Annotated in this window: 52 protein-coding genes, 1 tRNA gene and 8 pseudogenes (2 of these 61 cut by a window edge); 24 read left to right on the top strand and 37 right to left on the bottom strand. The window is 55.7% G+C overall.

Going from position 1 to position 56,661, the window contains the following annotated elements:
* Both rep and AC4ANK_RS28115 read left to right on the top strand, forming a co-directional pair.
* A protein-coding gene (gene rep / locus AC4ANK_RS28120; RefSeq protein WP_004660029.1) for a DNA helicase Rep crosses the window boundary here: on the top strand, positions 1-1,088 show its 3' portion. The gene continues 922 nt to the left of window position 1, outside the view; the window shows 1,088 of its 2,010 coding nt (coding positions 923-2,010); its start codon lies off the left edge, out of view; the stop codon is at positions 1,086-1,088.
* Between the two features lie 53 nt (positions 1,089-1,141).
* A complete protein-coding gene (locus tag AC4ANK_RS28115; protein ID WP_002551388.1) occupies positions 1,142-1,711 on the top strand; it encodes a xanthine phosphoribosyltransferase in 570 nt (189 codons plus the stop codon).
* Between the two features lie 326 nt (positions 1,712-2,037).
* On the opposite strand, the gene AC4ANK_RS28110 is transcribed toward AC4ANK_RS28115, so the two are convergent.
* Entirely contained in the window at positions 2,038-3,360 is a 1,323-nt protein-coding gene (locus tag AC4ANK_RS28110; protein WP_002551389.1) for a sigma-54 interaction domain-containing protein, read from the bottom strand.
* A 266-nt stretch (positions 3,361-3,626) separates the two neighbouring features.
* Here AC4ANK_RS28110 and AC4ANK_RS28105 point away from each other — a divergent pair, with 266 nt between their 5' ends.
* The 3 genes from AC4ANK_RS28105 to AC4ANK_RS28095 are packed head-to-tail and all read left to right on the top strand — an operon-like array spanning position 3,627 to position 6,597.
* Positions 3,627-4,511: an MBL fold metallo-hydrolase gene (locus AC4ANK_RS28105; RefSeq protein WP_002551390.1), complete on the top strand. Its 885-nt coding sequence runs from the start codon at positions 3,627-3,629 to the stop codon at positions 4,509-4,511.
* A gap of 27 nt (positions 4,512-4,538) precedes the next feature.
* Positions 4,539-5,792 (top strand): NAD(P)/FAD-dependent oxidoreductase, encoded by a 1,254-nt coding sequence (locus tag AC4ANK_RS28100; protein WP_002551391.1) that lies wholly within the window; start codon positions 4,539-4,541, stop codon positions 5,790-5,792.
* Positions 5,785-6,597: a sulfite exporter TauE/SafE family protein gene (locus tag AC4ANK_RS28095; RefSeq protein WP_031596154.1), complete on the top strand. Its 813-nt coding sequence runs from the start codon at positions 5,785-5,787 to the stop codon at positions 6,595-6,597. The genes AC4ANK_RS28100 and AC4ANK_RS28095 overlap by 8 nt, the downstream gene beginning before the upstream one ends.
* Positions 6,598-6,710: 113 nt before the next feature.
* On the opposite strand, the gene AC4ANK_RS28090 is transcribed toward AC4ANK_RS28095, so the two are convergent.
* The 6 genes and pseudogenes from AC4ANK_RS28090 to dibA form a co-directional block, all read right to left on the bottom strand.
* Positions 6,711-7,691, bottom strand: coding sequence for a sulfate/molybdate ABC transporter ATP-binding protein (locus tag AC4ANK_RS28090; RefSeq protein WP_002551393.1), 981 nt, complete (start codon positions 7,689-7,691; stop codon positions 6,711-6,713).
* 2 nt (positions 7,692-7,693) lie between these two features.
* Positions 7,694-8,566, bottom strand: coding sequence for a sulfate ABC transporter permease subunit CysW (gene cysW, locus AC4ANK_RS28085; RefSeq protein ID WP_002551394.1), 873 nt, complete (start codon positions 8,564-8,566; stop codon positions 7,694-7,696).
* 13 nt (positions 8,567-8,579) lie between these two features.
* A pseudogene (gene cysT, locus AC4ANK_RS28080) lies at positions 8,580-9,390 on the bottom strand (sulfate ABC transporter permease subunit CysT).
* A 94-nt stretch (positions 9,391-9,484) separates the two neighbouring features.
* Entirely contained in the window at positions 9,485-10,495 is a 1,011-nt protein-coding gene (locus tag AC4ANK_RS28075; protein ID WP_002551396.1) for a sulfate ABC transporter substrate-binding protein, read from the bottom strand.
* Positions 10,496-10,645: 150 nt separating this feature from the next.
* Entirely contained in the window at positions 10,646-10,828 is a 183-nt protein-coding gene (gene oscA, locus AC4ANK_RS28070) for a sulfur starvation response protein OscA (protein ID WP_002551397.1), read from the bottom strand.
* Between the two features lie 196 nt (positions 10,829-11,024).
* Positions 11,025-12,953, bottom strand: a complete 1,929-nt coding sequence (gene dibA / locus AC4ANK_RS28065; RefSeq protein ID WP_002551398.1) for a phosphodiesterase DibA — start codon at positions 12,951-12,953, stop codon at positions 11,025-11,027.
* A gap of 155 nt (positions 12,954-13,108) precedes the next feature.
* On the opposite strand from dibA, the gene desA reads away from it, so the two are divergent.
* Positions 13,109-14,293, top strand: coding sequence for a delta-9 fatty acid desaturase DesA (gene desA, locus AC4ANK_RS28060; RefSeq protein ID WP_002551399.1), 1,185 nt, complete (start codon positions 13,109-13,111; stop codon positions 14,291-14,293).
* A 129-nt stretch (positions 14,294-14,422) separates the two neighbouring features.
* The gene (locus AC4ANK_RS28055; protein WP_002551400.1) at positions 14,423-15,421 is read left to right on the top strand and encodes a GGDEF domain-containing protein; all 999 of its coding nucleotides are present in this window, start codon (positions 14,423-14,425) and stop codon (positions 15,419-15,421) included.
* Between the two features lie 262 nt (positions 15,422-15,683).
* On the opposite strand, the gene AC4ANK_RS28050 is transcribed toward AC4ANK_RS28055, so the two are convergent.
* The 5 genes and pseudogenes from AC4ANK_RS28050 to AC4ANK_RS28030 all read right to left on the bottom strand — a co-directional run bounded on the left by AC4ANK_RS28050 (position 15,684) and on the right by AC4ANK_RS28030 (position 21,846).
* The gene (locus tag AC4ANK_RS28050) at positions 15,684-17,078 is read right to left on the bottom strand and encodes a response regulator (RefSeq protein ID WP_081023235.1); all 1,395 of its coding nucleotides are present in this window, start codon (positions 17,076-17,078) and stop codon (positions 15,684-15,686) included.
* 155 nt (positions 17,079-17,233) lie between these two features.
* A complete protein-coding gene (gabT, locus tag AC4ANK_RS28045) occupies positions 17,234-18,514 on the bottom strand; it encodes a 4-aminobutyrate--2-oxoglutarate transaminase (RefSeq protein WP_002551402.1) in 1,281 nt (426 codons plus the stop codon).
* Positions 18,515-18,693: 179 nt separating this feature from the next.
* A complete protein-coding gene (gabD, locus tag AC4ANK_RS28040; protein ID WP_460383830.1) occupies positions 18,694-20,136 on the bottom strand; it encodes an NADP-dependent succinate-semialdehyde dehydrogenase in 1,443 nt (480 codons plus the stop codon).
* 328 nt (positions 20,137-20,464) lie between these two features.
* A pseudogene (locus AC4ANK_RS28035) lies at positions 20,465-20,545 on the bottom strand (LysE family translocator); the annotation flags it as partial.
* Between the two features lie 45 nt (positions 20,546-20,590).
* Positions 20,591-21,846: pseudogene (locus AC4ANK_RS28030) on the bottom strand (FAD-dependent monooxygenase).
* A gap of 156 nt (positions 21,847-22,002) precedes the next feature.
* Between AC4ANK_RS28030 and AC4ANK_RS28025 the strand changes: the two are divergent.
* Together AC4ANK_RS28025 and AC4ANK_RS28020 are read left to right on the top strand one after the other, a co-directional pair.
* Positions 22,003-22,079 (top strand) — tRNA-Arg (locus AC4ANK_RS28025).
* A gap of 114 nt (positions 22,080-22,193) precedes the next feature.
* Positions 22,194-23,267 carry a site-specific integrase gene (locus AC4ANK_RS28020; RefSeq protein WP_002555965.1) on the top strand — a complete coding sequence of 358 codons (1,074 nt, stop codon included), beginning with the start codon at positions 22,194-22,196 and terminating at the stop codon, positions 23,265-23,267.
* 155 nt (positions 23,268-23,422) lie between these two features.
* Here the strand turns inward: AC4ANK_RS28020 and AC4ANK_RS28015 are convergent, their stop codons facing one another.
* Both AC4ANK_RS28015 and AC4ANK_RS28010 read right to left on the bottom strand, forming a co-directional pair.
* A complete protein-coding gene (locus AC4ANK_RS28015) occupies positions 23,423-24,082 on the bottom strand; it encodes a hypothetical protein (protein WP_019332052.1) in 660 nt (219 codons plus the stop codon).
* A gap of 113 nt (positions 24,083-24,195) precedes the next feature.
* The gene (locus tag AC4ANK_RS28010) at positions 24,196-24,780 is read right to left on the bottom strand and encodes a hypothetical protein (RefSeq protein ID WP_031596143.1); all 585 of its coding nucleotides are present in this window, start codon (positions 24,778-24,780) and stop codon (positions 24,196-24,198) included.
* Between the two features lie 406 nt (positions 24,781-25,186).
* Here AC4ANK_RS28010 and AC4ANK_RS28005 point away from each other — a divergent pair, with 406 nt between their 5' ends.
* Positions 25,187-25,807, top strand: coding sequence for a helix-turn-helix domain-containing protein (locus AC4ANK_RS28005; protein WP_031596141.1), 621 nt, complete (start codon positions 25,187-25,189; stop codon positions 25,805-25,807).
* A gap of 214 nt (positions 25,808-26,021) precedes the next feature.
* The gene (locus tag AC4ANK_RS28000) at positions 26,022-26,294 is read left to right on the top strand and encodes a hypothetical protein (protein WP_031596138.1); all 273 of its coding nucleotides are present in this window, start codon (positions 26,022-26,024) and stop codon (positions 26,292-26,294) included.
* Positions 26,295-26,380: 86 nt separating this feature from the next.
* Here AC4ANK_RS28000 and AC4ANK_RS27995 read toward each other — a convergent pair whose 3' ends face one another.
* The 8 genes and pseudogenes from AC4ANK_RS27995 to AC4ANK_RS27960 form a co-directional block, all read right to left on the bottom strand.
* Positions 26,381-26,572 carry a hypothetical protein gene (locus AC4ANK_RS27995; protein ID WP_031596136.1) on the bottom strand — a complete coding sequence of 64 codons (192 nt, stop codon included), beginning with the start codon at positions 26,570-26,572 and terminating at the stop codon, positions 26,381-26,383.
* Between the two features lie 609 nt (positions 26,573-27,181).
* The gene (locus tag AC4ANK_RS27990) at positions 27,182-27,490 is read right to left on the bottom strand and encodes a hypothetical protein (RefSeq protein WP_031596133.1); all 309 of its coding nucleotides are present in this window, start codon (positions 27,488-27,490) and stop codon (positions 27,182-27,184) included.
* Positions 27,480-27,728: a hypothetical protein gene (locus AC4ANK_RS27985; RefSeq protein ID WP_122234417.1), complete on the bottom strand. Its 249-nt coding sequence runs from the start codon at positions 27,726-27,728 to the stop codon at positions 27,480-27,482. The genes AC4ANK_RS27990 and AC4ANK_RS27985 overlap by 11 nt, the downstream gene beginning before the upstream one ends.
* A 62-nt stretch (positions 27,729-27,790) precedes the next feature.
* The gene (locus tag AC4ANK_RS27980) at positions 27,791-28,297 is read right to left on the bottom strand and encodes a P-loop nucleotide/nucleoside kinase family protein (RefSeq protein ID WP_031596130.1); all 507 of its coding nucleotides are present in this window, start codon (positions 28,295-28,297) and stop codon (positions 27,791-27,793) included.
* A 22-nt stretch (positions 28,298-28,319) separates the two neighbouring features.
* Positions 28,320-29,867, bottom strand: a complete 1,548-nt coding sequence (gene tnpC / locus AC4ANK_RS27975; RefSeq protein WP_149902147.1) for an IS66 family transposase — start codon at positions 29,865-29,867, stop codon at positions 28,320-28,322.
* Between the two features lie 117 nt (positions 29,868-29,984).
* Positions 29,985-30,784, bottom strand: a pseudogene (gene istB / locus AC4ANK_RS27970) (IS21-like element ISPsy20 family helper ATPase IstB).
* Positions 30,777-32,276, bottom strand: a complete 1,500-nt coding sequence (gene istA / locus AC4ANK_RS27965; protein ID WP_460383826.1) for an IS21-like element ISPsy20 family transposase — start codon at positions 32,274-32,276, stop codon at positions 30,777-30,779. Before istA ends, istB begins: the two are co-directional and overlap by 8 nt.
* A gap of 148 nt (positions 32,277-32,424) precedes the next feature.
* Positions 32,425-32,736, bottom strand: coding sequence for a hypothetical protein (locus tag AC4ANK_RS27960; RefSeq protein ID WP_082301396.1), 312 nt, complete (start codon positions 32,734-32,736; stop codon positions 32,425-32,427).
* A 3-nt stretch (positions 32,737-32,739) separates the two neighbouring features.
* Between AC4ANK_RS27960 and AC4ANK_RS27955 the strand changes: the two genes are divergently transcribed.
* Positions 32,740-33,039, top strand: coding sequence for a hypothetical protein (locus tag AC4ANK_RS27955; RefSeq protein ID WP_460414680.1), 300 nt, complete (start codon positions 32,740-32,742; stop codon positions 33,037-33,039).
* A 427-nt stretch (positions 33,040-33,466) separates the two neighbouring features.
* Positions 33,467-35,188: pseudogene (locus tag AC4ANK_RS27950) on the top strand (STM2767 family DEAD/DEAH box helicase); the annotation flags it as partial.
* 121 nt (positions 35,189-35,309) lie between these two features.
* Here the strand turns inward: AC4ANK_RS27950 and AC4ANK_RS27945 are convergent.
* Positions 35,310-36,290, bottom strand: a complete 981-nt coding sequence (locus tag AC4ANK_RS27945) for an IS5 family transposase (protein ID WP_044424202.1) — start codon at positions 36,288-36,290, stop codon at positions 35,310-35,312.
* 60 nt (positions 36,291-36,350) lie between these two features.
* Here AC4ANK_RS27945 and AC4ANK_RS27940 point away from each other — a divergent pair.
* Both AC4ANK_RS27940 and AC4ANK_RS27935 read left to right on the top strand, forming a co-directional pair.
* A pseudogene (locus tag AC4ANK_RS27940) lies at positions 36,351-36,653 on the top strand (DEAD/DEAH box helicase); the annotation flags it as partial.
* Entirely contained in the window at positions 36,653-37,282 is a 630-nt protein-coding gene (locus AC4ANK_RS27935) for an STM2766 family helicase-associated protein (RefSeq protein ID WP_050512916.1), read from the top strand. The pseudogene AC4ANK_RS27940 and the gene AC4ANK_RS27935, both read left to right, overlap by 1 nt.
* A 617-nt stretch (positions 37,283-37,899) precedes the next feature.
* Here the strand turns inward: AC4ANK_RS27935 and AC4ANK_RS27930 are convergent.
* The 3 genes from AC4ANK_RS27930 to AC4ANK_RS27920 are packed head-to-tail and all read right to left on the bottom strand — an operon-like array spanning position 37,900 to position 40,110.
* Complete coding sequence (locus AC4ANK_RS27930; protein WP_057442795.1) at positions 37,900-38,682, bottom strand: hypothetical protein; 783 nt, start codon at positions 38,680-38,682, stop codon at positions 37,900-37,902.
* A gap of 3 nt (positions 38,683-38,685) precedes the next feature.
* Positions 38,686-39,156: an AAA family ATPase gene (locus AC4ANK_RS27925; RefSeq protein WP_169790069.1), complete on the bottom strand. Its 471-nt coding sequence runs from the start codon at positions 39,154-39,156 to the stop codon at positions 38,686-38,688.
* Between the two features lie 12 nt (positions 39,157-39,168).
* Positions 39,169-40,110 (bottom strand): AAA family ATPase, encoded by a 942-nt coding sequence (locus tag AC4ANK_RS27920; protein WP_002555846.1) that lies wholly within the window; start codon positions 40,108-40,110, stop codon positions 39,169-39,171.
* Positions 40,111-41,092: 982 nt separating this feature from the next.
* Between AC4ANK_RS27920 and AC4ANK_RS27915 the strand changes: the two genes are divergently transcribed.
* The 6 genes from AC4ANK_RS27915 (at position 41,093) to AC4ANK_RS27890 (ending at position 46,161) form a co-directional block, all read left to right on the top strand.
* Complete coding sequence (locus tag AC4ANK_RS27915) at positions 41,093-41,428, top strand: hypothetical protein (protein WP_002555844.1); 336 nt, start codon at positions 41,093-41,095, stop codon at positions 41,426-41,428.
* A 158-nt stretch (positions 41,429-41,586) separates the two neighbouring features.
* Positions 41,587-42,351 (top strand): hypothetical protein, encoded by a 765-nt coding sequence (locus AC4ANK_RS27910; RefSeq protein WP_002555843.1) that lies wholly within the window; start codon positions 41,587-41,589, stop codon positions 42,349-42,351.
* Between the two features lie 59 nt (positions 42,352-42,410).
* A complete protein-coding gene (locus tag AC4ANK_RS27905) occupies positions 42,411-43,181 on the top strand; it encodes an SDR family NAD(P)-dependent oxidoreductase (protein WP_031596804.1) in 771 nt (256 codons plus the stop codon).
* A gap of 177 nt (positions 43,182-43,358) precedes the next feature.
* Positions 43,359-44,906, top strand: a complete 1,548-nt coding sequence (locus AC4ANK_RS27900; protein WP_002555841.1) for a M10 family metallopeptidase C-terminal domain-containing protein — start codon at positions 43,359-43,361, stop codon at positions 44,904-44,906.
* Positions 44,907-45,348: 442 nt separating this feature from the next.
* The gene (locus AC4ANK_RS27895; protein WP_002555840.1) at positions 45,349-45,714 is read left to right on the top strand and encodes a histone-like nucleoid-structuring protein, MvaT/MvaU family; all 366 of its coding nucleotides are present in this window, start codon (positions 45,349-45,351) and stop codon (positions 45,712-45,714) included.
* Positions 45,715-45,861: 147 nt separating this feature from the next.
* The gene (locus AC4ANK_RS27890; protein ID WP_002555839.1) at positions 45,862-46,161 is read left to right on the top strand and encodes a hypothetical protein; all 300 of its coding nucleotides are present in this window, start codon (positions 45,862-45,864) and stop codon (positions 46,159-46,161) included.
* Between the two features lie 112 nt (positions 46,162-46,273).
* Here the strand turns inward: AC4ANK_RS27890 and AC4ANK_RS27885 are convergent, their stop codons facing one another.
* The gene (locus AC4ANK_RS27885) at positions 46,274-46,480 is read right to left on the bottom strand and encodes a hypothetical protein (RefSeq protein WP_054096814.1); all 207 of its coding nucleotides are present in this window, start codon (positions 46,478-46,480) and stop codon (positions 46,274-46,276) included.
* 299 nt (positions 46,481-46,779) lie between these two features.
* Between AC4ANK_RS27885 and AC4ANK_RS27880 the strand changes: the two genes are divergently transcribed.
* From AC4ANK_RS27880 to AC4ANK_RS27870, 3 genes and pseudogenes are all read left to right on the top strand, one after another.
* Positions 46,780-47,454 (top strand): HAD family hydrolase, encoded by a 675-nt coding sequence (locus AC4ANK_RS27880; RefSeq protein WP_002555838.1) that lies wholly within the window; start codon positions 46,780-46,782, stop codon positions 47,452-47,454.
* Positions 47,455-47,685: 231 nt separating this feature from the next.
* Positions 47,686-48,818: pseudogene (locus AC4ANK_RS27875) on the top strand (ImmA/IrrE family metallo-endopeptidase).
* Positions 48,818-49,306 (top strand): DUF4411 family protein, encoded by a 489-nt coding sequence (locus tag AC4ANK_RS27870; RefSeq protein WP_005745753.1) that lies wholly within the window; start codon positions 48,818-48,820, stop codon positions 49,304-49,306. Before AC4ANK_RS27875 ends, AC4ANK_RS27870 begins: the two are co-directional and overlap by 1 nt.
* On the opposite strand, the pseudogene AC4ANK_RS27865 reads toward AC4ANK_RS27870, so the two are convergent.
* From AC4ANK_RS27865 to tkt, 10 genes and pseudogenes are all read right to left on the bottom strand, one after another.
* Positions 49,303-49,556 (bottom strand): annotated as a pseudogene (locus tag AC4ANK_RS27865) (hypothetical protein). The gene AC4ANK_RS27870 and the pseudogene AC4ANK_RS27865 overlap by 4 nt on opposite strands.
* Before the next feature lie 83 nt (positions 49,557-49,639).
* On the bottom strand, positions 49,640-50,110 hold the full coding sequence (locus AC4ANK_RS27860; protein WP_002555835.1) for an Lrp/AsnC family transcriptional regulator: 471 nt from the start codon (positions 50,108-50,110) through the stop codon (positions 49,640-49,642).
* Positions 50,111-50,349: 239 nt separating this feature from the next.
* Positions 50,350-51,725 (bottom strand): IS3 family transposase gene (locus AC4ANK_RS27855; protein ID WP_095178871.1). Its coding sequence is split into 2 segments (ribosomal slippage): positions 50,350-51,254 and positions 51,254-51,725, totalling 1,377 coding nucleotides; the frame shifts between segments, so codons are not numbered across the junction.
* 160 nt (positions 51,726-51,885) lie between these two features.
* Entirely contained in the window at positions 51,886-52,950 is a 1,065-nt protein-coding gene (gene fba, locus AC4ANK_RS27850) for a class II fructose-bisphosphate aldolase (RefSeq protein WP_004654897.1), read from the bottom strand.
* A gap of 114 nt (positions 52,951-53,064) precedes the next feature.
* Positions 53,065-53,391 (bottom strand): MliC family protein, encoded by a 327-nt coding sequence (locus AC4ANK_RS27845; RefSeq protein WP_002555692.1) that lies wholly within the window; start codon positions 53,389-53,391, stop codon positions 53,065-53,067.
* Between the two features lie 52 nt (positions 53,392-53,443).
* Positions 53,444-53,641, bottom strand: coding sequence for a hypothetical protein (locus AC4ANK_RS27840; protein WP_004654900.1), 198 nt, complete (start codon positions 53,639-53,641; stop codon positions 53,444-53,446).
* 85 nt (positions 53,642-53,726) lie between these two features.
* Positions 53,727-53,957 carry a putative periplasmic lipoprotein gene (locus AC4ANK_RS27835; protein WP_002555693.1) on the bottom strand — a complete coding sequence of 77 codons (231 nt, stop codon included), beginning with the start codon at positions 53,955-53,957 and terminating at the stop codon, positions 53,727-53,729.
* A gap of 27 nt (positions 53,958-53,984) precedes the next feature.
* The gene (locus AC4ANK_RS27830) at positions 53,985-55,148 is read right to left on the bottom strand and encodes a phosphoglycerate kinase (protein ID WP_002555694.1); all 1,164 of its coding nucleotides are present in this window, start codon (positions 55,146-55,148) and stop codon (positions 53,985-53,987) included.
* 22 nt (positions 55,149-55,170) lie between these two features.
* Positions 55,171-56,214: an erythrose-4-phosphate dehydrogenase gene (gene epd / locus AC4ANK_RS27825; protein WP_002555695.1), complete on the bottom strand. Its 1,044-nt coding sequence runs from the start codon at positions 56,212-56,214 to the stop codon at positions 55,171-55,173.
* Between the two features lie 141 nt (positions 56,215-56,355).
* Positions 56,356-56,661: the 3' end of a transketolase gene (gene tkt / locus AC4ANK_RS27820; RefSeq protein WP_002555696.1), read on the bottom strand. Its footprint extends 1,692 nt past the window's final position; only the last 306 of its 1,998 coding nucleotides appear in the window; its start codon lies beyond the right edge, outside the window — the gene reads right to left on this strand; it ends in the stop codon at positions 56,356-56,358.

Below are 56,661 nucleotides of genomic sequence, written 5' to 3'. Positions count from 1 at the left end.
ACGGCGACGAAATCCGTGTCATCCGTTGCCGTAACGAAGATGCCGAAGCCGAGCGCGTGGCGATGGAAATCCTCACCCTGCACCTGCGCACCGACCGGCCCTACAGCGACTTCGCCATCCTGTATCGCGGCAACTACCAGGCCAAGCTGATCGAACTCAAATTGCAGCACCACCAGGTGCCGTATCGACTCTCCGGCGGCAACAGCTTCTTCGGTCGCCAGGAAGTGAAAGACCTGATGGCGTATTTCCGTTTGCTGGTGAACCCGGACGACGACAACGCCTTCCTGCGGGTCATCAACGTGCCGCGTCGAGAAATCGGCTCGACCACGCTGGAAAAACTCGGTAACTACGCCACCGAACGCAAGGTGTCGATGTACGCCGCCACCGAAGAAATCGGCCTGGGCGAGCACCTGGACAGCCGTTACACCGACCGTTTGCAGCGCTTCAAGCGCTGGATGGACGGCGTGCGCCAGCAATGCGCGCAGAACGACCCCATTGCCGCGCTACGCAGCATGGTCATGGACATCGACTACGAGAACTGGCTGCGGCAGAACAGCTCCAGCGAAAAGGCCGCTGATTACCGGATGAGTAACGTCTGGTTCCTGATCGAGGCGTTGAAAAACACGCTGGAAAAGGACGAAGAAGGCGGTATGACCATCGAGGAAGCCATCGGCAAGCTGGTCCTGCGCGACATGCTTGAACGTCAGCAGGAAGAGGAAGATGGTGCTGAAGGCGTGCAGATGATGACCTTGCACGCCTCCAAGGGGCTGGAGTTTCCTTACGTGTTCATCATGGGCATGGAAGAAGAGATCCTGCCGCACCGCTCCAGCATCGAAGCCGACACCATCGAAGAAGAGCGCCGTCTTGCCTATGTCGGCATTACGCGCGCGCGGCAGACTCTGGCCTTCACGTTCGCCGCCAAGCGCAAGCAGTACGGTGAAATCATCGACTGCGCGCCAAGCCGCTTTCTGGATGAGCTGCCCCCGGATGACCTGGCCTGGGAAGGCAATGACGACACTCCGACGGAAGTCAAAGCCGTTCGCGGCAATACCGCGCTTGCCGATATTCGCGCCATGCTGAAACGCTAGTCGACAAACGAAATTGATCATTTATTGCGCAATGGCGCAGTCTAGGAATTGAAGTGGAAGCACTGCACAAGAAGATTCGCGAAGAAGGCATCGTATTGTCCGATCAGGTGCTGAAAGTCGATGCGTTTCTCAACCATCAGATCGATCCGGCCTTGATGAAGGAAATTGGTGACGAATTCGCCCGTCTGTTCGCCGACGCTGGCGTGACCAAAATCGTGACCATCGAAGCTTCCGGCATTGCGCCGGCCGTCATGGCGGGTCTGAACATGGGCGTGCCGGTGATTTTCGCCCGCAAGCACCAGTCCCTGACCCTGACCGAAAACCTGCTGTCGGCGACCGTGTACTCATTCACCAAGCAGGTGGAGAGCACCGTGGCGATCTCGCCGCGTCATCTGAGCAGCGACGATCACGTGTTGATCATCGATGACTTCCTCGCCAACGGCAAAGCCTCGCAGGCGCTGATCTCGATCATCAAGCAGGCCGGTGCGACCGTGGCCGGGCTGGGGATCGTGATCGAGAAGTCCTTCCAGGGCGGCCGTGCCGAACTGGATGCACAGGGCTATAGAGTGGAATCGCTGGCGCGGGTTGAATCCCTGGCCGGTGGGGTTGTGACGTTCAAGTAACGTGTTCAAGGGAGGACGCAGAGCGTCCGGAAAGGCATGCGACGCGGAGCGCCGCACGATAGTTGCGATGATCGTTCCGCACGCTCCAGTGGGGGAGCGCCGTACGATAGTTGCGATGATCGTTCCGCACGCTCCAGTGGGGGAGCGCCGTACGATAGTTGCGATGATCGTTCCGCACGCTCCAGTGGGGGAGCGCCGCACGATAGTTGCGGTTATCGTTCCGCACGCTCCAGTGGGGGGGCGCCGTACGATAGTTACGATTATCGTTCCGCACGCTCCAGCGTGGGAATGCAGTTCTCGACGCTCTGCGTCGCCGTGTGCGTGCTTCAGCGCGGAATACCGAGGGCACGCAAACGTCGATACAGGGTGCGTTCGCTCAGCCCCAGTTCTCTGGCCAGTTCGCTGCGCGAGCCATTGAACACTCGCAGTGCATGGGCGAGTTTCTCCAGGCCGTCGTCCTGCTGGCGGTAAGTCACGCCACCCGCTTCTTCGCCCTGACCGCGCACTTCAGCGGGTAAATCCTGTACGCGAATAACGCCGTCATCGGTAAACAGGCGGGCACGCTCGAGTATGTTGCGCAGCTCGCGGATGTTGCCGGGGTAGCTGTACAGACTCAGCAGCTTCATGGCCTCGGCGTCGACACGCGGAGCAGCACCTGGCGCGATGCGTTGCAGCAGGCTGTCGATCAGCAACGGCAAGTCCTCGCTGCGTTCGCGCAGGGCGGGCAGACGGATCGGGAAGGCGCTGATGCGGTAAAACAAATCCTGGCGAAAACTGCCGTTGGTGACCATCTCCTTGAGCGGTTTGTGTGTGGCCACCACCAGCCGAAAATCCGAATGCACCGTTCGCAGACTGCCCACCGGGCGGAAGCTGCCTGATTCGATCAGCCGCAACAGCTTGACCTGCATGGCCAGCGGCACCTCGCCGATTTCATCAAGGAACAACGTGCCGCCATGAGCGGCTTCGGCCAGACCGGTCTTGCGCTGTAACGCGCCGGTGAACGCGCCCTTTTCATAGCCGAACAGCTCGCTCTCCAGCAGGGTTTCCGTAAGCCCGGTGCAATCGACCACCACCAGCGGCCCGGCGGACCTGGCGCTGCTGGCGTGCAGTGCGCGAGCGAACAATTCCTTGCCGGTACCCGACTCACCCTGCAGCAGCACCGGAATCTGCGCGGGTGCAGCGCGTTGCAAGGCACTCAGGACCTCTTTGAATGCTGCTGAACGACCGACCAGCCCATGCTGCTGCGGCTGAACCGACGCCACGGCCACCGAGCTCAGTCGCTCGACGTAGGCGATGACTTCACCCCCGTCATCGAGAATCGGCCGCAGCTCCACATCCACGTGCTCAGGGCCGCGAGGTGTATGGTGAATATGCAGCAAACGCTCCGGAAGCCGCGTTTCGTGGGCCTTGCGCATCGGGCAATGTTCACCGGCCTGATCGCACGGCACCGCGAACTGATGCGACACCCGATAACACTTCTCGCCCACATGTGGCGTGCCTTCAACGCCGAACTGACGCTGATAGGCGGTGTTGGCCGCGATAATGTTGTAGTCGGTGTCCAGAACGATGGTCGGTCGCAGGTCATGTTCGAGGTATGACACCAGCGACTGCATGCGACTGCCGGGTAAATCAGTGGCGATGAGGGTCATGCTTGCTCCTGTGGATTGGCCGCAGCTTAACCCATCTCGCTGCCAGCTTATGCCACCGTCTGCCAAGCGACTGCCAGAATGTGGCAGTCAGCGCCTTGGCAACCATCACGCGGGTTTTCCGCAGAATCCCTCAACGCCTTGTATTTACTATGCTCAATGGGTTTTCCGGCCTTTGGCATGGTTATTGAGATGTCATAGCAACGACTGCCAACCGTCCGGCCTGACCAAACGGGCCTCAAGGCGATTTACAGCCATGGGAATTGCACATGATCATCGGTGAAAAACTTTATGTCGAAGCACTCTTCGACAGTCATACCTGGACCATCAGCTACCTGGTGATGGACCTGGACAGCAAGCAGTGCGCGCTGATCGACAGCGTGCTCGATTACGACCCCAAGTCGGGCCGCACCCGGACCGAGTCTGCCGACCGGATGATCGGCCGGGTACAGGCGCTGGGGGCTTCGGTACAGTGGATTTTCGAAACCCATGTGCATGCTGATCACCTCACGGCTGCGCCGTATCTGAAACAGCAGCTTGGCGGACAAATCGTCATCGGCAGCCATATCACCGCCGTGCAGGAAACCTTTGGCGCGCTGTTCAACGCGCCGTCTGACTTTGCCCGCAATGGCAGCCAGTTCGATGTGCTGTTGGAAGATAACGCCTCGTTCGCCCTTGGAACACTTCAGGTCAAGGCCATGCATACGCCCGGGCATACACCGGCGTGCATGAGTTACCTGGTGCAGGTCGACGACAAAACCATCGCGTTTGTGGGCGACACGTTGTTCATGCCCGATTACGGCACCGCGCGTTGCGACTTTCCCGGAGCCGATGCGCGCACACTGTACCGCTCCATTCACAAACTGCTGGCGTTGCCGCCTGACACCCTGCTGTTCATGTGCCACGACTACCTGCCCAACGGTCGTGAGCTGAAATACATGACCACCGTCGCCGAACAGCGCGCCAGCAACATCCATGTTCATGACGGCGTAGATGAAGATGCGTTCGTCAGCATGCGTGAAGCCCGTGACGTGACGCTGGATATGCCTGTGCTGATGCTGCCTTCGGTGCAGGTCAACATGCGCTGCGGGCACTTTCCTGAGCCGGAAGACAACGGCGTCGTCTACCTGAAGATCCCGCTCAATGCCTTTTGACTGCTGCCCGCCTTGGGAAACCCTGTGATGAATGCTTCGATAACTACCTGTCAGATTCTGATCGTTGGTGGTGGTGCTGCTGGTATCGCCACCGCCGCAAGCCTGCTCGCCCGTGATGCTGCCCTGCAGATCACCCTGGTCGACCCTGCCGATACCCACTATTACCAGCCGGGCTGGACCATGGTCGGCGCGGGCATTTTCACGCCGCAGTCGACGGCACGCAGCATGGCGTCGCTGATCCCCACGGGCGTGCAGTGGATCAAGGCTGCGGTGGCGACGTTCGAACCGCAGCACAATACCCTGACGCTCGCCGACGGGCGCACGCTTGGCTATCAGCAACTGGTGGTCTGCCCCGGCCTGAAGCTGGACTGGGCGGCCATCGATGGGTTGGTCGAGACGCTGGGTGCCAATGGCGTGACCTCCAACTATCGCTATGACCTGGCACCCTACACCTGGAAGCTGGTGCAGGGCTTGAAGCAAGGGCGCGCGCTGTTTACTCAGCCGCCCATGCCGATCAAATGCGCCGGAGCGCCACAGAAGGCCATGTACCTGTCTTGTGACCACTGGCTGAAAACCGGCCGTCTGGCGCAGATCAATACGCAGTTCTTCAACGCCGGTGGCGTGCTGTTTGGTGTGGCGGACTATGTACCGGCGCTGATGAAGTACATCGAGCGTTACGCCATCGACCTCAAGTTCAGCCATCGGCTGGTGGCCGTCGACGGGCCGGGCAAGCGTGCTACGTTTGTTTGCAAGCAGGCCGATGGCAGCAGCGAGACCGTCGAGCACAGCTTTGAAATGCTGCACGTGGTGCCACCGCAGATTGCCCCCGACTTCATTCGCAGCAGCCCGCTGGCCGATCCCGCAGGCTGGGTGGACGTGGACCCTGCCACGCTCCGGCACCGACAGTTCGCCAATGTTCATGCTCTCGGCGATGCCACCAATACCAGCAACGCCAAAACCGCCGCAGCCGCCCGCAAGCAGGCACCGGTGGTGGCCAATAATGTGCTGGTCGCGCTGGGTCGTCTGAGTGAGTCTGCCGTCTACGACGGTTATGGCTCATGCCCGCTGACCGTCGAGAAAGGCCGGATCGTACTGGCTGAATTCACCTATGGCGGCAAGGTTGCGCCGAGCTTCCCGCGTTGGCTGCTGGATGGCCGCCAACCGACCCGGCTGGCCTGGTGGCTGAAAGAACGCGTGCTGCCCGTACTTTACTGGCATGGCATGCTCAAGGGACGTGAATGGCTGGCCAAACCGGAAAAGGCTGACGCCAGGCATGGATGAGCATCAACTGCTGGGCGTTGGCCTGGGGGCGATCATTGGCGTGGTACTGGCGCTGACAGGCGCCGGCGGTGGCATTCTCGCGGTCCCGCTGCTGGTTTTTGGTCTTGGCCTGTCGATTGTCGAAGCGGCACCTGTCGGCCTGCTGGCCGTCGGGCTGGCGGCGGGAATCGGCGCGGTGCTGGGGCTGCGTCAGGGTATCGTTCGCTATCGCGCTGCCGGGTACATCGCGTCCATCGGTGTGCTGATGGCACCTCTTGGCCTGTGGCTCGCCCATCGGCTGCCCAATACACCGCTGGCATTGGTCTTTTCGGTCGTGCTGCTGTACGCCTGCACGCGCATGTTCATCAGGGCCAGCCGCGAATTGCGCCACGGCCAACCGCCGCCGCGCGCAGAAATGCTGCCCTGCGTGCTCAACCCGCTGCAAGGCCGTTTGCGCTGGACCATGCCGTGCCTGCGCGCTTTGACGCTGACGGGCGTGGGTTCAGGGTTATTGTCAGGGCTATTGGGTGTGGGCGGCGGTTTCGTGATCATTCCGGCGCTGACCCGCTACAGCGATCTGGGCATGAAAAGCGTTGTGGCGACATCACTGGCGGTGATCGCGCTGGTCTCGACGGGCAGCGTCATCACCGCCTCCTTGAGCGGCGTGATGCACTGGACGGTGGGTGCGCCTTTTGCTCTGGGCGCAGTCATCGGCTTGATAGTCGGCAGGCAAGTCGCCCGCTACCTCGCCGGCCCACGCTTGCAACAGCTGTTCGCCGTATGCGGCATTGTTGCCGCATTCATGCTCGCGTTGTCAGTGCGCTAACCGCCCGAGGACGCAGAGCGTCCAGAAAGGCATTCCCACGCGGAGCATGGGAACGATGAAAATCCCGAGATCACTATCGTGCCAATGCGGGAACGATAGTCGGGGGGTTGGGCTTAAAGCTTCTGCCAGACCTTCGGTTTGAAGAACAGTGTCTCGCCCTTGGCCAGGCCTACCAGGCTGTCGTGGTCTTTTACCACTTCGGCCTCGATCAGTTCGCTCTGCCCTTCCACTTTCAGCGTGACCCGTGTTGTCGCGCCCAGCGGGCGGATGTCGCGGACTTCGGCGGCGTGGTGGTCTTCGATTTCCTGGCGGGACAGCGACACTTCATGCGGACGGAACAACAGATGACCTTCCTCGCCCAGGCTCAGGCGGTTGGAGTCACCCAGGAAGTGGTAGACGAAGTCGTTGGACGGGTTCTCGTAGACCTCGCCCGGCGAGCCGATCTGCTCGATCACACCCTTGTTCATCACCACGATGCGATCGGCCACTTCCATGGCCTCTTCCTGATCGTGGGTCACAAACACCGAGGTCAGGTTGATGTCTTCGTGCAGGCGCGCCAGCCAGCGACGCAGTTCCTTGCGCACCTTGGCGTCCAGTGCGCCGAATGGCTCGTCCAGCAGCAGCACTTTTGGCTCGACCGCCAGGGCGCGGGCCAGGGCGATGCGCTGGCGCTGTCCACCCGACAGTTGCTCCGGATAACGGTCGGCCAGCCAGTCCAGTTGCACCATGTTCAGCAGTTCGTGGACCTTTTCCGCGATGCGCGTTTCGTTCGGACGCTCACGCTTGGGCTTCATGCGCAGGCCGAACGCGACGTTGTCGAACACCGTCATGTGGCGGAACAGCGCGTAATGCTGGAACACAAAGCCGACGTTGCGATCACGCACGTCATGGCCGGACACATCTTCGCCATGGAACACGATACTGCCGTCATCCGGGGTTTCCAGGCCGGCAATAATGCGCAACAGGGTGGTCTTGCCGCAGCCTGACGGGCCGAGCAAAGCCACCAGCTCGCCACTCTGGATGTCCAGACTGATGTTGTTCAGGGCCTTGAAGGCGTTGAAATTCTTGCTGACGTTACGGACTTCGATCGACATGATTATTCCTCCGCCGCGTTATGGCGCAGACGGTTAATGCGGGATTCGCTCCACTGCTTGAGCAGCAGGATGAACAGCGCCAGGATCAGCAACAGGCTCGCCACGGCAAAGGCTGCAACGTGGTTGTACTCGTTGTAGAGAATTTCGACGTGCAGCGGCAGGGTATTGGTGACGCCGCGAATGTGCCCGGAAACCACCGACACCGCGCCAAACTCACCCATCGCCCGCGCAGTACACAGCACTACGCCGTAGATCAGGCCCCATTTGATGTTCGGCACCGTGACGTGCCAGAACATCTGCCAGCCGTTGGCACCCAGCAGCCGCGCCGCCTCTTCTTCCTGAGTACCCTGCTCCTGCATCAGCGGGATCAGTTCGCGCGCAACGAACGGCACAGTGACGAAAATGGTCGCCAGCACGATGCCCGGCAGGGCAAAGACGATCTGGATATCGTGGTCCTGTAACCACGGCCCGAACAGGCCCTGCGCACCGAACATCAATACGTAGACAAGACCGGCAATGACCGGCGATACCGAGAACGGCAAATCGATCAGCGTGACCAGAATGCTCTTGCCGCGGAACGAGTATTTACTCACGCACCATGCGGCGCTGACGCCGAATACCAGATTGAGCGGCACCGAGATCAGGACCGCAATGACCGTCAGCTTCAGCGCTGACAAGGCATCCGGTTCAAGGATTGCGGTAAAGAACGCGCCCAGACCGTTTTTCAGCCCCTGAGACACCACGATGAACAGCGGCAGGCCCAGAAACAGCACGAACACCAGCCAGCACAGGCCGATCAGAATACGTCGCGACACCGCGCTGCCACGACGGGCGGCGTTGGCAGAGGCGGCGGCTGAAACAGATGAATAAGACATGTTCTGCGCCTCCTCAGGATGGGGTTTCAATGCGCCGCTGCAGCAGGTTGATCAGCAGCAGCAGAATGAAGGAAACCACCAGCATCATCACGCCGATAGCGGTCGCGCCGGTGTAGTCGTACTGGTCGAGCTTGACCATGATCAGCAGCGGCAGGATCTCGGTTTTCATCGGCATGTTGCCGGCAATGAAAATCACCGAACCGTACTCGCCCACGCCTCTGGCAAACGCCAGAGCGAAGCCGGTCAGCCAGGCAGGCAACAAGGCCGGAACGAGGATGTGGCGAAACACCTGCAGCGGACGCGCGCCCAGGCAGGCAGCGGCTTCTTCGACTTCCTTGGGGATGTCGGCCAGCACAGGCTGCACGGTGCGCACCACGAATGGCAGGGTGACGAACGTCAGCGCCAGGGTAATACCCAGCGGCGTATAGGCGATCTTGAAGCCCAGGTCGGCCGACCCAGCCATTGGGCGCGTACAGCGCCGTCAGGGCGATACCGGCCACGGCAGTCGGCAGGGCGAACGGCAGATCGATCATGGCATCGATAATCTTGCGACCGGGGAAGGTGTAACGCACCAGCACCCAGGCCAGCAGCGTACCGATCACGCCATTGATCAGGGCCGCATAGAAAGCGGTGCCGAAACTCAGCTTGAGCGCCGCGATCACGCGTGGTGCCGTGATGATGGTCCAGAACTGATCCCAGGTCAGCTGCGCGGCATGCACGAACATGGCGGCCAGCGGTATTAGCACAATCAGACTGAGGTACACCAAGGTGTAGCCCAGCGTCAGCCCGAAGCCGGGTATGACGGGGGAGATACGACGCGACATAAAAGTCCCTGGTTTCACTTGCACGAAGCCCGTACGTTAATCCGGGCTGCTTGACCCAACCTGCGATGCCACTCGCGCGGCATCCTGATTCGGTTTATTGCGCTTGGTAAATCTGGTCGAAAACGCCGCCGTCATTGAAAAACTTCGGCTGCGCAGTTTTCCAGCCACCAAAGTCTTTGTCGATAGTCACCAGATCAAGTTTCGGGAATTGCTTCTCGTACTTGGCGGCCACTTCGGCATCACGTGGACGATAGAAGTTTTTCGCCGCAATTTCCTGACCTTCCTTGCTGTACAGGTGCTTCAGGTATTCAGTCGCGATTTCAGTGTTGCCTTTCTTCTCGGCGTTTTTGTCGACTACGGCTACCGGAGGTTCGGCGAGAATCGACAGCGACGGCACGACGATGTCGAACTTGTCCTTGCCGCCGTCTTCTTTCAGCGCCAGGAACGCTTCGTTTTCCCACGCCAGCAGCACGTCACCCTGACCGTTGTTGACGAAGGTGATGGTCGAACCGCGCGCACCGGTATCCAGAATCGGCACGTGCTTGAACAGCGTCTGCACGTATTCCTTGGCCTTGGCTTCGTCACCGCCGCCCGCCTTCAGGCCATAGGCCCAGGCCGCCAGGAAGTTCCAGCGCGCACCGCCTGAGGTTTTCGGGTTCGGCGTGATCACCGAGACGTCTTTCTTGATCAGGTCGCCCCAGTCCTTGATGCCTTTGGGGTTGCCCTTGCGCACCAGAAACACGATGGTCGAGGTGTAAGGCGTGCTCGCGTCCGGCAGACGGGTCTGCCAGTTTTCCGGCAGGGTCTTGCCCAGCTTGGCGATTTCGTCGATGTCACCGGCCAGTGCCAGGGTCACCACGTCAGCACGCAGACCGTCGATCACGCCACGGGCCTGCTTGCCCGAGCCACCGTGCGACTGTTTGATCTCGACCTTGTCGTCCGGATGGGATTTTTTCCAGAAGTTGACGAATTCTGCGTTGTAATCCTGATAAAGCTCGCGTGTCGGATCGTAAGACACGTTGAGCAGTTCGTAATCCTTGGCAACAGCCGAACCTGCAAAAACAGCACTGGCGAGAGCGGCCAGAGCGAAACGGCGAATGGACATAGATGAAGCTCCTGGAAATGCGGTGTGTTGGCTTTTTTAATTTCTTCTTGGCGCGTCAGAACGGCATCCGCACGGGCGCGCTGCTTTTTTCAGAGGAGGTATCAGGAGTCAGAATGAAACCCTCCGGTTGACCAGTCGGGTGATGCCGCTTCAGCTCTGCTTGGCAGCGGGGTTCTGCAAACGAAACTTTTCCTTGCGCTCGATCTGCACCACTTGTGCGTTGTGCACAGTGATTTCGACGGCACCAAAACGCAGGTCGCGCAACGCACTCTGAATTTCACGCAGAATTGCTGCTTCGTCCTGACCGTCAACACTACGTAGAGATGCGCTCATTGTCTTATTCCTTGAAAGATGAGAAGCCGGCCGTCGCGACTGGGGGCGATGGCGTATGGCGGTGAGGCAATAATAGTGAGGTGCGGATATTCTTAAAAAGACTATTTAAGAATGCAGATATAACCAAAAGAAATTTAGCGGTTAGAGATTTCGCCAAGATGCGTTGCACACCCTGGCAAGCCTTGCTCTGGCGGCTTCAGCCGGGCTGCTCGAAGACCGGTGCATGCGTCCAGTCGATAGCCTGCGCGACCATTGGCCGGGCAAACCAGTAGCCCTGGCCCAACTGGCAACCGTTGCCCAGCAGGAACGCAGCCTGATTCGCATGCTCGATGCCTTCAGCCAGAACCCGCATGCCCAGGCTGCCGGCCAGCGCGATGACCGCTCTGACAATCGCGATGTCGTCATCGTCGCCCGGCAGTCCAGCCACAAAACCCTGGTCGATTTTCAGCTTCTGAACCGGCATGCGCTTGAGCCGCAACAGCGAAGAATAACCCGTACCGAAGTCATCGATGGCCAGGCTCAGGCCCAGTTCGCGTAGGCGATGCAATTGTTCGATGGCCTGTTCGGGGTCTTCCATGACCGCGCTTTCAGTCACTTCCAACTCCAGAAAGGCAGGCTCAAGCCCGGTCTCATGCAGTGCCTGTGCTACCCGACGGTCGAGATCGCCATGATTGAACAGGCGGCTGGAGACGTTTACCGCGACAAACTCGACCGGTACACCTTCCGCCAGCCAGGCCTTCATTTGCAGACAGGCGGTTTTCAAGACCCAGGCATCAATATCGGCGATCAGCCCGCTTTGCTCGGCAATCGGAATGAATTCCCCCGGCGAAACCATCCCGCGCTCGGGGTGCTGCCAGCGCACCAGCGCCTCGACACCGCGAATACGGCGGGTGACAAGGTCATGAACCGGCTGATAGAAGACCCGCAGTTGTTCCAGTTCGACGGCCTGACGCAGCTCGTAGGCCAGTTGCACGCGCTGTTGGGCGTGAGCAGTCAATTCCTCGGTGTACAGCGCATAACACTCACGACCGTCGCCCTTGGCCTTGAACAGCGCCGAGTCTGCATTGCGCAACAGTTGCTCGGCGGTCAGCGCATCGCCGGGGAACAGGCTGATGCCAATGCTGGCAGTGACAAACAGCTGATGCGCGGCAATCGCGAACGGTGCCTTGAGCGCATCGATCACCTGCTGTGCCAGCGCGGCAGCCTGAACCAGCTGCGAGCAATTCTTGATCAACAGGGCGAACTCGTCGCCGCCCGGACGTGCCAGAGTCATTTCATTGCCGGACACGCTTTTGAGCCGCTCGGCGACGGCCCTGAGCACATCGTCGCCCACGTTGTGGCCAAGGCTGTCATTGATGTTCTTGAAGTGGTCCAGGTCGATCAGCAACAGTGCGCAGCCGCGTTTGCTGGCGCGCGCCGAAGTCAGCGCCTGGCTGATGCGATCAGTCAGCAGCAGGCGATTGGGCAAATCGGTCAGCCCATCGAAGTGGATCAACTGGGCCAGCTCCTGCTCGGAGCGTTTGATAGCTGTAATGTCGGAAAACACTGCTACAAAGTGCCTGGGTTGGCCGTCATCACCCATAACGCTGCGAATGGTCTGCCATTGCGGATAGATCTCGCCGCTTTTACGCCGATTCCAGATCTCGCCGCTCCACTGGCCCTCGCTAATGATCGAGTGATACATCTGTTTGTAGAACTCCGGGCCGTGTCGGCCGGACTTGAACTTGCTGGGGTTGAGGCCCAGTACTTCTTCGGCCTGATAACCAGTGATATCGACGAAAGCGCGGTTGACGTGAACGATGTGGCCCTGCGCATCGCTGACCAGCACCCCTTCGCGAGTGCTGTCGAACACCGCTTCGGCCAGCCGCAGCCGGTCGTAATCGGCTTGCTGGCGCTGAAAAAGCGCATCGCCGCCGATCAGGCTTCTCAATCTGTCACGTGCGATGAAGATCATGACCGCGCTGAGCAACACCCAGCTGTAACCGGCCATCAGTTGCCAGAACGCCAATCGAGCAGGTTCTTTTATGAAAAAGGGCAGCAACAGGTCGCACGTCACAAACCACAAAATGGACAGCAGCCCATACAGGACGGCCGTTCGCAGCGCGCCAAGGGAGTAATCTGACATCGGAAACGAAGAACCTCAGATAAAGCCGGAATTATAAAGCAAGAAACATCCTGCGACTCTTATCTGAAAGGGTGACTGGTTTTCTGTGGGATGTCAGTGATAATGCACGCGTAACTTTTTTCTTCATGAGTATCTTTACGAGGGCCAAACAGCCTATGTGGTACAACGGTTTGCTCGACCTTTCCGTCTGGCAGGTAATAGCAGTCACGCTGGCGATGACCCATGTGACTATTGTCGGCGTCACGGTCTATCTGCACCGCTACTCAGCCCACCGCTCGCTTGAGCTCAATGCGGGGCTGAAACACTTCTTCCGTTTCTGGCTGTGGCTGACCACTGCCCAGAACACCCGCGAGTGGACAGCCATCCACCGCAAACACCACGCAAAATGCGAAACCGTCGACGACCCGCACAGCCCGGTCGTCAAAGGCCTGTCCACCGTGCTGCGCAAAGGCGCCGAGCTGTACCGCGAAGAAGCTCAGAACCAGGACACCCTGCGTATCTACGGCAAGAACTGCCCGGAAGACTGGATCGAGCGCAACCTGTATTCGCGCTACAAGCTGCTGGGTATCGCTCTGATGGCAGTCATCGACGTGGCACTGCTCGGTGCCCTCGGTATCACCGTGTGGGCCGTCCAGATGATGTGGATTCCCTTCTGGGCTGCTGGCGTGGTCAACGGTCTGGGCCATGCCGTCGGCTATCGCAACTTCGAATGCCGTGACGCAGCCACCAATCTGGTGCCGTGGGGCATCGTGATCGGCGGTGAAGAGCTGCACAACAACCACCACACCTATCCCAACTCGGCCAAGCTGTCGGTCAAGCCCTGGGAATTCGACATGGGCTGGGCGTGGATCAAACTGTTCAGTTTCCTGGGGCTGGCCAAAGTCCAGCGGGTCGCACCCATCGCCCATCGGGTCGAAGGCAAGGGCCACATGGACATGGACACCGCCATGGCGATCCTCAACAACCGTTTCCAGATCATGGCGCAGTATCGCAAGCTGGTCATTGCGCCGCTGGTTGCCCAGGAACTGGCCAAGGCCGACGAATCGGTGCGTCATCAGTTCAGTCGCGCCAAACGGCTGCTGTCACGTGAGACCAGTCTGCTCGATGACAAGCATCATTTGCGCATCCAGACCATGCTGGAACACAGCCATGCGCTGAAAGTGATCTACGAAAAGCGTCTGGCGTTGCAGCAGATCTGGGTCAAGACCAGCACCAATGGCCATGACATGCTTTCAGCCATCAAAGAGTGGATTCACGAGGCCGAAGCCAGTGGTATTCACTCGCTGCGTGAGTTCGCCGACCAGCTGAAAACCTACTCGCTACGCCCTGCCCACGCCTGATACCGTTGATCGGCGCGCCTCCCGCAGGTGCGCCGGTCCCGGAACTTATCCCCTGCCAATCTATCTCATCAACTTTCCCGCCAAACGGGATAGGGCACGGCACTGGCCGTAACGCTTGAGATGGATCTTATGGAAAAGCAGCCTCCGACCTCCCTACCCGGCACGCCGATCACTGATATGCCCGCAGCCGCAGAAACCCTGTTAGCCCTGATGCACGCCCAGGCAGAAGTTGCCCGCTTGAGCGAGCGTGAACAACTGTTCAGCTCATTGTTGGTGAGCGTGAATGCTGTTCTGTGGGCGTTTGACTGGGAAACCCAGCACATGATTTACGTCAGCCCGGCGTACGAGCGTATCTTCGGCCGCTCGGCGGGCTTGCTGCTGGCCGATTACAGCGAGTGGCGCGACAGTATCTACCCGGATGACTTGAACTACGCCGAGCGCAGCCTCAACGAGGTGATCGAGAAAGGCTCGATCGAGGACCGCGAGTACCGAATCATCCGTGCGGACGGTGAAGTACGCTGGCTCAGCGACAAATGCTTCGTCAGCCATCGCGCCGACGCCAGCCAGCGCCTGATCGTGGTCGGCATCGCCGAAGACATCACCGACAAGAAGCACCTCGAGGATGAGCTGCAGCGCCTGGCAACCACCGACGTACTGACCCAGAGCAGCAACCGTCGGCACTTTTTCGAATGCGCCCAGCGCGAGTTCGAACTGGCTCGCCTCAACGGCACGCCGCTGGCCTTTCTGCTGCTGGATATCGATGACTTCAAGCTGGTCAACGACACCTACGGCCATCAGGAAGGCGATACCGTGCTGCAACGCATCGCTGAAAGTGGCCGCTCGGCACTGAGACGTGGTGATTTGTTCGGGCGCATCGGTGGCGAAGAGTTCGCCGCGGTATTCCCAGGCTGCGCGCCGGATATGGCCATGCAGATCGCCGAGCGCCTGCAACGCGAGATCCAGCGCCAGAACTTCCAGTCAGGCGGCACCACCTTCAGCATCACCGCCAGCCAGGGCCTGACTAATCTGGGCCCGGAAGACTCAAGCCTGGAAACCCTCTACGGCCGCGCCGACGCTGCCATGTATCAGGCCAAGCGCCAGGGCAAGAATCAGATCGTGCTGGTCTGACATGCCTTCTCGACTGTAGAAAGCACGACTGGCCCCTTCGCGAGCAAGGCGGATCGCCGCCCGGTCGCTTTTTACAGGAGTTTGCGGTGCTTTGTGGGAGCGAGCTTGCTCGCGAAGAGGGCGGGGGCTGTCGCTGGATTTTCTGCGTCAGGAATATAGCCTTCGCGAGCAAGCTCGCTCCCACGAGTGTGCACTCGGCATGACGCCCTGAGGGAGCGACTGGGCGGCGATCCGTCTTGCTCGCGAAGGCCTCAGTCAGGTTCTACTTATCGAGCGGGCCCTGAATGGCGCTGGCCGGGTCCTCGATTACAGCAGCCTCTTCGGCAGGTGGTTCAGGTGTCAGGTCCAGCAAATCAGGCTCTTCCTCCCCCTCAACCGTCTCGGCAGCCACCTCAGGTTCGGTCGGCAAGGGTTTCAACAGGCTAGGGTCAGTCACGCCGGTCAGTTTCTTGCGCAAACGCTGCAAGTCACCGACGCTCAGCTTCAACAGCTTGGCGGACTTGGTCTTGATCAGCGTGTTGACACTCTCTTCCTCGCCCAGACGTGCCATCTGCCCCGCCAGGTTCATTGCCAACACTTCGCGAGTAAAGATGCCGGTGTTGTACTGATACACCGCAGCGATCAGCTCACGCAGTTCCAGCGGCAAACGCCAGCGGGTGCGCAGAGCGGAACCGAAGGCAGCGGAATACTGCTCCAGCGATTGCTTGATCACGTCTTCATTCAACTCGCCGCCAGCCAGCAGCCATTCCTGCAAACAACCCAGCACAGCAAGATCGCCCAGCGACTGCAGCAGACCGGCGCAGAAGCAACGCTCTACATCCAGCTCCAGCATGCCGCCCAGAATGCGCGCGTAATCAGCCGTGCGCTGCGACATGGTCCAAAGCTCACTGGCCTGGGCCAGCAACGCGTCGCTGGTCAGCACGGCCATACGTTTCTTGGCCAGGCCTGATGCGATATTTGCGCCCTGCACCGGCCCGAGAATGGCCAGCGCCCCGCCCATGGTCTGCACCGGCTTGCCCAAATGTTGCGCGGCACTGTTGGCGGCGGCGATCAACACAGCAGTGATGTGCGGATCGTTGCGCAGTTCCTGCTCCAGCAAGGCAGCGTCGATGCCGTTGGCGGTCTGGCTGAGTTTTATCGCCGTCGCGACATCGACGAACAGCGGCGCGCCGTCAGCCACGTCACGACGCTTGTCGAGAAACTTGGTCAGCGTCAAACCCGGCGTCAACGCGTGCACTGCGCCTGCAACCGGGGCCTGACGTTCCAGCAGCAGGCTTTCCAGGCGCTGGCGTAGCCCTTCGGTATTCAGGGGTTTGGTCAGATAGGCAGTCGGCGCCAGTGGCAAGACCTCACGCACGCTGGCGCTGTCGTTGCGATTGCTGATCAGAATGAAAGGGATGGCGGGCTGACGACGCAGGTTGCGTACGCCACGCAACAGGCTCAACCCGTCGATCCCCGGCAGCTCGCGTGCGGCGATGATCAGGTCAGGCAGTTGTTTCTTCATCCACTCGACGGCCTGCTTGCCATCGGTACACATTTCCAGGTCGACGTCCGCTCGCACACCCAACACCAGATCGCTGAGTGTTTCGCGAACCCACGGATCAGACTCAGCAATCAATACGCGAGGTACCGCGGGCAAATCTACAGCAGTCATCATGACTCTCCGACATCGATGCGTTCACCTTAGCCAAAGCCTTCGTCCGGATATAGCAAAAAGAGCGAAATACCCTGCTCCAGACCAAAAAAACCCGTCGAAACGGGCTTTTTTTGTCTGTTTGGTCATAAATTAATCAATTTACGACTTCACACTTTTTACGCGATTTCAGCGAAGCATTCTTCCAGAATGGCCAGCCCGCGGGTCAGCAATTCGTCTTCAGCGGTCAACGGTACCAGTACGCGCAACACGTTGCCGTAAGTACCGCAGGACAGCAGGATCAGACCCTTGTCACGCGCCTTGGCAACCACCTGCGCCACTGCTGCGGCGTTAGGCTTGTGCGAATCGCCGTCTTCGAACAGCTCGACGGCAATCATCGCGCCCAGCGCACGTACTTCGCCGATGACCGGGTACTTGGCCTGAATGCCCTTGAGCGCAGTCACCAGACGCTCGCCGACTGCCTTGCAACGGTCCAGCAGGTGCTCTTCTTCGAAGATATTTAGCACCGCCAGCGCCGCAGCGCAAGCAACCGGGCTACCGGCATAAGTGCCGCCCAGACCGCCAGGTGCGATGGCATCCATGTATTCAGCCTTGCCGCACACGCCCGCCAGCGGGAAGCCACCGGCGATGGACTTGGCGAAGGTGGTCAGGTCGGCCGCAACGCCCATCTGTTCCATCGCGAAGAACGTGCCGGTACGGCCAGCGCCGGTCTGCACTTCGTCTGCGATCAGCAGAATGCCGTGCTTGTCGCACAGCTCGCGTAGACGCAACATGAACGCCTTCGGTGCCACGTAGAAACCACCTTCGCCCTGAACGGGTTCGATGATGATCGCAGCGATGTCCTTGGGTTCGGCGTCGTTCTTGAAGATGCGCTCGATGCTGGCGATGGAATCGTCAACGCTCACGCCATGCAGCTCGCAAGGGTACAGCGCGCGGAAGATACCGCCCGGCATCAGGCCCATGCCCGCCGAGTAAGGCACAACCTTACCGGTCAGGCCCAGGGTCATCATGGTGCGACCGTGGTAAGCGCCGGTGAAGGCGATTACGCCCGCACGGCCAGTGGCAGCACGCGCGATCTTCACCGCGTTTTCAACCGCTTCGGAACCGGTGGTCACCAGCAAGGTTTTCTTGTCGAAATCACCCGGCACTTTGGCGTTGATTTTCTCGCACAGCTCGACGTAAGGCTCGTAGGCCAGCACCTGGAAGCAGGTATGGCTCAGCTTGGTCAGTTGCTCTTGCACAGCGGCGATGATCTTCGGGTGCAGGTGACCGGTATTCAGAACGGCAATGCCGCCCGCGAAGTCGATGAATTCACGACCTTCCACGTCGGTAACGGTCGCGTTCTTCGCCGAAGCTGCGAAGATCGGGTGGATCTGACCAACGCCACGCGGGACGGCAGCATGGCGGCGTTGCATCAGGGATTCGTTAGTCTTGCTCATGTATTCCTCATTCGCCGCTCATCGGTCGGCGTGGGTCAAGGATCAAGCGGACCGGATCAACTGCGGCAGCATACGATGATCGACTGCTGCAGCCTTCAGGCCACCAGGAAACTGCGGTGCAACAAAAGCCGATGACACGTCGCTCTCGCGCGCCATCGGCTGCAATACCCGAGCGTCGGTCAGACCGACAGGCAGAGGTATTTGATTTCCAGATAATCTTCGATGCCGTACTTGGAGCCTTCACGGCCCAGGCCGGACGACTTGATACCACCAAACGGCGCCAGTTCGTTGGAGATCAGGCCGGTGTTGATACCTACCATGCCATATTCCAGCGCTTCGGCAACACGGAACACACGGCTCATGTTCTGCGCATAGAAGTACGAAGCCAGACCAAACTCGGTGTCGTTGGCCATCGCAATCACTTCAGCCTCATCCTTGAAGCGGAACAGCGGGGCCAGCGGACCAAAAGTTTCTTCCCTGGCCACGGCGGCATCTTTCGACACATTGACCAGAATAGTCGGTTCGAAGAACGAGCCTTCCAGGCTGTTGCCGCCAGTCAGCACGGTTGCGCCCTTGCTCACCGCGTCAGCGATGTGTTCCTTGACCTTGGCCACGGCCTTGTCGTCGATCAACGGGCCGGTGGTGACGCCGTCTTCCAGGCCGTTACCGATTTTCAGCTTGCCGACCGCTACCTTGAGCTTCTCGGCGAACGCGTCATACACCGCGTCCTGCACATAGATACGGTTGGCGCACACGCAGGTCTGACCATTGTTGCGGTACTTGGAGATCATCGCGCCTTCGACCGCCTTGTCGAGATCGGCGTCGTCGAACACGATGAAAGGCGCGTTACCGCCCAGCTCCAGGGAAACCTTCTTGATGTCCTTGGCGCACTCGGCCATCAACTGGCGACCAATGTCGGTCGAGCCGGTGAAGGACAGTTTGCGCACAATCGGGTTACCGGTCAGCTCGGCACCGATATCGCCCGCGCTACCGGTCACCACGCTGAACACACCAGCCGGGATACCCGCACGCTCGGCCAGTTCAGCCAGGGCCAGTGCCGAGAACGGCGTTTGCGACGCAGGCTTGAGCACCATGGTGCAGCCCGCCGCCAGCGCAGGACCGGCCTTACGGGTGATCATCGCTGCCGGGAAGTTCCACGGGGTGATCGCCGCCGTCACACCAATCGGTTGCTTGAGCACGATCAGACGCTTGTCTGGCTGGTGACCGGGGATCACATCGCCATAGACGCGCTTGGCTTCTTCAGCGAACCACTCGATAAACGACGCGGCGTAGGTGATCTCGCCCTTGGCCTCGGCCAGCGGTTTACCCTGCTCCAGGGTCATCAACAGGCCCAGGTCGTCCTGGTTCTCGATCATCAGCTCGAACCAGCGGCGCAGCTTGTTGCCGCGCTCTTTGGCGGTCAGTGCACGCCAGGCCGGCAGCGCCTTGTCAGCCGCCTCAATTGCCCGACGCGTCTCGGCTGCGCCCATTTTTGGCACAGCGCCGAGGATTTCGTTATTGGCAGGGTTGTTGACCTTGATCGACTGACCACCGTCCGCATCCAGCCACTGGCCGTTGATGTAGGCTTGCTGGCGGAACAGTGTGGAATCTTTGAGCTGCATGTCGGCCTCCTAAACAGCATCGCCCGACAGGCGACGCAAACAATTGATATCGATGCACCCCATTTGGAAGCCATCGCCAGGAAAACATTCCATCGGGTTCGAGCGCTGCGCAACGCATGAAAGCAGGAAGACCGAACAAGAGCGTTTGAAATCTCAAACGAATCCTAGGCATTGCGGGGGCAAAGGACAATAGCCCGTTCGAAAAAAAGAACGGGCGTAGGGAGGTGTGTGGTTTTCTGATCAGCGCCGAACCTGAATGCAAGGCTGCCGCAGTGTGATCATGCGGCGCATAAAAGCCGTGAGCGACCACGGAGCAACCGGCGAAGGTCACGATCAACCTCAAGGCATTGCCGAACGACCCGATCATCGTCCTGGCCGGGCCGTGGCTGATCGAGTTCGACAGCGCCATGACCACCGCAGGGCCCGGCGCAGCTTTTAACGCACGCCTGTAGCGCTATCGATAATCCGGAAGCGTGAAGGACTGAATCGCCGGGGTCAGCGCCTTGGCAGCACGCTTGCTGATGAAGGGTGTTGCGACCAAACGCTGCACGGTGCGAAGGATCTTCACCCCCGTGCGACTGCGAGGATGAACCAGACGCGGCACAAGCTTCGGCACATTCTGCGACTTTTTCACCACAGGCCGCAGCACATATTCGTACGCAGCAAGGGCCCCTGCAATGGTGTCGGTTCTGGTGAGTTCGCCCGCCAGCACATACGCACCGATCAGCGCCAGCGAAGCACCGACCCCGCCCAGCGGCGTGACACACCAGGCCGCATCGCCCAGCAACACCACATGGCCATTCGACCAGCGATCCATCTTCACCTGGCGCAGATCATCAAACCAGAAATCCTCCGCAGCCTCCATCCCCTCCAGCAAACGAGGCACCTCCCAGCCCGCGCCTGCAAACGATTTCCGCAGAAACGCTTTCTGCTCGGCAACACTGTTACCGACCGTCAGATGGCTTCGGCCATGCACATTAAAGAAAGCACGCGTTGTACCGCGATTGTCCGGACGAACGCCCGCACTGCGACCTCCCACCGCGTTATACCAACGCGCCGTCTGGCTATCGGTCGGCGCGCGGGGCACAGTGAAGAACGCGCTGGCCAGGTCCATCCGGCGCGGCTGATTCTCGCCGGGGAACACCAGCTCCCGCGTACGCGAGCCGACACCTTCAGCAATAATCAACAGATCAAAACGCTCCTCGCCACCGCTCTCGAACGTGACCGACACGCCCTCATCATCATGCTCGACCGAGACGATACGATCACCAAAGCGATAGAACGCATCAGCAGACGACGCCTCATAAAGCAGGCGCGCAAGATCCCCGCGCAACACCTCAAGCTCAGCCGTCGGACCATCGACCTCCAGACCGGACAGATCAATTTGCGCCGCCGTGCGGTTGTCCTCATCGACCCACGCAAGCCCGGTCTCGCCGGTGTTGAGATCCTTCACCGCCTGCTCAAGCCCCATCAGGCGCAAGACCTCCGCACATCCACATTCTGCCCGCCATCGCGAAAGGCAGGCGCCTGCTCGACAACCGTGACATCACAGTCACGCTGCGCCAGCCACCAGGCCGCGGCACACCCCGCGATACTGGCCCCGGTAATAAGAACGCGGCACGGGCTGCGCTCGATGCTTTTGAACTGATTGATAAGATGCCCTCGGTGAGAACGATCTGGCTGAGTGGTATGGGGAGCATCATGCACCACCACGTAGCCGTGCCGAAAGCGCAGGTCTGTTCCTTTGTGGGCGGTAATGGGTGTGGGCTGATGAAAGGCTGTCGCGGGGCGCGCTGGGTGATTTGTATCGCACACCGCCCGCAACTGGACGCCCCGTACCCATGTGAGTATCATGGCGCCCGCGTCGCACCAGTAGCTCAGCTGGATAGAGTACTGCCCTCCGAAGGCAGGGGTCGTGGGTTCGAATCCCGCCTGGTGCACCACCTTCTATCCCTTGTATTACAAGGGGTTAGCTCCACTGCCAGAAACCTGTCCTAGTCCTGAAAGTCGTTTTTGCCACAAATTTGCCACACTCAAGTGTGGCGGGAATGGTCGAAATGGCAACAATCAGGAATCGCGGCGAGTATCAGTGGGAAGCGCAAATTCGTCGTAAGGGCTATCCAGCCCAGCGCAAAACCTTCGAAACCAAATCCGATGCCCAAGCCTGGGCACGCATGATCGAAAGCGAAATCGACCGAGGCATCTTTGTCTCTCGCGTCGAGGCTGAACGCACTGCCTTTCATCAACTCATTGATCGCTACATCTCCGAGATCGCTCCGAGGCACAAAGGCGCTTATTCGGAAATCAAACGCTTGGAAGCACTCAAGCGTCATCCGCTCTCTACGCGCATCGTTGCCACCCTGACCTCTTCAGATTTTGCACGCTACCGTGACGAGCGCCTGAAAATCCGCAAGGGTAATACCGTGAAGCGTGAGCTGGCTTTGTTCCAATGCGTGATCGAGGTCGCTCGCCGCGAGTGGGGAATTCATCTGGCCGAGAATCCGGTCAGGATGGTCAGCCGCCCCAGCTACAACGACGAGCGCTCGCGACGGCTCGATCCAATAGAAGAGCAATACATGCTCGGCGCGTTAGAGCTTTGTGAGCGACGTGCTGATGGGACCTACGCCGATGCATCACACAATCCTTGGATACGGCCCATCGTCCAACTGGCGATTGAGACAGCCATGCGCCGTGGCGAGATCTTCGAGCTGCGTTGGAAGCATGTGAACCTGGACCGCAGAACCGCACACCTTCCTGCGACCAAGAACGGACTGCCCAGAACCGTCCCGCTTTCACCGAAGGCTATTCAGTTGCTAAAGGATTTACCGCGCTCGCTGTGCGGGCGTGTCTTCCCCACCACGGCTGATGCGCTCAAGAAGGCCTTTGTGCGAGGCCTGGAGCGTGCGAGGCTGAAATACTTGGGAGATTGCGACGTAGCGCATGTCAGGCCTCAGGAAGACTTCCTGATCAATCTGCGCTTTCACGACCTGCGGCATGAAGCGACCTGTCGGCTGGCGACAAAACTGCCGAATTTGATCGAGCTGGCGAGCGTGACCGGGCATCGGGAGGTGAACATGCTTAAGCGGTACTACAACATTACTGCGGAGGAGTTGGCGGCAAAATTGGCGTGAGCGGAGTAACGACTTTGAGTCCTAGGTCATCAGTCCTTTTAACATGCCGAGTCATTTGAAGTCCGAGTTCACGGGAGGCCAACTAAAGTCATCAGCCGTGACACAACAGACCACTACACCGGACCCACGAGAAAGGTCCGGTGCGCCCCCAAGGCTTACTCCATATCACTAGCCGCCATGTCCAGATAGCGTTTCACCCAAGCTCTCTCATACGCCACGCTATGGATACCGTCTAGAACCAGCCAATAAAGAAATCCTCCGGCAATACCCACCATCAGAAATATCCAACTTTTATCGGGAGTAAAAAGCGGCGTAGATTTGATGACCTCGGTGCTGAGTGCAACCATAAAAGCAATAAACGAAGCAAACCCTAGATTTTGCGCTAGCCCTGGCCTCGCGGGCTTACCAGTCAGGTCAGCGTATCTCGACAGCTCTCGGAGCTTCGCAGCGGTGTAGCCGTCACCGCGAACGGCATCTAGAAAAAACGCATAGCAGAGGATGTTTTCCTTACCCAAGGAGGACTGACGATCGATGGCATGCTCCGCGAACTCCCTTGGGTAAACCATGCGAAGCGCTTTCATTCGCGTTATGTACAAAGCAATAGCCCAAGGGCCCATCGCTAGGTAAGCGTAAGGCACTAGGGCTGGATTCTTGATACCCCACCCTGCAATTACAACGAGCAGAAGCGTTGATGCTGCTGCGGCCCACATCGGCCATAGTTTCCGAGCATTTTCCCGCTTGAAAAGCAGCTTGTTGGGTTGCCTGCGGCTTCGTTTGTAGACGTCCTTCAGGTTTGCCCAATCCTCAAGTTTCATAGCTACTTTTTCTCCTTGTTGCATGTGTGGTGACGCGGGTAGCTACCCGCACTATCGCTAATCAACGCCATCCCTAATTCCATCCGAACGGCACAGGCATACCGGTGCGACGATTACTTGTGTAGATCAATGCCTGGCAAACTAATGAATGCGCGGACTTCCGAATCTGTTCGGATGCGGGTAGCCATGACCCGATCACGCTCCTGCTGATTGCGCAGGTAGATTTCAGAGAAGTGCTCGGCGATTTGCTGGTGGTTCAAATGAGTGGGCGTCGTACGACGCTTGAGGGTGTTCACTATTTTCCGTGCGCAAAGCTGGGCAGCTTCTCGCTCATACGACCGGAAAGCCAAATCGCGGAAAACCCAGGTGCTGATCCAGCCGCTTGATAACGCCCACAGCATCAAACGCTGGTAGGTCGACCACGCCATACGTGTATGGCCGCTCAAATACCGCCGCAGAATCCGACCATCTTCTTCTTTGAATCCGTAAACACCCAACTTCGTCAGCTGCAGCTCAAGCGAAACCCGCGACATCCCAGACTTGCGCAGGATTGCTGAGAAGAGGTACTCAAGCAGATCCACAGGAGCACGAACAACAAAGTTTCTCCGGCCCGTTTCCTCATGACGTTTCAGTTCACGAAAAACAAGCTGGAAGGCTTCATCTGGGTCGACATCTGCATCGGGAATGTGTGGCTGCATGGAGCCATTCTTTGGCTAAATCGCGCATCTGTCAAAAAGGTGTCCTAGTGAATCCGCAGTCGCATGGCGAAAGCTGGAGGCACTCCATAGCAGCCGAGCGACAGTCACTATGAGCATCGATTACGAAACCATTCAAAAGATTCAGAAGCTAGCAGATGACGTCCTGATTGGCGTAGCCGAGGTCGCTGCATTGACAGGCTTCAGCGCTCTAACAGTGCGTCAGCGCAAACTGCCGGGGCTTGAGCCCGTTCCCGGCCTCTCACGCTTGCGATGGCGGCTAGGTGATCTCAGACAGTGGATGCGTACCGGGGCAATCACATCGGCTCCTCTCCTCAAGCAAGCCTCGACCCGCAGGACCACATAAAGTCGGGCGCCCTACCAAGAAGTCTAAGGTGGAGGCTCGGAAATGAGTGAACTGGAATTATCGGTTGATGCCGCGACCGGGGAAGAACCACAGGATCAATTGAAATCCAACACCTATTGGTTTCACATTTTCCAGGCCATGGTGGATCACGAACTTGCAAAGCTGGGGCCGTATGCATTTGCGGTTTACTGTGTGATCAAATCCCACTGCGATCTCAGAACGGGACTGTCGATTCCTTCAATCCCCACTATCGCTCGCAAAGCCGGGATCAGTCCGCGCCAAGCTATGCGTGAGATCAAAACGCTTGAAACCCGAGGCTACATCAGCAGGACGCGGTCCCGTAAACATAACGAATACAAGCTCACGGAAAAAATCGCAATTAGCGACTCGCAAGGCAGACCCAGAGGCCAAGCACAGTGGGAGTACCGCCCAGCCCAGATCAAAAGCACGGTTGAGGAGCTGAAACGTATGCTCTTCAACAGAGAGGCAGTCGGCCAAGCTATTCACATCGAGAACCTACAGATCATCGAGAACCAGACCAACATTGGCTTCCAGATCAGCCAAGCTGACTTGGACCATTTGGCCGAGAGCAATCCGGACATCTACACCAAGCTGCTGTCTATCCGGAACTCGATCCGGGAGCGCAAGGCGACCAAAACATGAGTTATACACAGGACCGCCAGTCACGTGACAGGGTGGCATGCATGCTCTTACTTCAGGTGACTGTGTGACATGTGTAACCTGATTTGAGGTGACACAGAGTCACCCATACAAGAATAGAAAAAACCATATCAGTTGGAACGCCATTGCTGCTCGCGGCCTGACAGAATCTAGGAACGCGGCAGGCTATGACAACGATCCGCAGGAGGTGTCAACGATGATCCAACCATCAGATGCTCATAGACTGGAAATCGCCCAAGACGTTTTGGGTTGCTTGATAGCGTTCCTCTCCGAGTCGATTTTCTACGAGCGGAAGAAAGCCCAGCCGAATGTTGAAATCATCAGCCAGTGGAAAGCAGAGCGGAATACCCTCTTCGACCTGACCCGCAGTTTGAACTGTAACGACCGGGATACCATCGAGAATGTCATCGCGACCTACGGCCCCTCTGCCAGAGCTCTGTTTGATCAGGAAGGTAGTCTGAGCAGCTAGCCCTGCGTACCGGCTACCCAAGATGCGTATCAGTTAAGGCGTTCCACTTTTACTGAGAGGCGCTCAGCCACCCTGAGATGCTGTTCTCAGTCTGAATCGGGCGGCGTGGAGCGTCTGGCAGGTTTTGACTTGGGAATGAGCTCAGGTATCAGCTTGAGCTCTCCCGCATAGACCATGAGGGTTCCGCACCTGGTAAACGGCTTACCACCGTTCATCGCGTCTACAGATTTTCGGCGCAGCGCAAGCGACCACATTTTCTTCAGCCAGCTTTCACTCATAGCGCTTACTCCAGATGAGGATGACGTACCCAGATTTGCCTACCGAATGCCTCCATCAGCATCACCAGATCTACCTTTCCCTGTGCTCCCAGATGTTGTTCTCTTCTTTACCCGAGTGATCCAGGCCCAGTCACCAACGGCAACTGCGCCCACTTCACAATACCGACACCATCACAGCCAACGCCCTGCTTTGTACAGCGTCGTGTTGCGGTGTTTTCTGAAAATTACCGCGCTCACCTCGCAAAATATTTTGATGATCAATTTTGTTAGGCCGATGGCGTCTGATTCTTGTGTTTATCGAGTCATTGGATAATTCCCCTGCGCCCTTCCCTACGATGCTTTTTTTCACCAAGGACCGAGAAAATCAGCACCTACGTACAGACAATTTTTCTGACCAAAATCGTCCACAACGGCTGCAACCATTTGGTGAATAAGAACTGGGACAGGGTAGGGTTTGTACTCCCGCCATGAATGGCGTACGCACAATCGGCAACGCGGCAGTCGTTTCACTTCTTTGCTTTGCCTACCGTCCCTGCTCAGGGCAAGCCCCGAGACCCCACTGCGGCCAATGGCCGGAAAGTTTTGGTAGAACGCGCTGCCGTCGATGGCTCACAACTCGGTAGAGATGCCTGACAGCGCAAGAACCTCATGCTCCGCAAGCCCTTGCCTCCGCTGCGCCAATCCGAGGGGCGAAATAAGCGCCTCATGCTCGACGACTTGCTGTTCAAGCAACCGCCCTAAAAGCAGCAGCTCTCCCTGCGCTTCGAGTGCGCGAAGCTGCTCGGGAGAATTAAACGCCCAGCGGTCAAGAATCTGCCAGCCGCAGGCATGATACGAAGTCGATCGGCGGACAGAATCGATGGTCGTAGCCGCCAGGACGCCGGACGCGATTCTCAATGGCGTGTGGTTAATCAGCATGGGCAGATTCCCTTTGTTTTAGGCAATTGATCATTCGTGTGTTCTGCGCAATGGAAGAGGTTCTGAACCCGCCTTTGCGTCTTAGCTCTCGAATGTGAGCGAGCGAAAAACCGAGAGCGGATAGGACGGCAACATCATCAGAGGCCAGCGCTTGATTGGCCAAACGCATGGTGGCGTTAGCGAGCTTCAGTTGAGCGATATCTACCTGCCAAACACTGCCTGCGGTTACGTCGGTCATCGGGCCACTCCGAAGTAAACGTCTGCTAATCACACCTTGCAACCTCAGGCCTGAGGCTGGGGCTACGCCTTGGATAAAAACCGTTCGGTGATCATCGCCACCGCCTGCGCAGGAGACGTCAAAGCTGTGTCTATCTTAAACGGAGCGTCTTCCCACGCCTCGTACTCATGATCCAGTACTGACTGCCAGGTTGGTGGAGTCAGCCCAGGAATATCGATCTTTCTGGTTTCTACCCGACGCTGGTGTTCATGTTTATCAGAGCAGATCACTTGGACGTTCACTAATGGAGCACCAGAGCGTGTGGCGATTTCGCTCCATGCCTTTCGGCTTTCGAATACTGGGTTAACACAGTCAACTATGACCGTGCTCCCAAAACGAAGATTGCTTAGAGCAAGCTCATTGGCGACCATGTATCCGCTCCGTCCTACGTCTTGTGCAAGAGCACCGGAGTCTCGAATAGCCTGCTCAATCGTGTCGATCCGCAGATACAAGGCACTTGTTCTGGCGGCAAGGTCGCATGCAATAGTCGTTTTTCCGGTACCTGGAAGACCGCTGAAAACAATGAGTATTCTATGTCCTTAGGTTAGTGAGTTAACCCAGTCTAGGTGGCTGCCAGTTATGCGGTAGCAACTGGTCGACTTGACTCGCCCGCTGTGTCGGCAGCCGCGTGAGAACATCCTTCAGAAAAGCATACGGATCATGCCCATTCAACCGCGCCGACTGGATCAAACTCATGATCGCTGCCGCTCGTTTGCCACTGCGCAGAGACCCGGCGAACAACCAATTGGAGCGCCCAAGCGCCCATGGCCGGATCGTGTTCTCCACCGGGTTGTTATCGATGGGCACAGCCCCATCATCTAGGTAGCGCGTCAGCGCTACCCAGCGTTTCAGGTTGTAATCCAGTGCCCTGGCCGTGGCCGACCCTTCGGGCACAAGTGCGCGCTGAGCCAGCATCCACTCATGCAACTTTTCAGCGATGGGCACCGCCATTTCTTGGCGTAATCGCCAGCGATCTTCATCGCTCATATCCTTGGCCTGCCGTTCGACTTCGTACAGCCCGCCGATGGAGTGCAGCGCCTGCTCCGCCAACTGGCTTTTGTTCGTCACATGCAGTTCGAAGAACTTGCGCCGGGCATGTGCCATGCAGCCGATTTCGGTGATGCCCTGCTCGAAGCCAGCTTTGTAGCCTGCGAAGTCATCGCACACCAGCTTGCCGTTCCAAGCGCCCAGGAAGTTACGCGCATGTTCGCCGGCACGGCTGGGGCTGAAGTCGTAGACCACCGCTTTCAGTGCCGAGAACGGTGTCGTGCAGTAGGCCCAGACGTATGCTCGATGGGTTTTCTTTTCGCCCGGTGCCAGCATCTGCACCGGTGTTTCGTCAGCATGGACGACTTGCTTAGCCAGCACGGCTTCGCGCAGTGCATCTACCAGCGGTTGCAGTTGTACGCCGGTTTGGCCGACCCACTGAGCCAGCGTCGAACGTGGGATCGCCAGTCCCGCACGGCCGAAGATTTTTTCCTGCCGGTACAGCGGAAGATGGTCGGCGAACTTGGCCACCATTACGTGGGCCAACAAGCCGGCGGTGGGGATACCCTTATCGATCACCTGTGCCGGTACCGGTGCCTGGATCAGTGTTTCGCACTGACGGCAGGCCCACTTGCCACGTACATGTTGCTCAACCGTGAACACGCCGGGCGTGTAATCCAGCTTCTCGCTGACGTCTTCGCCGATGCGCTGAAGTTGGCAGCCGCAAGCACATTCAGTGCTCTCCGGCTCATGATGAATGACGGTACGAGGAAACTGCGGTGGCAACGCTGCACGCTTGGGTTGTTGGCGTGGCTCGTCCGGTGCCGGAGCGGGACGAAGTGCTTTCAACTCCGCGTCGATGGCTTCGAGGTCGGTGTTGAGCAAGTCATCCAGCAAGCTGCCTTGCGCCGGACTGATCTGCTCACTGCGCTTGGCAAACTTGTGGCGTTTAAGGATCGCGATTTCGTGAGAGAGCTGCTCGATGATCGTCTCGTCACGATGGATCTTTCGGCCCATGGTGTCGACCTTCGACAGCAACTGCGAAGCGAGTGCGCGCAGTTGATCGGGCTGTTGGCGCTGATTGAAAACTGACCCACCCTGCCGATTGAAAATTGACCCAGGACGGATTGCTGATTTTTGCCCCAGCAATTGTGGATAAGCTTAGCAGCAGTGTTCCGATTGAAGACGCATCAAGCCCCACCGCATGCAGCAGGGCATTTATGGTGCGGATCAAAATGGCTCATCGTCCTCGATATCATTTCCGTCCTTTCGCTTTCGTTCGCGTGTTTTGATGTCTGGGCAGCCAATGTGCTGTGTTGTAGGCGGTAGGACTCGTTGCCCGTTTCGACGATGTGGCAGTGGTGTGTCAGCCGATCCAGCAACGCGGTGGTCATCTTGGCGTCGCCAAACACACTCGACCATTCCGAGAAGCTCAGGTTGGTGGTGATGACCACGCTGGTGTGTTCGTACAGTTTGGACAGCAGGTGAAATAACAGGGCGCCACCGCTTTGGCTGAAGGGCAAATATCCGAGTTCATCCAGTATCACCAGGTCTGTGCGCAGCAGTGCCTGGGCGATTCGCCCTGCCTTGCCATCGTACTTCTCACGCTCCAGCAGATTCACCAGATCCACCGTGGAAAAGAAGCGCACGCGTTTGTTGTAGGCCGTGATTCCGGATACAGCCAAGGCACTGGCCAGGTGTGTTTTCCCGGTGCCAGGGCCGCCGATGAACACGACATTCTGCGCGGTTTCAGTGAACGCCAAGCTGGATAGATCGCTGACCAGCCGGGCATCAGCGCTGGAAGCGCTGAAGTCAAAGCCAGCTAAGTCACGGTGCATGGGGAGTTTTGCCATGTTCATCTGATGATTCACCGAGCGCACCGCGCGATCCGCATGTTCCTGCTGAAGCAGATGTTCCAGCAGCCATTTCGATGAAGCCGTCGACGCTGTTCCTTGAGAGACCAGTTCTTCCCAAGCACTGGCCATGCCGTGCAGGCGCAGTTCTTTGAGTTCAGTCATTAGGTCACGCATTGCGATTCTCCTCATCGGTCGTACGGAGCCGGTCGTAGCGTGCTGTATTGGCAACCGGCGCCACTTTGAGTTGCAGGCTGGTTTCTACACAGGGAGGTGGTGCGGTGGAGGTCAGGCGGGCAACGACATTGAGGATGTGATCGGCGCTCAGACTTCCCGATTCAAGTACCAGCTCCACCGCCACCAGCACTGGTTCGAGACCGGCGATGGGCACAGCAGCCAGTACCTGCATCATGATTCGATCACCGTTGGTGTGACGCCTCAGTCCGCGTTTAAGAAGCTGTAACGGTTTTGGCAGATCAGCAAATGGAGCGCCATTGCGCAGTGCACCAGGCTTGCGTTCGATGAGTGGGATGTAGTGCTGCCAGTCAAAACCGATCTGATCTCGATCAAAGAGGCGCTCGTGACTGGCGATCACCGTTTCGTCGGCAATGACCACGATTCGCGAAGGGTACAAACGGCTGCTGACCCATTGACCCACACGCTCGCAAGGCACCGAATAACGATTGCGCGCCACGCTGATCAGGCAGGTGCTAGAGACACGGACGGTGCGTTCCACGTAGCCATCAAAGGCCGTCGGCATTGGCATCATTTCAGCCTGCTCCAGCTCCAGGACTTCTGCCACCGTCAAACCGTTGTACTGCGGATGTACAAGTTCAGCCCAGAGCGTACGACAGCGTTGGCCGAGCCAGACGTTCAGCTCCTCGAAGGTATGGAACATGCAATTTTGAGCATCGAGCCAGATTCGCCTCCGGCTGTCTTGCACGTTCTTTTCGACGATGCCTTTCTCCCAGCCAGAGGCCACGTTGCAGAAGTCCGGATCGAACAGATAGTGCGCGCACATCACGGAAAACCGGGCATTGACCGTGCGGCCTTTGCCTTTGTTAACCTTGTCGACAGCCGTTTTCATGTTGTCGTAGATGCCGCGACGTGGCACGCCACCCAACGCTCCAAACGAACGTGTATGGGCATCAAACAGCATCTCGTGGCCTTGACTGGGGTACGCAACCAACCAGAACGCGCGACTTGCGCACAGCTTCATATGGGAGACCTGGATACGTCGAAACAGGCCACCGATCAGCAGGCCTTCTTCGCTCCAGTCAAACTGAAAGGCCTCACCGAGGGCAAAAGTCAGCGGTACAAAAGCGCGTACAAACTTGCCTTGCTCGCACCGCCAAGAGCGGACAAACGCCGTGAGCTGGCTGTAACCGCCGTCATAACCCTCGGCCTTGATCTGCTCAAAAAGTGCCTTGGCGCTCCTACGGTTGTGTTTTGGCCGGAACGAATCAGCCTTGAGCGCCTGCTCTAAGGTCTCGTGAAAAGGGTTGAGCTTATTGAAGGATGCGCACCGTTGGTACGCTGGTTGATTGGCTTCGGGCGCTCTGACCCATTTTCGGATGGTGTTTCTCGACAGCCCGGTACGCTTGGCTATCTGATGCAGCGAGAGCTTGTCGCGGAAGTACATCCGCCGGATTTTTCCCAACATTTCCATGCTGATCACCCTGTGTTCTCCTGCTCAAAAAGTGAGCAGAAGCAGTTGAACACCTGGGTCAGTTTTCAGTCGGCAGAACAGCCTCTACTGGGTCAGTTTTCGGTCAGCGGCAACACCTGAAAGTCTTTTTTGCTGCGATCTGCCATTCTCAAGTGTTTCGGGAATAGTTGAAATGGCAATGATCAGGAATTGCGGCTAACTCTTTAACTAAAGGCAGTGGGAAGCGCAAATTCGCGGTAAGGGCTATCCAGCCCAGCGCCAAACCTTCGAAACCAAATCCGATGCCCAAGCCTGGGCAAGCATGATCGAAAGCGAAATCGACCGGGGCATCTTCGTCTTTCGCGTCGAGGCTGAACGCACCGCCTTTCATCAACTCATCGATCGCTACATCTCCGAGATTGCTCCGAAGCACAAAGGCGCGTAGTCGGAAATCAAACGTGTGGAGGCGCTCAAGCCTCATCCGTTGGCAACACGCATCGTCGCGACCCTCACCTCCTCAGATTTTGCTCGTTACCGTGACAACGCCCAGACCAGTCTCATGCAGCCTCCTAAACCAAACGAAAAAACAAACACAAAACAACTGAAAATCAGATATCCCAAAAGCAGATATAGCGTGATCAGCCGAACCTTGCCCGGACACGGCTATGACAAAGGCTATTTATCGACGCGAGCACGTGATTTTTTGGAGGTGCTGAAGCGCATGCGTGTTGAATCAGGCATGACCCAGGCCCAGCGCTCTGCTGCGCTGGGGAGACCGCAATAATTCAAGAGTGATGTGGAGAGAGGGGTAAGGCGGTTGGACACGGCTCAACTGCGTGACCTTTGCCTTGCCCTCAAGACGAATCTTGTCAGCTTCATTAAGGCCTATGAACAAGCTCTCAATGGGGAGTCCAACTCCGAAAAATAGCTGAGCTCACCACTTGGCGTAATACATCTCCAGTAATCGAAATAACATTTTCAACTGTTAAATTTGAATATCCACACTTTCATGACCAACAGCAACAAAAATAGTGAAAAATTGCACATTAAAAACCGCCACAAACCTTAAGATGTTACCACATATAAGAAACTCAACATAATAGTCAAATAGCAATGTAACGCAACATTACCCCATCATATTCCGTTGACGAAAGTCACGCCAAGTGCTAAAAGATTTCTCTAGCATCCATGGACTGAGCAGGAATATTTTAATGTCGAGCAGCTTCTTTTACATGAGCATTGAGGAGGACGGCAACAATCACGCAATTGTTGAGTCTGCTAGAAGATATGCCGAAGAAAAATTAGAACAAGCATATATAGTAAACAAACCATTAGGCGACAACAAATACTCATATGAGTTTAGTGCCGGTTTCGTCTTGCTGGTCCCAAAACACAAAATGCTCTTTATTAGTTTTGGAACAGACGAAGAATCATTTGAAGAATTTCGAGAAGACTTCCTCGAGGACCTAAGTGCTGTAGCAGATAAATATCGTTATAAAAGTATTATTGGACGCCCGCGAACCTGGAGCGACCTATATAGCAACGTAACTGTTGATCCTGAAAACTTTAACCTATCTGAAATATTAGACGATAATATTATCCCAAGTGATGATAGACAGAAAAAGTGTGAACTTCTAATATCTTTGATTACCGGCAGTATCAACGACATTGACAGAGTCAAGGAAAAGGTCCCAGACAACCTGCTTGATAAAGTCAAGCAAAAGATATTGTTATTTGACGGTGAACAAACACGTTTTGTGTACCAGAAAAATATTAAACCAGTGGTCAGAATTCAAGGGTTATCTGGCACAGGAAAAACCGAGCTTTTACTTCACAAGCTAAAAGAAATATACACTGCATCAGAAAGCACGAGAATATTTTTTACTTGCCACAATAAAATACTTGCTGACAGCCTAAAAAAACGAATTCCCGATTTTTTCAACTTCATGAAGGTCGAACAACAGATTGAATGGTCTGAGCGACTATGGTGTGACAATGCTTGGGGTTCTGGTGGGGATTACAACTCAGGGGCATACCGATATATTTGTCATTTTTACGGCCTGACATTTCATCGCTACAGCCCTTCAATGTCATTTGATAGTGCATGCAAGAAGGCACTAGAAGAGCTGGCTGCCCAAGGAGAGCAAACTAAAGCTGCACTGGACTACATGCTAATCGATGAAAGCCAAGACTTCCCTGAGTCGTTCTTCGAACTATGCCAAAAGGTCACTAGCAACACTGTCTACATCGCTGGTGATATTTTTCAGAATATTTTCTCAGAGGTAGCAGTCGATATAAAACCTGACTTCCTGCTAAGCAAATGTTACAGAACTGATCCGCGCACTCTAATGTTCGCACATTCATTAGGCATGGGGCTTTTTGAAAAAGAGAAGTTACAGTGGCTAGCAGATGAAGAATGGCAGTCTTGTGGATATATTGTCGAAAAGGATCGAACCAATACTCTGTATAGACTATCGAGAGAACCACTCAGGCGATTCGAGGATGTGGATAGCAATGAATTTACCAGTACCGAGGTCGTACTGACAGGAGGCGATGACGCAAAAGACGGCTCCGACACTGCCTGCACAATCATAAATATAATCTCCGAGATCAAAAAAGCCAACCCAACAGCAACAGTGGAAGATATTGGGGTAATTTTTCTTAATGCTAATAAACGTAGTTTTTGACTAGCGGATATTTTGGAGCAATCAATTCCCGGAATTCTATCGTGGAAGGTTAACAAAGCTTACGAATCCAAGCGCAAAATCAAAGATACCCTATTCGTCAGTAATCGGAATCACGTTAAAGGCCTAGAGTTTCCATTTGTCATATGCGTTGCAGAAACAATTTCTAGAAGCCACAGTCTACGTAATGCTTTATATATGATGCTTACTCGCTCTTTTATAAAGACTTATCTTCTAATACCTAAGGATGCTCCGATCAACTTGCCGCGCAGCGGTGGCAAGCCGTAATTTGCCAGGCACATAGCGCTATTTTTCTGAAAACGGTCTGATGCAGTGTGAGTCGAGCGCGTTTTTCGCTCGGTTTTCCGTGTTAAGCGCGCAACTCACCCAAACCCATTAGTCGCTTTCGAGCCATCCACAGGTTCGACAGGGCGAACAGCGTGGTCAGTTGGGCCGTGTTTTTCATCAGCCCACGAAAGCGTACTTTCACGTAACCAAACTGGCGCTTGATGACCCGAAACGGATGCTCGACCTTGGCGCGTGTCTGCGCTTTGCAGTACTCGATCTTGCGCTTGGCTTTGTACAACAGGCTGCGTTTGTTCAGCTTGGAATACGTGCTGCGCCGCGCCGCGATTTGCCAGATCACGTTACGATTTTCGTGCTCTTCACGCTTCTCGACACCGGTGTAGCCAGCGTCCGCATAGACCGCGTTTTCTTCCCCGTGGAGCAGTTCGGCGACTTGAGTGACATCGGCCACATTGGCCGCAGTGCCATGGACGTGATGAACCAGTCCAGACTCAACGTCAGCGCCGATGTGGGCCTTCATACCGAAGAAATACTGGTTACCCTTCTTTGTCTGATGCATCTCGGGATCACGCTCGCCGTCTTTGTTCTTGGTCGAGCTTGGGGCATGAATAATGGTGGCATCGACGATGGTGCCCTGGCGTAGCGACAGGCCTTTTTCCTGCAAATAACCGTTGATGACCGCGAGGATTGCAGGAGCCAGTTGATGTTTCTCCAGCAGGTGCCGGAAGTTCATGATCGTGGTGTCTTCCGGTATCGGCGCACTCAACGTCAGGCGTGCAAACTGGCGCATGGGGGTGATTTCGTAGAGCGCTTCTTCCATGGCCGGATCACTCAGGGAGAACCAGTTCTGCAGCAGGTGAATGCGCAGCATGGTTTCCAGCGGATAAGGTTTTCTGCCACCGCCGGCCTTGGGGTAGAACGGTTCGATCAGGCCCAGCAGACCTGTCCAGGGGACGACCTGATCCATCTCGGCGAGGAAGCGTTCGCGGCGTGTCTGCTTGCGCTTGCTGGCATATTCGAAATCGGAAAAGCTCATCTGGCTCATGGGAGGCTCGGATCAGGTGGTCAGGCGATTTTCGCATAACCGGGACTTGTTCGGAGATTCCCTAAAGAACCAAACCAAGTAATTTACCAGCAGCTAACTGCAGGGCTCGAAGGGATAAACAAGTCTGATGCTATTGAAGTTGTTGCACCATCAGCTGTAGAAATAGAAAAAATCAGAACAAAAATTAATTTCACAAGTCGCACAGTTTCATACTACGAATTTTTAAATGAAATATTCAATGAGCTTAATGTACTGCCAATATTTCGTGGCGACTTGACTGAAACTGTACGATATACGTTAGGCGATAGCTTTGACCGAGACGAAGTCGTAGAATTCAATTATCGAAAAATGGCGGGACGATAATGAAGCGATTTGCATTTACTATAGCGCCTTGGAATTCAGAGCTAGTATTCAACCCTATCAGAGCAAGAAAAGATGTTATTACTTTGCTTATGAAGGTTATCAAGTTGATGGATGTCGGGCCAGCTTTGATAGGACAGCCTGGTGAAGAATACTTTGAACTTGTTATTTCTCACACTAGCAGGTTGTTTTTCTACTCTGAAGACAAACATTTTTCAATCGGCTTTCCATTCAATGCCGCACTAGAAAATGATCAGCTTGTATTTAAATCTATGACAGGCGTGATAATTGATAGCCAAATGACGTCTGACATCCTGGGTGTTATGTCCAGCGAAGAAATATTTTTCTATGACGACATTATCGACTTCGCAGCGCCTGTGTCAGACTACTTCCTTCATAATAAAGGAGGATGGGCTGTATTAAGAGATCTTCTAATGACCGAGGATGGATACATCAGATATGATCATGACCCCGTTCACGCAAAGGGAGACATACATCCTTTACACCACTTAGATGTTTTCTATGGCGCTAGACAGACATTTAAAATAGGTTTAGCAAAAAAAATCGACCGAGCCCATTTGCATGATGCTCTTGACTCTCAGACTCCTTGCCATTATTTAAATCCGAAATAGGTAAAGTGGAAATTTGAGGGGGCAAATTTATAATGAATTTCGTTATTTGCCCCATTCAACAACGTGATAGCCCGATCTTGATGCGAGCAGAGAAAATTCGAAGCTATCAGCGCTCAAACGCCATCCGCTGGCGACACGCATCGTTGCGACTCTTATCTCCTCAAATTTTGCCCGCTACCGTGACGAGCGCCTGAAGATCCGTAGGGGTAATACGGTGAGGCGGGAGCTTGCGTTGTTTCTGGCGATCTGTTTTTGCTGACCTGTGGTACCCCCAGATTCTTGGCGAGACCGTTCTACGGTACTTAGGTTTGGCACCAGCAGATGACCGTAAAACTGCCCATTTGGAAACATTGAGTCATTTCCCCGCAGACTTGGAATGCGGGGAAAATATGGCACAGAACCAAGCACTAATTATCAGATTTCATACCTGTAAAACCTCGTGCCACACGCTTGAAAGAGCAGCTCGTTCTATATGCAAGGCTGTACTTTCATAACGCATCTTCATGGTGAAGGTTGTGGCGGGAACATCGAAGTGCTCAAAAATCGCCATACCCACACCAATTTGACACACGTGCTTGTCGAATCTAATATATCTGTCATGCGCAAAACTCTGAAAATCAACGGATCTCATGGATACTAGTTTTATACTTGATATTTTTTGCGCAAGTGGTGGCGACATTCATAATGTATTTTGAAAAATAGTTTGAAACCTCCGTATGCATTTGACTGGATAACTCGTCACCATCCGAAAGAATGGTAATGTTGAACTTCTTTTCTATCGGCAAGAGCTCAATAAACTTGGCGATGCTTGTTTTGTAGCCTTTATCAAGATCTCTTAAAATACTCGAAAAAACAAACCTATCCGAAATAAATATTTTGCTATTGTATTTTGTAAGCCTTTCAAACTTTTCCAGCCAAATATCGTATATGTCCGCGCGAAGAGCTATATCCTTGGTAGAACTATCTTTAGATTTTCTAAAGTGAACTGACTCTGTTATTGCGCCAAGCCCTATTAATTCAAAAGAGCTCTCAGTACAGTATCTAATTATTTTTTTATTATCGCATATTATAGCACTAAAAGTATCCTCCATTAACGCGACTTTAAAAAACTGACTGAGCGATCTCACTTTTTCAAAGGAAGAGAATGAGCTACACTCATTCCAAGTCCCCGCAGACTTAAATTTTGAATAATCAGTGAACGCTTGAATCCACCTTTGATGAAATTTTGGCGGTAGACTTTTGATTGATTCAAGATATTCATTTGCTGTATCACTCTGAATAACCAGAACCCCATAACGCTTCCAATAATCGATTATTATATCGTGCACGGTGCTAAAAGATTCATCCGTCAACACTGCGGCATCAAAAACGCTTTTATCTAGATGGAAGTCGGTTAGCATAGTTTATAATCCAAAAGTTTCTTTAAATCGCTCTTCAAAAAACCCTTCGGGCCACTCAACTAGAAAATCACCATCTTCATCCATGGGGATTTCGATAACTTGCGCCCCCAACGTAGCGGGATGAACGTAGATAATTGAAACATCACTTGGCTTGATCTTTTTTTCTTTGACCTTGTTTTGCATTCTCAACATTAAGGATTCGCTATGTGTTTCTATAATCCATTGATTCGTCTTGCATGTGTCTATGAAGAAATTCGCAAGATGCGCCTGAAGGCGAGGATGCAGATGAATTTCTGGTTGTTCAACACATATTGTACTTTCAACCCTTACTATCCCCTCAACGATAATTGGAAGCAATTGACCTATTCCAAACCCAACATCTGAAGGACCAACTACAACATTAGTTCTAAGGTCCTTCAGTTGAAGGCAAATTACAGACCCAGTAACCTCCGAGCCTATGCTTTCAGCTGTCAATGTGTATGGGATTTAGAAGTTATGAAACCATTCGTTAATCTTACCTGTAATCTCGGGGGATTTTTCATAAATAAACCTGGCTGTATTCTCTCCTTGCTTACCTACAGACCCACTCTGATCACCTTTAGGAGCGTAGAACCTGCTTGGATGGCTTCGTAAAGGACCGAGATAGGTTATCGAGTTAAAGGCCTCTTGTATATCCTTGGCAACTAAAGTTATTATATTATTTGTTAAAGCAGCACCAAAGCCACTTTCAATTTTATCTTGTATTGCCACCGAGGATGGTGTAGCGTAATTGAGGTCACTTGTAAATCTTATGTCATTCAAGTCCTTCACAATGTCTTTGTGGTGTTCTTTAGAAATAAATTTAAGCTTAGATAAATATGTGAAGACTGAGTCTCTGCTTTGCTCTGACGCGAAATTAAAGGAACGAGCATGTTTCAACCGTTGCGCCTTCTCGGCGCCTTCTCTTCTAGTTAGATCAGAAAGCAAATCAAGACTAAATGTTTCAATTTTTGCCGATGCATAAGTTGTTTTTATATTGCTTAAATATGTAAATTCTTCATTTCTATTCTGTCTATTCTTGCCAGAGAGTAAATAAGTTAGCTCATGCGTTCTTCTTTGCGTATTGGGCAGCGACATAAACCCAGTAGACCATTCATTTTTTGCGGCATTTTTTGAAGGTGAATAAGAACATGAAAATTTAATCTCGTTTCCGACATTGTGATTATGCGCCATTGCTGCATAATCGCCTAAATCTACAAATTCTCCATTGGAAACTAAACCACCCTGTTCGCTGGGTCTAGTAAGCGACTGTTTCAACAGCATTAAAGCTTGAATTAAAGAGCTTTTTCCGGATGAATTTGGCCCATATATTAAAGTTATCGGAGCCAGCTTTACGCTTTGTTTTTTGGCGAAACTTTTAAAATTTTCGACGCTAATCATATGAAACATATCACACCTATGATTCTTGACTTTAAAATTGGGCGAAGAAAATGCGAACGCCTACCCTTGATTTTCTGGTGGCGTCATTGATGAGCGTAGAAAAAAACAGCGAGAGACGAATGTTTCGGCAGTGCTTTCGCGGAAGCACTGCTCCCGGAGAGAGTGGCCAATCTTAATAGCGGGCAGAAAAATTGCTTGCATTTTGAAAAGTCCATTTTCACCAAAATCCTTACCGACATGGCCAATTGCCAATTTGATTGAACAGCAAGGCACTGTCAAGCAATAGTGATGTTGTCGAGCGAGTAGTGTGGGAGATCCGTCAGGGCGTGCGTCGTACAATGTTCACGTTCCCTTCCCTTCCCTTGTCATCGTACGGGCTTAGATGGGTTGTTCAGCGAAACGACCTGCGCGGTACACATGCGGGCAAGCAACGTCATGCCTGCTCACGAGTTCTCTGCAGGCCGCCATAGTTTTCAACTCGCGCCCGTATCATCTCTTTGCATCAGGAAAGATGCTAATTAAAACTGTTTCTTTTATCGAGAGACGCACCATTCGAAAAACTGCGGCGGCCTAAGCGCAGTTGATGGGCCGTTGGGGATATGGCCAGCTGGGCCGCTCAGGGTGGGGATTGGGGCGCGGCCGTGATCACCGCCCTCGGGCAAGTGCGCCCACTCGGCCTGATCGTTGCTCACCTGAGCATGTTAATGTCCCGATCCACTGAGGCCTAAATCGCGCAGGCATCCCTAAAGAGCAGCGCATGTTGGCCGATGCACAACGCCACGAGCGAAAGCTTTCAGGTTACATGAGAGTGCAAAGCCCCCGGGCCTTGGTCAATCCCGCTATAACCATAAACAGCCACTCTCGGACTTTAGCGTACACGAAGCTGCGAGAGCACCTCCACACCACTATAAAAAATAACTAAACCAAGATCCCAACGAGTAAAGTACCGCCGCCCGAGACGTGGATCCGGGTTTTCCCATGGAGTTTCACCTTGAAGTCATTTAGCAAAGTCGTCGCCGCAGCAGTATGTGTTCTGGTTCTGGCGGGTTGCACCGGCACCCCTATGAAAACGCCGCAATACGACAGCAGCCAATACACCGTCGTCGGTCACAGTGAAGCAAGCGCCACCGGCCTTATGCTGTTCGGTCTGATCCCGATTCGTCAGAACGACCGTTTCGTTCGTGCGCAGAACAGCGCCATTCAGGCCAAGGGTGGCGATGCGCTGATCAATACCCAAGTGCAGGAGAAGTGGTTCTGGGCCTGGGTTCTGAACGGCTACACCACCACCGTTTCTGGTGACGTGATCAAGCTGAAAACGGCTAAATAAACGCCGCTCGGTTTCAGAAAGCCCGGTTCGCCGGGCTTTTCTGTTTCTGGCGATTGGCGGATGCACTGACGAGCGATGGAGTAAGCGCTGACATGCATCGTTACCAACCGCCAAAAGGTTTAGCATTCAGCCCTCCTTCGGATGTGAAGTTTTTCTGCATGACGGCCTTCTACCTCAAGTTACTCATTACCCCCGCGCTCATGCTGGCTATCTCGTTGGCGGCCAGGCGCTGGGGCACTGGTGTGGCGGGGCTTCTTTCTGGTCTGCCCATGACCTCGGCGCTGGTCATGCTGTTTCTCAGTCTTGAGCAAGGCACTGCATTCGCCTCGATGGCGGTGCCCGGCGCACTGGCCGGACTGGCGGCGATTCAGGCGACTTATCTGTTTTATTTTCTGGCCACTCGACGCGTTTCAGCGGTGGCTGGATGCACCTTGGCGCTTGCGGTGTATGGCGCAACGGCCTTTGCGATGAACCTGTCGGGCTCACTGGCGCTGTCGATCATCTTCACGCTGCTGATGGTTGCGTTGATCGTTGTTGCCACCTCGAAACAGGCACCACCGGATGTAGCGTCATACGTTGCAATGCCGCGCTGGGTCATCCCGATGCGAATGCTGACCGCCACCCTTCTGCTGCTGGCGATTACCGCAAGTGCCACCTGGCTCGGGCCTTTGGTCAGTGGGCTGCTGGCGCCTATCCCGGTGATCGCCTGGCCGCTTGCCGTGTTCGTCCACGTGCAAGGCGGGCGTTATGAACTGGCGGCGATAATCCGCGGCAATGCTATTGGCGCCGTCGGGGTGGTGAGTTTCTACCTGACCCTCAGGTACTCCATATTGCAATGGGGCGCGCTTGTGTCTATCGCGGCTGCCGTTTTGCTGGCTGTGGTGGTGACGGCTGGGTTGGCGCGGTTGTTGGCGAAGCGGTAGTGCCTATAGTTGCCTAACAGAAATTAAAAACACTTCAGCCATGCTCCTCAAGGTGCCTTATGAATTTGCTACCCGAACTGAACAGCGAGGCCAACGTGCTGATATGCGGGGCCAGCCGAGGTATTGGCTTGGCACTGTGCGCGGCGTTGCTTGCTCGCGATGATGTGGCTCAGGTATGGGCGGTCGCGCGACAAGCCAGTACTTCCACTGAGCTGGCAACGCTTGCAGAGCAATATGGCCAACGCATCAAACGAGTCGACTGCGACGCGCGCAATGAACAATCCCTTGAAGCACTCGTGAGCGAGACGCTTGAGGGATGTGAGCATCTGCACCTCGTCATCAGCACGCTAGGCATTCTTCATCAGGACGGTGCGAAAGCAGAAAAGGGCCTGGCACAACTGACACTTGCGAGCCTGCAAGCGAGTTTCGCGACCAACACTTTTGCACCGATCCTGCTGCTCAAACACCTGCTCCCGTTATTGCGTAAACAACCTTCTACCTTCGCGGCGCTCTCCGCGAGGGTGGGCTCTATTGGCGATAACCGACTGGGTGGCTGGTACAGCTACAGAGCCAGCAAAGCAGCGCTGAACCAGTTGCTGCACACGGCCAGTATCGAGTTGAAACGTCTTAACCCGGCCTCTACTGTCCTGGCAATACACCCAGGCACGACTGACACGGAGCTGTCTCAGCCATTCCAGGCGAACGTACCCGAAGGCCAACTGTTCGAACCGGCGTTCTCGGCGGATCGCATTATTGAAGTGATAGGCGCACATGGACCGGCCGACAGCGGGACCTTCTGGGCTTGGGACGATAAGCCGATTGTCTGGTGACTTGTTTCACTTGTGAGAATGAGATCGCTGTCCGTCCTCACTAGCGGGCTGTTTTGGTCGGAAAGTCCCCGCCGCTTATAACCCCTTCGTCGGATAAGGCCCATTGCTATCAACGAGACGGCATTACTGGCGTCATACCCCACTCCCAGTGGACCAACTGCAAGTAAGGAGCACGGCATGACCCAGCTATTCAACATCAAGGACGCCACCAACCCTACGGCGCTTGGGAATTTGCAGGTCAAAAGCGCCAGTAGCCAGGTCAGTAATAACCCGATCGAACTCATCGTGCAGGGTACTCCTGGCAACGACTACATACGTGGTGGGCTGGCTAATGAACTGCTGATGGGTGGGGGCGGCAACGACCAGCTAGTCAGCGGGGGTGGCAACGATGTGATGGTCTCTAGTGCCGGATACGACGGTATGGACGGCGGCGCCGGTAATGATGTATTCCGCTTCGACCGCATCGGCGACAGCTATATCAATGGCGGAGGCGAGCACACCGATTCCATCAGCCATTTTGACCCCGCCCACGATACCCTCGACGTGTCGGCCCTGGGCTATAGCCATTTAGGCGATGGCTATGGCGATACCTTGCACATCCGTAGCGAGCCTCTGCGCGGCATTTACTTTTTGGAAAGCTACGAGCGAGACGGTAATGGTAAACATTTTGCCGTGCAGTTCCTGGCCAATAGCGGCCTTATTACCGATGCCAACTTCCAGCCGCTGATCAACGGCACTTCGCACAACGATCTGCTCGAAGGCACAGACGCCAGCGAATCCCTGAAAGCCGGCGCTGGCCGCGACAACGTCGAAGCGGGTGCGGGCAATGATCGGCTGTTCGGTGGCACCGGCGGCGACACTCTGAGCGGCGGCGCGGGTGCCGACAGCTTCGTGTATACCCGGCTTAGCGACAGCTACCGCAACGATGCAAGTGGCAGCTACAGCAGCCGCGACCTGATCACCGACTTCAGTGGCAACGGCCATGACATGATCGACGTGTCCGCCTTGGGCTTCACCGGGCTGGGTAACGGCTACAACGGTACGCTGAAGGTGGTCCTCAACCTGGTCGGCGATGCCACCGCGCTTAAATCATTAGAGGCCGATGCCAACGGTAACCGCTTTGAAATTCTGCTCAGTGGCAACCATGTCAATGAGCTCAACGCCAGCACTGTGCTGTTCGCCCCGCCCAGTGATGCGACGGTTGTGACCACTCCGCAGCCGATCACCTCGGTGAGTCTGGTAGGCGGTGACAAGTCCGACACCCTTTATGGTTACTGGGGCAACGATACCCTCGCCGGCGGTGCCGGGAACGACACCCTCGAGGGTAACGCCGGTGACGATGTGCTGACCGGTGGGGTGGGCGCGGACAAGCTCACCGGCGGCACAGGCAACGACCGTTTCGTGTTCACTAGCAGCGCCGACAGCCATGCGGGCAGCAGCGACCTGATCACTGATTTCATCTGGGGCCAGGACAAGCTCGACGTCGCTGCGCTCGGCGTGACCGGTTTTGGCAACGGCCGCGACGGCACCTTGAGCATGACCTACGATGAAAACACCGACCGTACCTACCTGCGCAGTAGCGAGCCAGGCGCCGATGGGCATGCGTTCCAGGTCACGCTAGCAGGGTTCGACTACACGCGAGAGCTCACCAACGCCGACCTGGTGGTTGCCGATACGGCAGACGTGACGCTCGTGGGTCAAACCGCCGTCGACCTCGCGAGCTGATATCACCTGAACAGCTAGCGTGTGGGCACCCCTGCCCACCTTTAGTTGTCTGGACGCCTACAAGGCAGGAACAGTGAGCGGTATTGATGCTCACTGCTCCTGCATTTTCAACGCGACCAGGCCTGGTTCGCTGTCAAAGCGCTCGCCTTCCGCTCTTTCTTTTCGCTGGCGCGCAGTCAATAGGTAGAGTCGCCGTTTTATTGCGTCAGGAAATAGACCAATCAAAACTTTTCACTGGCTTGCAGAACAGATGGGCAAAAACCGCTGTTAATTTTGTGCGCGAAAAACCGCATTTTTGAAAATAACCGGAAGCCTGGGCAATCCGGCTTATGGCGTTACTCCGACGTATTTAAATCCAGCCGACCTGCGGAAAATAGGCTGAACTTGTAACGGGCGCTATCTCTCTCAATAACTACGCCCACCTGTTTATAAGGAAAACACCATGTCCAAACTCGCAGAATACCGTCAGCTGGAAAAACACCTCGCCGAGCAACTTCAGGCACTGGAGACCATGAAAGGCAACGAGGGCCTGAAGAAAGAGATCGAGTTCGAAACCAAGCTGCGCAAGCTGCTTGAGCACTACGGCTTCAGCCTCAAGCACATTGTCAATCTGCTGGACCCACAGAACTCGTCACGTCGCCAGGTCGCGGATAAACCTGCGGGCACGCGCAAGCCGCGTGAACTCAAGGTGTACAAGAATCCGAAGACCGGTGAAGTGATCGAAACCAAAGGTGGGAATCACAGAGCCTTGAAAGAGTGGAAAGCAGAGCACGGTGCTGATGTCGTCGAGAGCTGGCTGAAGAAATAAGCCTTGCGCCATGCAACGGTTGATTGACCGGGGTTAATCTGGAGCATCGGCTAATCACCGTTCGCGCGGTCGAACTGCCGATGTCGGGAACGACCCGCTTCGCCAGTACGTCAGACCTCTATCGACTCACTGAAAAGGTACAGCGCAATGGAAAAGACAATCACCGTGGACCAACTGGCTAAAACTGACCTCAGATCAGTTAAAGAGATATGGCTTGGTGATACCCATACTCAGCTATGTCTGTGGCGTGGCGAACAAGTCGTCACACACGACATGCTCAGCGAAGGTACCCACGATCAGAACAATAGTCGCCTGCACTTGCAACTGGTCAACCCTGACGACCGGGCTGCAGTGGCCAGCGTCGAGGCGCTCGTTCGTGAGCGGCTGGAAAGGATGGGAAGCAAGGGTGAGTTTTATCCAGCTGAGAATGCGGACACTCACCAGTAATCACGCTGATTACACGCGATTCTGTAGGGTCCTTGGGCTGCGTTGCCAGACTGTAGATGTGTGACGCAGAGCGTCACGAACGGCATGCCAACGCGGAGCATTGGCACGATAGTCATTTCAAGGCTTGCGTATAACCGTGAGAAGTCAGCGTGGTTATGGCTGGGTAACAGTCACCAACATCCAGCACATGCCCGCGAGCGGCGTAATGGTCAATGACGATAGCCTCACCCACCTTCCCTTTTTTTGGCGCTATTGCAATTAACTGAGACCAGAATTCAGGCACTTGGTAGTCGCTGTCGCCGTATTTGACTGTTTTCATCTGATCAATATGATCCGCAGCCACACGATTTCGGCACACTAGAATGTGCCGATTACGATATTGGCACTTTTCGTTCTCTGAACAGAACGTCTTCAAGAGTCCCCTCCGGTCGAACCGAGCCCCTGAAAAATCGAACGCTCAACGCACCACCGACTCGAAAGCCTATGACCCTGACAAATGCCCATCTCTCCACTGTCTGACGATGCCTTGTTTGAAGCATTGTTTAGCCTCGGCTGGCAGCTGATTGCTCGCTCCGGACCTCGCCAGATGGTCAACCCGAATTCAAAAAGAGTAACCCTATGAGACCGCAAACCTCCTTCATCTTCGACCTGGACGGCACGCTGACCGACAGCGTTTATCAAAACGTTGCTGCCTGGAAAGAAGCACTGGATGCAGAAAATATCCCGCTTGCGATGTGGCGTATTCACCGCAAGATCGGCATGAGCGGCGGGCTGATGTTGAAGTCGTTGTCGCGTGAAACCGGCTTGGATATCAGTGAAGAACAAGCCGAACGACTCAGCGAAAAACACGCTCAGGCGTATGAGCGGCTACAGGGGCAGATCATTGCGCTGCCGGGCGCTGTCGAGCTGCTTGAGACGCTCAATAAGGAAAACCTCAAGTGGTGCATCGCCACGAGCGGCGGGATTGATACGGCGACGATCAATCTCAAGGCTCTGAAACTGGACATCAATGAGATCAACATCGTTACGCGCGATGACGTGAGCTACGGCAAGCCAGACCCGGATCTATTCCTGGCAGCAGCGAAGAAGATAAACGCGCCTATCGACGAGTGCCTGGTGATTGGCGATGCGATCTGGGACATGCTGGCGGCGCGCCGCTGCAAGGCAACCGGCGTGGGCCTGCTTTCGGGTGGTTATGACATCGGCGAGCTTGAGCGCGCAGGTGCCTTGAGGGTCTATGAAGACCCGCTGGATCTGCTGAATCATCTGGACGAGATTGCTTCTCGCCCTTGAATGATCGGCTGGCGTGGCAAATGAGGTAATTATTTACCTACATGCCCGCGAAAATCGGGTTCATCATTCCCATATCACTCGCTGCCGTCATTGACCGTAGCATTGCGAGCCCATAGTGTACGTGCACGCGCTGTATTCTGCGGTGCTCGTCATAGCCAAGGAAAAGGCAATGCACAGTAGCCCGCGCTTGCACTGGCCCGACACACTCCTCTCTGATATTCCAGATTTGCCATGAGCCAAGCCGCGTTCGTTAACCCAAGCATCCTCACGTGGTCCCGCGAGCGGGCAGGCCTGTCTGCCGCCCAGGTCGCCAGAAAGCTGCCTGTGAAACCTGAGCGTATCAAGGAGTGGGAAGCAGGAAAGGCGAGACCAACCTTTTTGCAAGCCCAGAAGTGGGCGAGCGTTGCGCATGTTCCCTTTGGGTTTTTGTTCTTGCCTCAGCCTCCTGTCGAACAGCTGCCGCTACCAGACTTGCGCACAGTCGGTAACTCGGCACCCTTGCGGCCAAGTTTGGAGCTTGTGGACACAGTAACGCAATTCGCAAACAGGACTGGTATCTGGAATACCTTCACGTACAAGAGCACCAGCCTCTTCCGTTCGTCGGTCGCTTCGACAGCCGGACTCCGGTGAAGACGGTTGTGAGTGATATTCGGCAAACTCTCGGTGTCGATCCGGAAAAGTCCCGCCTTGATTACGATAAATACAGCCGCGCGCTGATTGATGCTGCCGAAGTGGCTGGTGTGCTTGTCATGCGCAGTGGCATCGCGCTGGGCAATACCCATCGCAAACTGGAGGTCAGTGAGTTTCGAGGCTTCGCCATCAGTAATTCGCTGGCTCCAGTGGTGTTTATCAACAGCTCGGATGCTCCGACAGCTCGGTTATTTACGTTGATGCACGAACTCGCTCATCTCTGGATTGGCAGCAGCGGCGTTTCTGACGCGGGTACTGCGAATGGTCGAGAGGAAGAGCGATTCTGCAACGCCGTGGCGGGTGAGTTTCTTGTACCCGAAGAGCTTTTTCGAGCTGTATGGAACGCTGGTATTGAATGGGAAAGTAATCTGGCCCCTCTCGCTACGAGGTTTCATGTCAGCAAGCTTGTTATTGGTCGACGCGCGATGGACCTGGGCTACGTTACGCAAGAGCAGTACGGCCTCTATTACCAGAAGGTCCTAAAGGCATTCCGGGAAGAGAAAGGCGGTGCCGGGGATTACTACCGCAATGCAACGGCCAAAAACAGTACGCGGCTGAGTAGGGCTGTACTGACCGAAACCCTGAGTGGGCGGATGCTGTTGCGTGAGGCAGGTAGTCTTCTCGGTGTACAGCCAGCCAAGTTAAGAACGCTGGCGGAGACACTGGCCCGGTGATGTTTCTGATGGACTCCAACACCCTGATTGAAGCCAAGAATCGCTATTACGGCATGACGATTTGTCCGGCTTATTGGCAATGGTTGCTGCTTCAAAACCAGACATTTTTCTTGGCCAGTATCGGTCCTGTTAAAGACGAACTTACCAAAGGCCATGATGAGCTGGCTGACTGGGCAAAAAATAATTCGACTTTTTTCCAAAGCATTTCGGATGAAAAGACTCAGGCCGAATTCGTGAAAGTCGCTACGTTGGTAGCGCAAGCGCAAGGCATGAAGACTGGAGCAATGGAGGAGTTTCTTAAGGGGGCCGATCCATGGCTGATCGCCAAGGCCCTGACATCCGGAGCAACCGTAGTTACGCATGAGGTGCGTAATCTGGACGCAAAGCGAAAGTTCATCATCCCCAACCTGTGTGAGCAGCTCAACGTCCCTTACATGAACACGTTTGAGCTGTTACACCACCTCAATGCCAGGTTTGTACTTCCTTAACCCGGCGAAACACCACCACCTTCATCTGCCACGATATCCGGGTCATCCGGATAGACTTCCAGCCCATCGTCCTCGTAGGCCTCGTCATTTTCCGTACGCTTCTTCACTTCATCGCCTCTGGCAGAACCGACGCCGGGCTTGTTTGAGTTCATGGCGAGTACCGGGTCGGCTTCGCGGTCGTATTGGCCGAGTTCCGGCTGGCGGGGTCTTCTTTGGGCACGCTGTTTGTGAGTATGTGATCGGTTGTCATGTCAGCCACCTTTTTCGTTTGCCAAAGAAAGTGGACGTGGCATCGGGCTGAGGGTTCGATTCAATCGATGAGCGTGGCTGCGCTCAGCCGCCAAACGATGCGTATTGCAAGGGCAGGCCGGTGGTGAACTTGATCTGTTCCATGGCGAAGCTGGAGCTTACGTCGCTGATCCCGGGGATGCTGATCAGTTGTTTGTACACCGCGTCGTACCCTGCGATGTCAGCCACGACGATGCGCAGCATGTAGTCGGTGTCGCCTGCCATGCGGTAGCACTCGACCACTTCAGGCAGTTCGCCGACGGCAGCGTGGAACTGTTCGAGCCAGGCGGCGTTGTGCTGGTTGGTGCGAATGGCTGCAAAGACGCTGACCGACACGTTCAGACGTTGCGGATTGAGCAGGGCAACCCGGCGGTCGATGATGCCGGCCTCTTCCAGCTTCTGGATGCGTCGCCAGCACGCGGTGCTGCCCAGGCCGATGCGCTCGGCGATGTCCGCCACCGAGCGAGTGCAGTCGGTTTGCAGAATGTCGAGAATTGCCCGGTCGAATTTGTCCATTAGCGGTTTCCTGCGTTAGTCGCTCTACACTTATCGTGAGGAACGATGGGTGTCTGACTCCAATTCTGCGCCTCACACAGCATGACTATCGTGCCAATGCTCCGCGTTGGCATGCATTTCGTGACGCTCTGCGTCACCCAACGGTGCAGCCCCTTGCATCCCCGGATTGGACGCGGAGCGTCCAGAACTGCATTCCCACGCGGAGTGGTATGCCCCCCGAAGGTTGGACAATTATCCACTTACGCTGCCTTGGCGGCCTGCATCCTGAATTCCACAGGACTCAGGCCGTTAAGCTTCAGTTTTATGCGTGAGTGATTGTAATACTCAATGTACTCTTCGATACCCGCTTGAAGCTCATCCAGATCGTTAAATTTGTTCAGGTAGAAAAATTCGGATTTCAGCGTGCTAAAAAAGCTCTCTATAGCCGCGTTGTCATAGCAGTTACCCTTGCGCGACATGCTGGCTGTGATCGAATTCTCATGGAGCAGTCGCTGGTAAATAGGCATCCGATATTGCCAGCCCTGGTCAGAATGCAAAATCGGCTTTTCATCCGGTCCAAGCCGCGTGAATGCTCCGTCAAGCATTTCGTCGACCATGGAGTACAGCGGGCGCCTGGCAATCGCATAGGAAATGATTTCGCCGTTGTACAAATCCATGATCGGCGACAGATAGAGTTTCTGGCCTCCTACTTTGAATTCGGTCACGTCGGTGGCCCATTTCTGGTTAAGGTATTGCGCTTTGAAATCACGCTTTAGCAGGTTAGGCGCGGCCTTACCTGTTTCGCCTTTGTAGAAACGGTATTTCTTCACGCGTATCAGGCTCTTCAGGCCTAGCTGCCCCATTAGTTTCTGCACCGTCTTGTGGTTCACAAGATGGCCCGCCCTGCGCAAGACTGCCGTGATGCGACGATAGCCATACCGGCCCTTATGCTCGTAGAACGTTGCCTGAATCAGGTCCTTCAGCCCTGCGTATTTGTCGTCTGCCAGCAGTACCTTTTGTTGATAGTAAAAAGTGCTGCGTGCCAGACCGGCAAACTTCAGCAGGCCGTCCAGAGAATGCAAAGGCCTCAGTTCTATTACGATTTGCGCTTTTTCTGCTGCGCTATTCGTTGCTTCTTCTGAACCAAGGCATCGAGCTTTTTTAGATAATCGACCTCCATCCGCAGTTGCTTCACCTCGGCAAGCAACTCGTCACGCGAACGCGATTCATCGTCGACTGGAGCGGAATTCACAGGGGGAAGGGTCGTCGTCATCTTTCTTGGGCGTCCAGCTTTCTCAGGGGGCTTTGAGGAGGCGTTAAGCGCACCTTCGTCAAAAAGGCGCTGCCATAGATTGATGATGCCGAACTGACGGATATCGAACAAGGCCGCTGTCTGGCGCAGTGATAATCGCTCATCATGCATGCGCTTCAAAACAGCTAGCTTGAACTCGTCACTGTAACGCTGCCGCTTTTTCTCTTTAAGAGCCGCTGGGCCGTGGATCTGATAAGCCGCGACCCACTGACGAAGACAGGAAAAGTCCACATCGTGGCGATGCGCAACATCCCTCAACCCTGCCTTGCCGGCACAATATTCTTTCACGGCTGCGAGTTTTGCCTGCACTGTATATTTACCCATGACGCCTCCAAAGGTTGCGTCCAACCTTCGGGGGTCATACCACTCCAGCGTGGGAATGCCTGTCGTGACGCTCTGCGTCACAAATCTGCGCCGCGCTGCCAATTTCGAAGCGCTATAAAAAAAACCGCATTTCTGCGGGTTTCTTCAATGCGCAATCAACTCAGTTGATCTTGGCATCCAGCTCGCCACGCGCGTAGCGTTCGAACATGGCGTCCAGGGAGATCGGTTTGATCTTCGAGGCGTTGCCAGCGGTGCCGAAGGCTTCGTAGCGCGCGATGCACACGTCACGCATGGCCGAGACGGTTTTGGCCAGATACTTGCGCGGGTCGAACTCGCTTGGGTTTTTAGCCATGAATTCGCGGATGGCACCGGTAGAGGCCAGACGCAGGTCGGTATCGATGTTGACCTTGCGCACGCCGTGCTTGATGCCTTCAACGATTTCTTCGACCGGCACACCGTAGGTTTCTTTGATGTCGCCGCCGAACTCGTTGATGATCTTCAGCCATTCCTGTGGAACGGACGAGGAACCGTGCATCACCAGGTGAGTGTTAGGGATGCGCTTGTGGATCTCTTTAATACGCTCGATCGCCAGGATGTCACCGGTAGGCGGCTTGGTGAACTTGTACGCACCGTGGCTGGTGCCAATGGCAATGGCCAGAGCATCGACCTGGGTGCGCTTGACGAAGTCAGCCGCTTCTTCAGGGTCGGTCAGCATCTGGCTGTGGTCCAGAACGCCTTCCGCGCCAACACCATCTTCTTCACCGGCCATACCGGTTTCCAGCGAACCCAGCACGCCCAGCTCACCTTCCACGGAAACGCCGCAGGCGTGAGCAAAGGACACTACGCGACGGGTAACGTCGACGTTGTAGTCGTAATCGGCTGGGGACTTGCCGTCTTCACGCAGCGAGCCGTCCATCATCACCGAGCTGAAGCCCAGCTGGATCGAGCGCTGGCAGATGTCAGGGCTGGTGCCGTGGTCCTGGTGCATGACCACCGGGATGTGCGGAAATTCTTCGATCGCGGCGAGAATCAGGTGACGCAGAAACGGCGCACCGGCGTATTTGCGGGCACCGGCAGAAGCCTGGACGATCACCGGGGAGTCGGTCTTGTCGGCCGCTTCCATAATGGCGCGCATCTGTTCCAGGTTGTTTACGTTGAAAGCTGGAACGCCGTAGCCGAATTCGGCTGCGTGGTCCAACATCTGGCGCATGCTGATAAGTGCCATTGTCTGTCTCTCTCCCGGTAGGGTCGTTAATCGAGCAAGCCTGCCGTAGTGGCGGCTGCCATTCAAGTTATAAGCTCAGCCACGAAGGCTGTGCGTGTGTGCCCGAGATCCGACTTATCTGGCCTTGCAGCCGCGACCGATCAGATCGTTGGTAGCGTCCCAATAGATCAGGCCCTCGCTACCCTTGTTGACGAATGCCAACACATTGTTGCTGTAAAGCGTTCCGCTGGCAGCGCCGGGTTCAGCCTTGAGCCTGAACACCTGATCGCTCTGATTCAGACGAACATCGACTTCCTTTTTGGCCGAATCGATGTAGCGCCAGTTGACCTCTGCATTGCTGTCACACACCCAACGGTTCCAGGGGTCATTGTGCTGCGATGTGCTCAGGCTCGAACAACCGCCAAGCACTGCCAAAACCCCAAGGGCAATCACGCGTCTCATTACATCTCCTGGCTGCCCTGCGAAACGCGGTGTATGCCGGTCGTTTCAACTGTCAGGGGCAGTTCTGTTCCTGTTTACGGTCGTCGGCCGGCTCACCCGTTACATGTGCCTCGACCCGTTGACTGTTTTCAGTCGTCGGCACATTCACAGAGGCCGGGCTGAATATCTGACAGGTCTTGGCATGTGAGCCAGAACCGGTACAACCAGCCAATACAACGCAGCTCATCAGAGCCAGGGCAGCGATCTTCATGGCGAAACTCCTTTGCCGGAAAAATATCCACTCTTTAAAGACCGCCCAAGCCCGTCAATGTTGCCAAACGGATTTCAGACCTGGCTCACAAACATCCTACATTGCCTGTTCTGGGCATGAACTCGTAACGATCCCATGCCTGCGGACCGCCACGCTTGTAGATGACCGGCACCGTTTCAGCCTGCCAGCCCGCCTGATAACAGCTTAACTGGAGCGGTTGGCTCGGGGAGTCGCTCTCCACCTCTTCAACCGCAGGTTTGCCCGCGCAACCGGCCAGCAAACCTGCGATGAGAAACCACGGTAACGCCCTGACCATTGACCACTCCTTGTCCAAAGCTTTCATTCAAGCCTTGGCGCGTTGTTCGAGCACTTCTACCGCTGGCAGAACCTTGCCTTCCACGAACTCGAGGAATGCACCGCCACCGGTCGAAATGTAGGAAATCTGTTCTGCAACACCATACTTATCGATAGCCGCCAGTGTGTCGCCACCGCCCGCGATGGAGAACGCCTGGCTTTCGCCAATGGCCTTGGCCAGCGTTTTGGTGCCTTCACCAAACTGATCGAATTCAAACACGCCGACTGGACCGTTCCACAGGATAGTCCCGGAAGATTTCAGTAATTCGGCGAAATGCGCAGCAGTTTGCGGGCCAATATCAAGAATCATGTCGTCGTCGGCCACGTCAGCGATCAGCTTGACGGTTGCAGTGGCGCTCTCGGCGAATTCCTTGGCAACCACCACGTCCGTCGGCAATGGCACGCTGACCTTGGCGGCGATGGCGCGAGCGGTGTCGAGCAGGTCAGGTTCGTACAGCGATTTACCGACCTTGTGACCGGCCGCAGCGAGGAAGGTGTTGGCAATGCCGCCGCCGACGATCAACTGATTGCAGATGCCGCTCAGGCTGTTGAGTACGTCAAGCTTGGTGGACACCTTGGAGCCGGCAACGATGGCAGTCATCGGCTGAGCCGGAGCGCCCAAGGCCTTGCCCAGCGCTTCAAGCTCGGCGGCCAGCAACGGGCCTGCCGCTGCCACTTTGGCGAATTTGGCAACGCCGTGGGTCGAGCCCTCGGCACGGTGAGCGGTACCGAAAGCGTCCATCACGAACACGTCGCACAGGGCCGCATATTTCTGTGCCAGCTCGTCGGCGTTCTTTTTCTCACCCTTGTTGAAGCGAACGTTCTCGAACAGCACGACGTCGCCGGCCTTGACGTCAACGCCGTCCAGATAATGGGCAACCAGCGGAACATCACGACCCAATGCCTTGCTCAGGTAATCGGCAACCGGCTTGAGGCTGTTTTCAGCAGAGAACTCGCCCTCGGTCGGACGACCCAGGTGCGAGCAGACCATGACGGCCGCGCCTTTTTCCAACGCCAGCCTGATGGTCGGCAGCGAGGCAAGAATACGTGCATCACTGCTGACAACGCCGTCCTTTACCGGGACATTGAGGTCTTCGCGGATCAGTACACGTTTACCTTGCAGATCGAGGTCGGTCATCTTCAAGACGGTCATGAGCATTCCTGTTTTTTTACTGTTATTGGTCAGCGACGCGCAGAAAGTGATCGGCGACGTCGAGCATTCGGTTGGCAAAACCCCATTCGTTATCGAACCAGGCCAGCAGATTGACCAGCCTGGGACCGGAAACGCGGGTCTGACTCGCATCGACAATCGCCGAATGCGGGTCATGGTTGAAATCGCAGCTGGCGTGCGGCAACTCAGTGTAGGCCAGCAGTCCCTTGAGCGGGCCGCTGGTGGCGGCCTCACGCAAAATACGGTTGATCTCGACAGCGTCGGTGTCTCGCGACATTTGCAGCGTAATGTCCAGGCAAGACACATTGACGGTCGGAACACGAACAGCTTTGGCCTGAATTCGGCCGGCAAGTTCCGGAAGCAGCCGCTCGATTCCGCGCGCCAGACCGGTGGACACCGGAATGATCGACTGAAACGCCGAGCGCGTACGGCGCAGATCCTCGTGGTGATAGGCGTCGATTACCGGCTGATCATTCATCGCCGAATGGATGGTCGTAATGGTGATGTACTCAAGGCCGATGGCCTGATCCAGCAGACGCAGCAGCGGCACACTGCAATTGGTGGTACACGACGCTGCGGAGACCAGTAATTCCCGGCCAGTCAGCTTCTGCTGGTTGACGCCGAACACGACAGTGGCGTCGACATCCCGCTCGCTGGCCATCGGCTGAGAGAACAGCACCCTCGGCGCACCGGCATTCAGAAAGCGCTGGCCGTCTTCGCGAGTGTTGTAGACACCGGAACACTCAAGCACAAGATCGACCTCCAGCCCGGCCCAGTCGATGCCTTCCGGCGTCGCACTGCGCAGAACCTTGATGCGGTGATCATTGATATGCAGGTATTGCCCCTCGACCCGCACTTCGCCGGGAAACCGGCCGTGTGTGGAGTCAAAGCGCGTGAGGTATTCGAGACTGGCCATGTCGGCCAGATCATTGATGGCAACCACTTCAAACCCGGCCTTGGCCCCTCGCTCGCACAGTGCGCGAACGACGCAACGACCAATACGGCCGTAACCGTTCAGAGCAACTTTGTAAGGGCGGGGCTGGGGCATGAAGTTTTCGCCAGGGAATAACAGTCATGTGGGAGCGGACTTGTCCGCAAATGGCAGCACTCGGTTCAGCTGATTTACCGAGTTGCTACATTCGCGAGCAAGCTCGCTCCCACAACATCAACATCAACGTTACATAGCTGATCAGTCTTCAAGCAGCTCTTCAGCCGTGCTCAAGACGTTTTCCAGCGTAAAGCCGAACTCTTCGAACAAGGCTGACGCAGGGGCCGACTCGCCGAACGTGGTCATGCCGATCACGCGACCTTCCAGACCCACGTATTTGTACCAGTAGTCGGCGTGAGCCGCTTCGATGGCAATACGTGCACTGACCTGCAGCGGCAGAACAGCCTGCTTGTAGGCCGCATCCTGAGCTTCGAAGATGCTGGTGCATGGCATGGAGACCACACGAACGTTGCGACCCTGCTCGGTCAGCTTGTCATACGCCTGCAC

The organism is Pseudomonas sp. Pmew2, from assembly GCF_058129885.1.
The sequence above is the reverse complement of the archived record's forward strand: the minus strand, read 5'-3'. Positions and strand labels throughout refer to the sequence as shown.

What these genes read in the sequence shown, in the direction of transcription:
- AC4ANK_RS28110 (WP_002551389.1), bottom strand. Translation starts at nt 3,360, where the DNA reads ATGACCCTCATCGCCACTGATTTACCCGGCAGTCGCATGCAGTCGCTG.
- AC4ANK_RS28105 (WP_002551390.1), top strand. Translation starts at nt 3,627, where the DNA reads ATGATCATCGGTGAAAAACTTTATGTCGAAGCACTCTTCGACAGTCAT.
- AC4ANK_RS28100 (WP_002551391.1), top strand. Translation starts at nt 4,539, where the DNA reads ATGAATGCTTCGATAACTACCTGTCAGATTCTGATCGTTGGTGGTGGT.
- AC4ANK_RS28095 (WP_031596154.1), top strand. Translation starts at nt 5,785, where the DNA reads ATGGATGAGCATCAACTGCTGGGCGTTGGCCTGGGGGCGATCATTGGC.
- AC4ANK_RS28090 (WP_002551393.1), bottom strand. Translation starts at nt 7,691, where the DNA reads ATGTCGATCGAAGTCCGTAACGTCAGCAAGAATTTCAACGCCTTCAAG.
- cysW (WP_002551394.1), bottom strand. Translation starts at nt 8,566, where the DNA reads ATGTCTTATTCATCTGTTTCAGCCGCCGCCTCTGCCAACGCCGCCCGT.
- AC4ANK_RS28075 (WP_002551396.1), bottom strand. Translation starts at nt 10,495, where the DNA reads ATGTCCATTCGCCGTTTCGCTCTGGCCGCTCTCGCCAGTGCTGTTTTT.
- oscA (WP_002551397.1), bottom strand. Translation starts at nt 10,828, where the DNA reads ATGAGCGCATCTCTACGTAGTGTTGACGGTCAGGACGAAGCAGCAATT.
- dibA (WP_002551398.1), bottom strand. Translation starts at nt 12,953, where the DNA reads ATGTCAGATTACTCCCTTGGCGCGCTGCGAACGGCCGTCCTGTATGGG.
- desA (WP_002551399.1), top strand. Translation starts at nt 13,109, where the DNA reads ATGTGGTACAACGGTTTGCTCGACCTTTCCGTCTGGCAGGTAATAGCA.
- AC4ANK_RS28055 (WP_002551400.1), top strand. Translation starts at nt 14,423, where the DNA reads ATGGAAAAGCAGCCTCCGACCTCCCTACCCGGCACGCCGATCACTGAT.
- AC4ANK_RS28050 (WP_081023235.1), bottom strand. Translation starts at nt 17,078, where the DNA reads ATGATGACTGCTGTAGATTTGCCCGCGGTACCTCGCGTATTGATTGCT.
- gabT (WP_002551402.1), bottom strand. Translation starts at nt 18,514, where the DNA reads ATGAGCAAGACTAACGAATCCCTGATGCAACGCCGCCATGCTGCCGTC.
- gabD (WP_460383830.1), bottom strand. Translation starts at nt 20,136, where the DNA reads ATGCAGCTCAAAGATTCCACACTGTTCCGCCAGCAAGCCTACATCAAC.
- AC4ANK_RS28020 (WP_002555965.1), top strand. Translation starts at nt 22,194, where the DNA reads ATGGCAACAATCAGGAATCGCGGCGAGTATCAGTGGGAAGCGCAAATT.
- AC4ANK_RS28015 (WP_019332052.1), bottom strand. Translation starts at nt 24,082, where the DNA reads ATGAAACTTGAGGATTGGGCAAACCTGAAGGACGTCTACAAACGAAGC.
- AC4ANK_RS28010 (WP_031596143.1), bottom strand. Translation starts at nt 24,780, where the DNA reads ATGCAGCCACACATTCCCGATGCAGATGTCGACCCAGATGAAGCCTTC.
- AC4ANK_RS28005 (WP_031596141.1), top strand. Translation starts at nt 25,187, where the DNA reads ATGAGTGAACTGGAATTATCGGTTGATGCCGCGACCGGGGAAGAACCA.
- AC4ANK_RS28000 (WP_031596138.1), top strand. Translation starts at nt 26,022, where the DNA reads ATGATCCAACCATCAGATGCTCATAGACTGGAAATCGCCCAAGACGTT.
- AC4ANK_RS27995 (WP_031596136.1), bottom strand. Translation starts at nt 26,572, where the DNA reads ATGAGTGAAAGCTGGCTGAAGAAAATGTGGTCGCTTGCGCTGCGCCGA.
- AC4ANK_RS27990 (WP_031596133.1), bottom strand. Translation starts at nt 27,490, where the DNA reads ATGCTGATTAACCACACGCCATTGAGAATCGCGTCCGGCGTCCTGGCG.
- AC4ANK_RS27985 (WP_122234417.1), bottom strand. Translation starts at nt 27,728, where the DNA reads ATGACCGACGTAACCGCAGGCAGTGTTTGGCAGGTAGATATCGCTCAA.
- istA (WP_460383826.1), bottom strand. Translation starts at nt 32,276, where the DNA reads ATGGAAATGTTGGGAAAAATCCGGCGGATGTACTTCCGCGACAAGCTC.
- AC4ANK_RS27960 (WP_082301396.1), bottom strand. Translation starts at nt 32,736, where the DNA reads ATGAGGCTTGAGCGCCTCCACACGTTTGATTTCCGACTACGCGCCTTT.
- AC4ANK_RS27945 (WP_044424202.1), bottom strand. Translation starts at nt 36,290, where the DNA reads ATGAGCCAGATGAGCTTTTCCGATTTCGAATATGCCAGCAAGCGCAAG.
- AC4ANK_RS27935 (WP_050512916.1), top strand. Translation starts at nt 36,653, where the DNA reads ATGAAGCGATTTGCATTTACTATAGCGCCTTGGAATTCAGAGCTAGTA.
- AC4ANK_RS27930 (WP_057442795.1), bottom strand. Translation starts at nt 38,682, where the DNA reads ATGCTAACCGACTTCCATCTAGATAAAAGCGTTTTTGATGCCGCAGTG.
- AC4ANK_RS27920 (WP_002555846.1), bottom strand. Translation starts at nt 40,110, where the DNA reads ATGTTTCATATGATTAGCGTCGAAAATTTTAAAAGTTTCGCCAAAAAA.
- AC4ANK_RS27910 (WP_002555843.1), top strand. Translation starts at nt 41,587, where the DNA reads ATGACGGCCTTCTACCTCAAGTTACTCATTACCCCCGCGCTCATGCTG.
- AC4ANK_RS27905 (WP_031596804.1), top strand. Translation starts at nt 42,411, where the DNA reads ATGAATTTGCTACCCGAACTGAACAGCGAGGCCAACGTGCTGATATGC.
- AC4ANK_RS27900 (WP_002555841.1), top strand. Translation starts at nt 43,359, where the DNA reads ATGACCCAGCTATTCAACATCAAGGACGCCACCAACCCTACGGCGCTT.
- AC4ANK_RS27895 (WP_002555840.1), top strand. Translation starts at nt 45,349, where the DNA reads ATGTCCAAACTCGCAGAATACCGTCAGCTGGAAAAACACCTCGCCGAG.
- AC4ANK_RS27890 (WP_002555839.1), top strand. Translation starts at nt 45,862, where the DNA reads ATGGAAAAGACAATCACCGTGGACCAACTGGCTAAAACTGACCTCAGA.
- AC4ANK_RS27885 (WP_054096814.1), bottom strand. Translation starts at nt 46,480, where the DNA reads ATGAAAACAGTCAAATACGGCGACAGCGACTACCAAGTGCCTGAATTC.
- AC4ANK_RS27880 (WP_002555838.1), top strand. Translation starts at nt 46,780, where the DNA reads ATGAGACCGCAAACCTCCTTCATCTTCGACCTGGACGGCACGCTGACC.
- AC4ANK_RS27870 (WP_005745753.1), top strand. Translation starts at nt 48,818, where the DNA reads ATGTTTCTGATGGACTCCAACACCCTGATTGAAGCCAAGAATCGCTAT.
- AC4ANK_RS27860 (WP_002555835.1), bottom strand. Translation starts at nt 50,110, where the DNA reads ATGGACAAATTCGACCGGGCAATTCTCGACATTCTGCAAACCGACTGC.
- fba (WP_004654897.1), bottom strand. Translation starts at nt 52,950, where the DNA reads ATGGCACTTATCAGCATGCGCCAGATGTTGGACCACGCAGCCGAATTC.
- AC4ANK_RS27845 (WP_002555692.1), bottom strand. Translation starts at nt 53,391, where the DNA reads ATGAGACGCGTGATTGCCCTTGGGGTTTTGGCAGTGCTTGGCGGTTGT.
- AC4ANK_RS27840 (WP_004654900.1), bottom strand. Translation starts at nt 53,641, where the DNA reads ATGAAGATCGCTGCCCTGGCTCTGATGAGCTGCGTTGTATTGGCTGGT.
- AC4ANK_RS27835 (WP_002555693.1), bottom strand. Translation starts at nt 53,957, where the DNA reads ATGGTCAGGGCGTTACCGTGGTTTCTCATCGCAGGTTTGCTGGCCGGT.
- AC4ANK_RS27830 (WP_002555694.1), bottom strand. Translation starts at nt 55,148, where the DNA reads ATGACCGTCTTGAAGATGACCGACCTCGATCTGCAAGGTAAACGTGTA.
- epd (WP_002555695.1), bottom strand. Translation starts at nt 56,214, where the DNA reads ATGCCCCAGCCCCGCCCTTACAAAGTTGCTCTGAACGGTTACGGCCGT.